General features: G+C 57.4%; 57 protein-coding genes, 2 tRNA genes and 2 pseudogenes (1 of these 61 cut by a window edge). 48 read left to right on the top strand and 13 right to left on the bottom strand.

Annotated features, from left to right (window positions below; genetic code table 11):
- From HP555_RS01240 to HP555_RS01305, 14 genes are all read left to right on the top strand, one after another.
- On the top strand, nt 1-508 hold the 3' portion of the coding sequence (locus HP555_RS01240; protein ID WP_199263410.1) for a FecCD family ABC transporter permease. It extends 533 nt beyond the left edge of the window; 508 of the gene's 1,041 nt are visible here — the last part of the coding sequence; its start codon lies off the left edge, out of view; it ends in the stop codon at nt 506-508.
- Nucleotides 489-1,307 carry a heme ABC transporter ATP-binding protein gene (locus HP555_RS01245; RefSeq protein ID WP_199263411.1) on the top strand — a complete coding sequence of 273 codons (819 nt, stop codon included), beginning with the start codon at nt 489-491 and terminating at the stop codon, nt 1,305-1,307. Before HP555_RS01240 ends, HP555_RS01245 begins: the two co-directional genes overlap by 20 nt.
- Before the next feature lie 18 nt (nt 1,308-1,325).
- On the top strand, nt 1,326-2,264 hold the full coding sequence (locus HP555_RS01250) for an ABC transporter substrate-binding protein (RefSeq protein ID WP_199263412.1): 939 nt from the start codon (nt 1,326-1,328) through the stop codon (nt 2,262-2,264).
- Nucleotides 2,261-3,670 (top strand): cobyrinate a,c-diamide synthase, encoded by a 1,410-nt coding sequence (locus HP555_RS01255; RefSeq protein WP_199263413.1) that lies wholly within the window; start codon nt 2,261-2,263, stop codon nt 3,668-3,670. The genes HP555_RS01250 and HP555_RS01255 overlap by 4 nt, the downstream gene beginning before the upstream one ends.
- Before the next feature lie 7 nt (nt 3,671-3,677).
- Nucleotides 3,678-4,298 carry a precorrin-8X methylmutase gene (locus HP555_RS01260; protein ID WP_199263414.1) on the top strand — a complete coding sequence of 207 codons (621 nt, stop codon included), beginning with the start codon at nt 3,678-3,680 and terminating at the stop codon, nt 4,296-4,298.
- A gap of 7 nt (nt 4,299-4,305) precedes the next feature.
- Nucleotides 4,306-5,394 (top strand): cobalt-precorrin-5B (C(1))-methyltransferase, encoded by a 1,089-nt coding sequence (locus HP555_RS01265; protein ID WP_199263415.1) that lies wholly within the window; start codon nt 4,306-4,308, stop codon nt 5,392-5,394.
- Complete coding sequence (gene cbiE, locus HP555_RS01270; protein WP_199263416.1) at nt 5,381-6,589, top strand: precorrin-6y C5,15-methyltransferase (decarboxylating) subunit CbiE; 1,209 nt, start codon at nt 5,381-5,383, stop codon at nt 6,587-6,589. Before HP555_RS01265 ends, cbiE begins: the two co-directional genes overlap by 14 nt.
- Nucleotides 6,586-7,353: a precorrin-2 C(20)-methyltransferase gene (cobI, locus tag HP555_RS01275; RefSeq protein ID WP_199263417.1), complete on the top strand. Its 768-nt coding sequence runs from the start codon at nt 6,586-6,588 to the stop codon at nt 7,351-7,353. Before cbiE ends, cobI begins: the two co-directional genes overlap by 4 nt.
- Nucleotides 7,353-8,132, top strand: a complete 780-nt coding sequence (gene cobM / locus HP555_RS01280) for a precorrin-4 C(11)-methyltransferase (RefSeq protein WP_199263418.1) — start codon at nt 7,353-7,355, stop codon at nt 8,130-8,132. Before cobI ends, cobM begins: the two co-directional genes overlap by 1 nt.
- Nucleotides 8,101-9,153 (top strand): cobalt-precorrin 5A hydrolase, encoded by a 1,053-nt coding sequence (locus tag HP555_RS01285; RefSeq protein ID WP_199263419.1) that lies wholly within the window; start codon nt 8,101-8,103, stop codon nt 9,151-9,153. The genes cobM and HP555_RS01285 overlap by 32 nt, the downstream gene beginning before the upstream one ends.
- Nucleotides 9,150-9,920, top strand: coding sequence for a precorrin-3B C(17)-methyltransferase (gene cobJ / locus HP555_RS01290; protein ID WP_199263420.1), 771 nt, complete (start codon nt 9,150-9,152; stop codon nt 9,918-9,920). Before HP555_RS01285 ends, cobJ begins: the two co-directional genes overlap by 4 nt.
- 26 nt (nt 9,921-9,946) lie before the next feature.
- A complete protein-coding gene (locus HP555_RS01295; RefSeq protein WP_269846864.1) occupies nt 9,947-10,171 on the top strand; it encodes a tautomerase family protein in 225 nt (74 codons plus the stop codon).
- Between the two features lie 313 nt (nt 10,172-10,484).
- Nucleotides 10,485-11,825 carry an FAD-dependent oxidoreductase gene (locus HP555_RS01300; protein WP_199263422.1) on the top strand — a complete coding sequence of 447 codons (1,341 nt, stop codon included), beginning with the start codon at nt 10,485-10,487 and terminating at the stop codon, nt 11,823-11,825.
- Nucleotides 11,826-12,087: 262 nt separating this feature from the next.
- Nucleotides 12,088-13,434, top strand: a complete 1,347-nt coding sequence (locus HP555_RS01305; protein ID WP_199263423.1) for a M48 family metalloprotease — start codon at nt 12,088-12,090, stop codon at nt 13,432-13,434.
- Nucleotides 13,435-13,515: 81 nt separating this feature from the next.
- Here the strand turns inward: HP555_RS01305 and panB are convergent, their stop codons facing one another.
- Together panB and HP555_RS01315 are read right to left on the bottom strand one after the other, a co-directional pair.
- Nucleotides 13,516-14,358 carry a 3-methyl-2-oxobutanoate hydroxymethyltransferase gene (gene panB / locus HP555_RS01310; RefSeq protein ID WP_199263424.1) on the bottom strand — a complete coding sequence of 281 codons (843 nt, stop codon included), beginning with the start codon at nt 14,356-14,358 and terminating at the stop codon, nt 13,516-13,518.
- A gap of 28 nt (nt 14,359-14,386) precedes the next feature.
- Nucleotides 14,387-15,340 (bottom strand): ketopantoate reductase family protein, encoded by a 954-nt coding sequence (locus HP555_RS01315; protein WP_233249222.1) that lies wholly within the window; start codon nt 15,338-15,340, stop codon nt 14,387-14,389.
- Nucleotides 15,341-15,529: 189 nt separating this feature from the next.
- Here HP555_RS01315 and HP555_RS01320 point away from each other — a divergent pair, with 189 nt between their 5' ends.
- From HP555_RS01320 to HP555_RS01370, 11 genes are all read left to right on the top strand, one after another.
- Nucleotides 15,530-15,790 (top strand): hypothetical protein, encoded by a 261-nt coding sequence (locus HP555_RS01320; protein WP_199263425.1) that lies wholly within the window; start codon nt 15,530-15,532, stop codon nt 15,788-15,790.
- A 156-nt stretch (nt 15,791-15,946) separates the two neighbouring features.
- Entirely contained in the window at nt 15,947-16,390 is a 444-nt protein-coding gene (locus HP555_RS01325; RefSeq protein WP_199263426.1) for a hypothetical protein, read from the top strand.
- Nucleotides 16,391-16,448: 58 nt separating this feature from the next.
- Complete coding sequence (locus HP555_RS01330; protein ID WP_199263427.1) at nt 16,449-17,222, top strand: RMD1 family protein; 774 nt, start codon at nt 16,449-16,451, stop codon at nt 17,220-17,222.
- A 125-nt stretch (nt 17,223-17,347) separates the two neighbouring features.
- Complete coding sequence (locus HP555_RS01335) at nt 17,348-18,250, top strand: TIGR01777 family oxidoreductase (RefSeq protein WP_199263428.1); 903 nt, start codon at nt 17,348-17,350, stop codon at nt 18,248-18,250.
- Entirely contained in the window at nt 18,243-19,622 is a 1,380-nt protein-coding gene (locus tag HP555_RS01340) for a TIGR01777 family oxidoreductase (RefSeq protein WP_199263429.1), read from the top strand. The genes HP555_RS01335 and HP555_RS01340 overlap by 8 nt, the downstream gene beginning before the upstream one ends.
- Nucleotides 19,623-19,640: 18 nt before the next feature.
- Entirely contained in the window at nt 19,641-20,813 is a 1,173-nt protein-coding gene (locus HP555_RS01345; protein ID WP_199263430.1) for a hypothetical protein, read from the top strand.
- 305 nt (nt 20,814-21,118) lie between these two features.
- Entirely contained in the window at nt 21,119-21,901 is a 783-nt protein-coding gene (locus tag HP555_RS01350) for an SIR2 family NAD-dependent protein deacylase (protein WP_199263431.1), read from the top strand.
- 333 nt (nt 21,902-22,234) lie between these two features.
- Nucleotides 22,235-23,887, top strand: a complete 1,653-nt coding sequence (locus tag HP555_RS01355) for a DEAD/DEAH box helicase (protein WP_199263432.1) — start codon at nt 22,235-22,237, stop codon at nt 23,885-23,887.
- 216 nt (nt 23,888-24,103) lie between these two features.
- Nucleotides 24,104-24,754 carry a signal peptidase I gene (gene lepB / locus HP555_RS01360; RefSeq protein WP_199263433.1) on the top strand — a complete coding sequence of 217 codons (651 nt, stop codon included), beginning with the start codon at nt 24,104-24,106 and terminating at the stop codon, nt 24,752-24,754.
- A 14-nt stretch (nt 24,755-24,768) separates the two neighbouring features.
- A complete protein-coding gene (locus HP555_RS01365) occupies nt 24,769-25,701 on the top strand; it encodes an aspartate carbamoyltransferase catalytic subunit (protein WP_199263434.1) in 933 nt (310 codons plus the stop codon).
- Between the two features lie 53 nt (nt 25,702-25,754).
- Nucleotides 25,755-27,041, top strand: a complete 1,287-nt coding sequence (locus HP555_RS01370) for a dihydroorotase (protein WP_199263435.1) — start codon at nt 25,755-25,757, stop codon at nt 27,039-27,041.
- Nucleotides 27,042-27,044: 3 nt separating this feature from the next.
- Here the strand turns inward: HP555_RS01370 and queC are convergent, their stop codons facing one another.
- Nucleotides 27,045-27,734: a 7-cyano-7-deazaguanine synthase QueC gene (gene queC / locus HP555_RS01375; protein WP_199263436.1), complete on the bottom strand. Its 690-nt coding sequence runs from the start codon at nt 27,732-27,734 to the stop codon at nt 27,045-27,047.
- A gap of 2 nt (nt 27,735-27,736) precedes the next feature.
- Nucleotides 27,737-28,450, bottom strand: a complete 714-nt coding sequence (gene sfsA / locus HP555_RS01380) for a DNA/RNA nuclease SfsA (protein ID WP_199263437.1) — start codon at nt 28,448-28,450, stop codon at nt 27,737-27,739.
- A 239-nt stretch (nt 28,451-28,689) separates the two neighbouring features.
- On the opposite strand from sfsA, the gene HP555_RS01385 reads away from it, so the two are divergent.
- The 7 genes from HP555_RS01385 to HP555_RS01415 all read left to right on the top strand — a co-directional run bounded on the left by HP555_RS01385 (nt 28,690) and on the right by HP555_RS01415 (nt 34,040).
- A complete protein-coding gene (locus HP555_RS01385; RefSeq protein WP_199263438.1) occupies nt 28,690-29,907 on the top strand; it encodes a glyceraldehyde 3-phosphate dehydrogenase NAD-binding domain-containing protein in 1,218 nt (405 codons plus the stop codon).
- A gap of 11 nt (nt 29,908-29,918) precedes the next feature.
- The gene (gene rimI / locus HP555_RS01390) at nt 29,919-30,362 is read left to right on the top strand and encodes a ribosomal protein S18-alanine N-acetyltransferase (RefSeq protein WP_199263439.1); all 444 of its coding nucleotides are present in this window, start codon (nt 29,919-29,921) and stop codon (nt 30,360-30,362) included.
- Nucleotides 30,359-31,534 (top strand): phosphoglycerate kinase, encoded by a 1,176-nt coding sequence (locus HP555_RS01395; RefSeq protein WP_199263440.1) that lies wholly within the window; start codon nt 30,359-30,361, stop codon nt 31,532-31,534. The genes rimI and HP555_RS01395 overlap by 4 nt, the downstream gene beginning before the upstream one ends.
- A gap of 66 nt (nt 31,535-31,600) precedes the next feature.
- Nucleotides 31,601-32,356 carry a triose-phosphate isomerase gene (gene tpiA / locus HP555_RS01400; protein WP_199263441.1) on the top strand — a complete coding sequence of 252 codons (756 nt, stop codon included), beginning with the start codon at nt 31,601-31,603 and terminating at the stop codon, nt 32,354-32,356.
- Nucleotides 32,353-32,724, top strand: a complete 372-nt coding sequence (gene secG / locus HP555_RS01405; protein ID WP_199263442.1) for a preprotein translocase subunit SecG — start codon at nt 32,353-32,355, stop codon at nt 32,722-32,724. The genes tpiA and secG overlap by 4 nt, the downstream gene beginning before the upstream one ends.
- Nucleotides 32,725-32,738: 14 nt before the next feature.
- Nucleotides 32,739-32,824 (top strand) — tRNA-Leu (locus HP555_RS01410).
- 166 nt (nt 32,825-32,990) lie between these two features.
- Nucleotides 32,991-34,040 carry a tyrosine-type recombinase/integrase gene (locus tag HP555_RS01415; RefSeq protein ID WP_199263443.1) on the top strand — a complete coding sequence of 350 codons (1,050 nt, stop codon included), beginning with the start codon at nt 32,991-32,993 and terminating at the stop codon, nt 34,038-34,040.
- A 2-nt stretch (nt 34,041-34,042) separates the two neighbouring features.
- On the opposite strand, the pseudogene HP555_RS01420 reads toward HP555_RS01415, so the two are convergent.
- The 9 genes and pseudogenes from HP555_RS01420 to HP555_RS01460 all read right to left on the bottom strand — a co-directional run.
- Nucleotides 34,043-34,285 (bottom strand): annotated as a pseudogene (locus HP555_RS01420) (HU family DNA-binding protein); the annotation flags it as partial.
- Between the two features lie 59 nt (nt 34,286-34,344).
- A protein-coding gene (locus HP555_RS01425; RefSeq protein WP_199263223.1) for an IS3 family transposase occupies nt 34,345-35,471 on the bottom strand; the annotation gives its coding sequence in 2 pieces (ribosomal slippage) (nt 34,345-35,216 and nt 35,216-35,471; 1,128 coding nt in all).
- The gene (locus HP555_RS01430) at nt 35,431-35,595 is read right to left on the bottom strand and encodes a hypothetical protein (RefSeq protein WP_199263445.1); all 165 of its coding nucleotides are present in this window, start codon (nt 35,593-35,595) and stop codon (nt 35,431-35,433) included. Before HP555_RS01430 ends, HP555_RS01425 begins: the two co-directional genes overlap by 41 nt.
- A gap of 96 nt (nt 35,596-35,691) precedes the next feature.
- A complete protein-coding gene (locus HP555_RS01435; protein WP_199263446.1) occupies nt 35,692-36,093 on the bottom strand; it encodes a recombinase in 402 nt (133 codons plus the stop codon).
- 20 nt (nt 36,094-36,113) lie between these two features.
- Nucleotides 36,114-36,830, bottom strand: a complete 717-nt coding sequence (locus HP555_RS01440; RefSeq protein ID WP_199263447.1) for a hypothetical protein — start codon at nt 36,828-36,830, stop codon at nt 36,114-36,116.
- Complete coding sequence (locus tag HP555_RS01445) at nt 36,830-38,248, bottom strand: HD domain-containing protein (protein ID WP_199263448.1); 1,419 nt, start codon at nt 38,246-38,248, stop codon at nt 36,830-36,832. Before HP555_RS01445 ends, HP555_RS01440 begins: the two co-directional genes overlap by 1 nt.
- A complete protein-coding gene (locus HP555_RS01450; protein WP_199263449.1) occupies nt 38,248-39,618 on the bottom strand; it encodes a type IV secretory system conjugative DNA transfer family protein in 1,371 nt (456 codons plus the stop codon). The genes HP555_RS01445 and HP555_RS01450 overlap by 1 nt, the downstream gene beginning before the upstream one ends.
- Complete coding sequence (locus HP555_RS01455; protein ID WP_199263450.1) at nt 39,615-40,355, bottom strand: hypothetical protein; 741 nt, start codon at nt 40,353-40,355, stop codon at nt 39,615-39,617. Before HP555_RS01455 ends, HP555_RS01450 begins: the two co-directional genes overlap by 4 nt.
- A 724-nt stretch (nt 40,356-41,079) precedes the next feature.
- Nucleotides 41,080-41,322, bottom strand: a complete 243-nt coding sequence (locus tag HP555_RS01460) for a hypothetical protein (protein WP_199263451.1) — start codon at nt 41,320-41,322, stop codon at nt 41,080-41,082.
- Nucleotides 41,323-41,533: 211 nt separating this feature from the next.
- Here HP555_RS01460 and lexA point away from each other — a divergent pair, with 211 nt between their 5' ends.
- From lexA to HP555_RS01540, 16 genes and pseudogenes are all read left to right on the top strand, one after another.
- The gene (gene lexA, locus HP555_RS01465) at nt 41,534-42,175 is read left to right on the top strand and encodes a transcriptional repressor LexA (protein ID WP_199263452.1); all 642 of its coding nucleotides are present in this window, start codon (nt 41,534-41,536) and stop codon (nt 42,173-42,175) included.
- An 11-nt stretch (nt 42,176-42,186) separates the two neighbouring features.
- Entirely contained in the window at nt 42,187-42,978 is a 792-nt protein-coding gene (locus tag HP555_RS01470; protein WP_199263453.1) for a DUF72 domain-containing protein, read from the top strand.
- Nucleotides 42,979-42,990: 12 nt separating this feature from the next.
- Complete coding sequence (locus HP555_RS01475; protein WP_199263454.1) at nt 42,991-44,187, top strand: DNA polymerase Y family protein; 1,197 nt, start codon at nt 42,991-42,993, stop codon at nt 44,185-44,187.
- Nucleotides 44,184-47,186: a DNA polymerase III subunit alpha gene (locus HP555_RS01480; RefSeq protein ID WP_199263455.1), complete on the top strand. Its 3,003-nt coding sequence runs from the start codon at nt 44,184-44,186 to the stop codon at nt 47,184-47,186. The genes HP555_RS01475 and HP555_RS01480 overlap by 4 nt, the downstream gene beginning before the upstream one ends.
- A gap of 127 nt (nt 47,187-47,313) precedes the next feature.
- A tRNA-Val gene (locus HP555_RS01485) sits at nt 47,314-47,388 on the top strand.
- 503 nt (nt 47,389-47,891) lie between these two features.
- On the top strand, nt 47,892-48,587 hold the full coding sequence (locus tag HP555_RS01490; RefSeq protein ID WP_199263456.1) for a hypothetical protein: 696 nt from the start codon (nt 47,892-47,894) through the stop codon (nt 48,585-48,587).
- A gap of 94 nt (nt 48,588-48,681) precedes the next feature.
- On the top strand, nt 48,682-49,653 hold the full coding sequence (locus tag HP555_RS01495) for a hypothetical protein (protein ID WP_199263457.1): 972 nt from the start codon (nt 48,682-48,684) through the stop codon (nt 49,651-49,653).
- A 33-nt stretch (nt 49,654-49,686) separates the two neighbouring features.
- Nucleotides 49,687-49,923: a hypothetical protein gene (locus HP555_RS01500; RefSeq protein ID WP_199263458.1), complete on the top strand. Its 237-nt coding sequence runs from the start codon at nt 49,687-49,689 to the stop codon at nt 49,921-49,923.
- A 92-nt stretch (nt 49,924-50,015) separates the two neighbouring features.
- Nucleotides 50,016-50,411 (top strand): single-stranded DNA-binding protein, encoded by a 396-nt coding sequence (locus HP555_RS01505; protein ID WP_199263459.1) that lies wholly within the window; start codon nt 50,016-50,018, stop codon nt 50,409-50,411.
- Between the two features lie 91 nt (nt 50,412-50,502).
- Nucleotides 50,503-50,877: a hypothetical protein gene (locus HP555_RS01510; protein WP_199263460.1), complete on the top strand. Its 375-nt coding sequence runs from the start codon at nt 50,503-50,505 to the stop codon at nt 50,875-50,877.
- Entirely contained in the window at nt 50,874-51,083 is a 210-nt protein-coding gene (locus HP555_RS01515; RefSeq protein ID WP_199263461.1) for a hypothetical protein, read from the top strand. The genes HP555_RS01510 and HP555_RS01515 overlap by 4 nt, the downstream gene beginning before the upstream one ends.
- An 11-nt stretch (nt 51,084-51,094) precedes the next feature.
- Nucleotides 51,095-52,141 (top strand): annotated as a pseudogene (locus HP555_RS01520) (DUF6094 domain-containing protein); the annotation flags it as partial.
- Between the two features lie 81 nt (nt 52,142-52,222).
- Complete coding sequence (locus HP555_RS01525; protein WP_199263463.1) at nt 52,223-52,789, top strand: hypothetical protein; 567 nt, start codon at nt 52,223-52,225, stop codon at nt 52,787-52,789.
- 80 nt (nt 52,790-52,869) lie between these two features.
- On the top strand, nt 52,870-55,170 hold the full coding sequence (locus HP555_RS01530; RefSeq protein WP_199263464.1) for an SNF2-related protein: 2,301 nt from the start codon (nt 52,870-52,872) through the stop codon (nt 55,168-55,170).
- 76 nt (nt 55,171-55,246) lie between these two features.
- Nucleotides 55,247-55,726, top strand: a complete 480-nt coding sequence (gene radC / locus HP555_RS01535; protein ID WP_199263465.1) for a RadC family protein — start codon at nt 55,247-55,249, stop codon at nt 55,724-55,726.
- A 53-nt stretch (nt 55,727-55,779) separates the two neighbouring features.
- On the top strand, nt 55,780-56,700 hold the full coding sequence (locus HP555_RS01540; RefSeq protein WP_199263466.1) for an ArdC family protein: 921 nt from the start codon (nt 55,780-55,782) through the stop codon (nt 56,698-56,700).
- The last annotated feature ends 6 nt before the right edge of the window (nt 56,701-56,706 follow it).

The following is a 56,706-nucleotide window of genomic DNA, read 5'->3' on the forward strand; positions in this document are numbered from 1 at the left end:
GAAGTTCCTTGCCGATGAACAGGTCGGCCTGATCGTTTTCTGGCTCATGGGCAGCCTTGCCGGAGCCTCCTGGTCCAGTATCGTCCTGCTGGCACCCGCGGCCCTGTTCGGCACCCTGGTGGCTGTCTACTACAGTCGCGACCTCAACATCATGGCCACCGGCGACCGCACAGCCACTTCCCTCGGGGTGCATGCCGTGCGCATTCGGCTCTCCCTGCTCGTTGTGACCTCACTGATGACCGCGCTTGCTGTTTCGGTCTCCGGTATCATCGGCTTTGTCGGCCTGATCGTTCCGCATATGCTCCGCCACCTGGTCGGTCCGGACAATCGGCTCCTGGTGCCGCTGGCCTTTTTTGCCGGCGGCCTGCTTCTCCTGGTGGCCGACACCTTAACCCGGGCCGTGCTGCCGACGGAGGTGCCGATCGGCGTGTTGACCGCCCTGCTCGGCGGGCCGTTTTTCTGTATCCTTTTTAAGCGAAGGCAACGGGATGGCGCAGCCGTATTCTGATCACCAGCACCATCCGCTCTGGTCGCTGACCAACATCAACTTCAGCTACGGCAACCAGCCGGTGCTGCACAACATCAGTCTGCAGCTCGAACACGGCTACTGTACCGGTATCCTCGGGCCCAATGGCTGCGGCAAGACCACGCTGCTTGATCTTCTTGCCGGGCTGCGCACCCCGAATAGCGGCACCATCACCTTCCGGGGACAGCCGCTGCAGCTCTGGCCCAAAAAACAGCTGGCCCGCCTGCTGTCGCTGGTTCCGCAGGATTTCATGGTCCGGTTCGGCTTCTCGGTGCGTGAGGTTGTCGAGATGGGACTGCATCCCCACCTGCATCGCTTTGCCCTCCCGAGCCAAACTGATCAGATGCTCATTGAGGCAACGCTGCAGGCCACCGGTGTCGCCGCCCTGGCCGATCGCCCGATCACTCAACTCTCGGGCGGTGAAAAACAACGGGTGGCGGTGGCACGTGCCCTTGCGCAACAACCGGAGGTGCTTCTGCTTGATGAGGCAACGTCCAATCTCGACATACACCACAGCCTGGAGATCCTGCATCTTATCCGCAACCGTTTTCACCAGCAGGGGTTGCAGGTGGTGGCGGTGATGCACGACCTGAACCTGGCGGCCTTTTTCTGTGATCAGCTCATCTTTCTCAAAAACGGCAAGGTCGTCTGCCAGGGTCCAACCAACGATGTTCTCACACCGGCCACCATCGAATCCGTGTATAACGTCGAGGCGGAAGTCTCTGTCAGTACCTTTACCAACAGTCGGCAGGTCAGTTTCAGACTGCCGCGCTCTTTGTAACCTCAACACGTTCAGCCCATGCAAACCAGACACCTTGTTACCATCATCCCCTGTTTCCTCCTGCTCCTGCTCCTGCTCCTGCCGGCTTCCCAGGTCTTTGCGACCTCGATTATGGACAGCGATAAACGGACCGTGGTCTTCTCGCAACCATTTAAACGGATCATCTCGCTCTATCCGGCCCACACCACCAATCTGATGGAACTCGGCCTGAACCGGGAGATCATTGCCTGCGGCTTAAACGACAACCAGCTGCCGGGCCGGCCGAAAATCCATTTTTCAGATGACCCGGAACGGTTACTTGCCCTCAAGCCGGACCTGGTCCTCATCCGGCCGATGATCCATCGCGGCTATCCCACCCTTGTCCGCATCCTGGAGAAAAACAATGTCCGGGTGGTCTCGCTGCAACCCACAACCAAAGCGGAACTCTTTGACTACTGGAATGCTCTGGGCCGACTCACCGGTCGTGAACAAGAGGCAACCGCCATGATTGCGACCTTTAACAAACGACTGGCCGCCATACGCACATCCCTGCAAAGCGTGCCGCAGGACAAACGTAAACGAGTCTACTTTGAGGCCATTCATCGCCAGATGAAGACCTTTGCCCCCACCTCAATCGCCATGTTTGTCCTTGAATCGGCAGGCGGCATCAATGTGGCCGCCGATGCCAAACAGGTACGTGAAACAAATATCGCGGCCTACGGCAAGGAGCGGATTCTCGCCAAGGCCGATCATATCGACCTCTACCTTGCCCAGAGCGGCCGGATGAACCCGGTGAGCGTCGATAACATCATCAAAGAACCAGGTTTTGCAGCCATTAAGGCAGTGCGTGAGAATCAGGTATTTCTTGTTGATGAAAACATGGTATCACGACCGACCATGGGGCTGCTGGACGGCATAGCCTTTGTCCGTTCCCTGCTCTATCCGGATTACGGTCAGGAAGGGATTGCCCGTTTATGAACTGTTCTGGCCTGCTCATCGCCGGTACCCATTCAGGGTGCGGCAAAACAACCGTTACCCTTGGCCTGATGGCTGCTTTGGCCCGCCGTGGGTTAAAAGTCCACCCTTTCAAGACCGGCCCCGACTTCATCGACCCTGCGCTGCACCGGATGGTCACCGGCCGGGTGTCACGCAACCTTGATATTCGTATGTGCGGAGAAGCCTTTGTGCGCCACACCTTTGCCCAACACACCTCCCCTGACGGTATCGCGGTGGTTGAGGGCGTCATGGGGCTTTTCGACGGTGGTGAAGGCTCGGCGGCAACGCTTGCAAAGACCCTCGGCCTGCCGGTCCTGCTGGTTGTTGATGCCCGTTCGGCAGCTGAAAGTGTAGCCGCTGTGGTACACGGGTTCAATACGCTGGATCCTGAAATCAGGTTGGCCGGGGTCATCTGCAACCGGGTCGGGTCTGCCAGACACCAGACAATGATCGCCGATGCCATGCACACACACTGCCCGGTCCCGGTGGTCGGGTTTCTGCCGCGTCAGGCAACCATCACCCTGCCCTCCCGTCACCTCGGTCTGTACGTGGATGAAGACCACCCGCTGTCACCCCAGGCTCTTGACCAGCTCGTCAGCCTCATCGAATCTCATCTCGACCTGGGGCTGGTCCTGCGGACTGCCGCAGACTGTGCAGCACAACCTGATACCACCTGGAGCGCCCCCCCACCGGTTACCGACAGGCCCGTACAAATCGGGGTGGCCAGGGATGCAGCCTTTTCATTTTACTATGAGGACAATCTGGATCTCCTCCGGGCCGCCGGTGCAGAACCGGTCTTTTTCAGTCCTCTCAACGATGAGCGACTCCCCTCCGGTATTACAGGACTTTATCTGGGCGGCGGGTATCCGGAGCTCTATGCCCACCGTCTCAGTACAAACAGCAATATGCTCAGGCAGATCCGCCACTTTGCCGAAGCCGGCAGACCGATCTATGCCGAGAGCGGTGGTTTTCTCTACCTCTGCCAATCAATCACCGACCAGGAAGGTGCCACCCATACCCTGACCGGACTCTATCCCTTTGCCGCACAGGTGCACTCTCAACTGCGCCGTCTGGGGTACCGCCAGGTTCAGGTACAGACCGACTGCCTGCTGGCACCACAGGGGACGGAACTGTACGGCCACGAGTTCCACTACTCAAGCATAACAATCAACGATACGACTGCAGACACGGCCTTCCGCTTGCCGGACGGCCGCCGGGAAGGGTATCGTACCTGCTCCGATCACACCCTGGCCGGTTTTGTCCACCTGCACTGGGGCCGCACCCCTGCGGCAGCAAGTCGATTTGTCCGGATATGTCAACAGGTTGACGCCGGCACAGACGCCGGACTCCTGCTGCAGGCTGCAGCTCCCACTCCTCAACCCCTCTAGGTTCTCCATGGTCACACTACAACCAATTGCTCCGCAAGACATTGAGGCTGAAAGTTTTCGCATCATTGAACATGAACTCGGCACCACTGACTGTACACCGGAGGAGTTTGCCGTGGTCCGACGCATCATCCATGCGACCGGTGATTTCAGTTTTGCCGAAACCCTTCGTTTTCATCCCCAGGCCATCAGTGCCGGCCTTGCCGCCATCCGCAGCGGAAAGAACATCCTGGTTGATGTCAACATGGCGGCCAGCGGCGTTTCCACAGGCCTGCTCGCCCGTTTCGGAGGCCGGGTCATCTGCCGGATAGCAGAGGCCGAGACCGCAGCCATGGCCAAAGCCAACACCACCACCCGTTCCGATGCCGCCATAAGCCGGAGTGTGGCCGACAACATCGGCATTGTTGCCGTGGGCAATGCCCCCACCGCACTGCTCAAGGTCATGGAGCTGATCGATCAGGGTCTGTTCAATCCGGATCTGGTGATCGGTGTGCCGGTCGGCTTTGTCAATGCCGCCGAATCCAAGGAGATCCTGGTCCGGCAGCCTTATCCGTTCATCACGACCCTGGGCCGTAAAGGCGGTACACCGGTGGCGGTTGCCGCCGTCAACGCCCTCCTGCGGCTTGCCTGAGGTGACCATGGGCGCTGCAGGCAGAAAAAGACCGCTGCGCAGCGGGTACACGACCGGTGCCTGCGCAGCAGCCGCAGCCAAGGCAGCGGTTCTCGGTCTGTTGGGCACACCCGGACAAACTGCCGTGGAGGTCCCCTTTCCCGACGGCTCCCGGCACAGTTTTGCGCTCTGCCGGGTTGACAGCAGGGCGGACAGCGCACTGGCCACAGTGGTGAAAGATGCGGGCGATGATCCGGATGTTACCAACGGCGCTGAAATCGGGGCGCGGGCCCGCTGGATTGAAGCCGGTCACTTACAGCCGGTCATTCTGATAAGCGGCCCTGGTGTCGGCACTGTCACCAAGCCCGGCCTCCCGGTTCCTGTGGGCCAACCGGCCATTAACCCGGTCCCGCGGCAGATGATCCTTGCCGCAGTGGCGGAGGCCCTGGACGGATCAGACCAGAAGCACTCCCTGGAGGTGGAGATCTTTGTCCGTGACGGAGAGATCCTGGCTGAAAAGACCCTCAACCGGCGACTCGGGGTGATCGGCGGCCTCTCCATTCTCGGCACCACCGGTATTGTCCGCCCGGTATCAGCCAAGGCCTGGACCGACACCATCGAGGCCTCAATGCAGGTGGCGCGGGCAGTCGGTCTGTCTGAGGTGATCCTGTCCACCGGCCGCACCTCGGAAGCAGCGGTCCAGAGACTGTTGCAGTTGCCGGAAGAGGCCCAGGTGATGATGGGCGATTACCTGCACTACTCCTTAAAGGCTGCCCAGCGTCATGGCTTCTCTTGTATCCATCTCGCGGCTATGTGGGCCAAGATGGTGAAGGCTGCTCTGGCTGTACCGCAGACCCATGTTCGCAACGGTGCTCTGGAAACCCGCCATGCCGCCGAACTGCTGGCGCGCCTCGGCCTTGAGAAAAACAGCGCTGATGAGCTGCGCCTTGCCAACACTGCCCGCGAAATCTATGACCGTCTCATGGCACAGGGTCGGGACGATCTGGTTGCCGCCGTCTGCACACAGGCCAAAATCCAGGCAGAGCAGTGGTCCGGCCTGCCGGTGCATGTCTATCTGGTGACGTCTGATCAAGGAGTTGCACATGTCACGCATTGAACTGATTGGTATCAGCGGTACAAGCCTGAGCAGCGAGCAGTGGACCGTTCTCCGCCACTGCTGCGCCATTGCCGCCTCCCGCCGCCATCAGCCCCTTGTTGTCGATATTCCGGTGCTGCTTATTGCTATCAGCCCGGTGGCGACCATGCTCAACCAGGTGGAAGAACTCCTGGCCATGGGTGATGTGGCGGTGCTGGCCAGCGGTGACCCCCTGTTTTTCGGCATCGGCCGCACCCTGCTTGACCGGTTCGGTCCGGATCAGATCCGTGTTCATCCGGCCCTGTCAGCCGCCCAGTTGGCCTGTTCCCGTTTTTGTGTCCCCTGGGACGATCTGACCGTTCTCAGTCTGCACGGCCGCTCAGCGGACAATGTTGTCGGCCAGGTGCTGCGCCATCCCCGAACCCTCCTGTTCACCGACAACCAAAACACCCCTGACCGGATAGCGGCACGGTTGATCAGCGCACTGACAGACTGTGATGATCATGAACGTCTTGCCGCTCTTCACATGCGGGTGGCACAAAACCTGGGCTTGCCCGATGAACAGCTCATCGACGGTAGTTTAGCTGCTATGGCTGAGCGTACCTTCAGCTCTTTGAACATGGTGCTCATTGAACAGCCGGTACCGCCCGTAAAAACCTGCTTCGGGCTTTCTGAAAACGATATTCAACACTCCCGGGGTCTGATTACCAAAGACGAGATCCGTGCTGCTGCCCTGCACCGGTTACAGCTTCCCGCCACCGGTATTTTCTGGGATATCGGCGGCGGTTCCGGGTCGATCTCCCTGGAGGCATCTCGTCTCTGTCCGGATCTTGCCATCTATACCGTTGAAAAAAAGGCAGAGGAACAGGCCAACATCCGCGCCAACATTCGCCGCTACGGCAGCTATTCCATCCGGCCGATCAACGGTGAGGCACCGGAAATACTTGCCGGGCTGCCGGACCCGGATCGAATCTTCATCGGTGGCAGCGGCGGCCAACTGGAAGCGATTCTGGCAACCGCGACTGCCCGGCTCAAACCAGAAGGAAGAATCGTCATCAGTGCCGTGCTCGAACAGACGGCGACCACTGCCATCACCTGTCTGCAGGAGCTGGGCCTGCAGGTGCATACCAGCACGCTGACCGTTACCCGGCAGCAGTATCCCGGCGAGGCAGTGAAGAACCTCAACCCCATAACCCTTATCACAGGTACCACATGAACAACGCTTCCCCTCTTTCCTCATCAAATGGTCACCTGTACCTGGTCGGCGTCGGACCGGGAGATCCGGAGCTCATGACCTGCAAGGCGGTCCGTGTTCTGAGCCGAACCAGGGTATGGGCCGTGCCCTCGGCCAGACAGAACGGAACCAGCAGTGCCCGACAGATCGCGGAACAGATGGTACCGGACACCGACCGCACCATTCTCTCGCTCTGTTTTCCCATGAAAAAGGTCTATCTCGGTCAGGAAACCGACGAACAGCTGCTGGACGCCTGGCGGCAGTCGGCCGAGGAGGTCATGCATCATCTTGACCGCGGCGAGGATGTGGCCTTTCCCACACTGGGCGATGTTACCCTGTACTCCACTGCCTTCTACCTGCTGCCCATGATTCAGGAGCAGCGGCCGCAGACAGAGGTCACGGTGATACCTGGCATCACGGCCATGGCCGCCTGCGCCGCATCGCAGAACAGCCCCCTGGCCCTGGGTGATGATATCCTGACCGTGGTACCCGCTGCCTTTGAAGATGATCGTTTGCGGCATATCCTCCTGACCATGGATGCCGTGGTACTGATGAAGGTGCACCGCCGTATCGATGCCCTGCTTGATCTCCTTGAGGAACTCGGGCTTGTGGACTGCGCAGTACTGACCGAACGCTCCGGTCTTCCCGATGAACGGGTGTATACCGATGTCCGCCGGGCCCGCGGCCAGAAACTGCATTACTTCTCCACCATGGTCATCCGCAAAAAGAAGGTACAGGTTATCTGATGGAAGCAACACATCCGCAATGTAAAGGCACTCGTTATCCCGTGGTTTTCCTCGGCGCAGGTCCCGGAGACCCGGAACTGATCACCCTCAAGGGACGTCGCCTGCTCGATACCGCAGATATCGTGGTGTATGCCGGCAGCCTGGTCAACCCTGCACTGCTCAGCGGCATAGCAGCGGTCTGCCATGACAGTGCAGCACTTGACCTGAAGAAGATCATGCAGCTGCTGGTAGAGGGGCACACCGCCGGTTTGCGAGTGGTACGGCTCCACACCGGTGACCCGGCCATCTACGGTGCCATCCGGGAGCAGATGCAGTGGCTTGATCGGGTACAGATCCCCTATGAGGTGGTGCCCGGCGTCAGCTCCGCCTTTGCCGCAGCCGCGGCGCTGAAAAAAGAACTCACCGTTCCCGAGGTCACCCAGACAGTGATCCTGACCCGTCAGGCCGGGCGCACGCCGGTGCCGGAACGTGAATCGCTGCACCGCCTGGCCCAGGCCCAGGCAACCATGTGCATCTTCCTGAGTGTTTCCATGATGGGGGCGGTGGTTGAAGAGCTGATTGCCGGAGGATATCCAGTGCAGACCCCTGTTGCCGTGGTTGAACGGGCCAGCTGGCCGGATCAGCAGATCCTGCACGGTACTCTGGAGAATATCGCCGATCAGGTGCAGACGTCCAACATCAAAAAAACCGCCATGATCGTGGTCGGCCCGGCCTTAGCCGACGAGATCACTACTGCGTCCAAACTCTATGCCCACACCTTCTCCCACGAGTACCGCTGATTTAGCGACAGACCGACGCTGTGCCGTCCTGGCGATCAGCCGTGGCGGCTGTGAACGCGGGGCTCGCCTGGCCGACCGTCTGCACGGAGACTTCTTTGCCTGCAAAGGACGGCTCGCCGCAGTGATGCAAGAGGTTTGGCATCGCTATCCTGCAATTGTCTGCATCATGGCCACCGGTATTGTCATCCGCACCATTGCCCCGCTCCTGCGCGATAAATACCACGATCCTGCCGTGGTGGTGTGCGATGAGCTGGGCCAGTTTGCCATCTCCCTGCTCTCCGGCCACATCGGCGGTGCCAACGATCTGGCAGAGCGGGTGGCCGGGATCACCGGCGGCCAGGCGGTCATAACCACGGCCTCCGATGTCCTGGGATACACTCCCCTTGACCTCTGGTGCCGGCAGTGGCAACTGACGCCGGTCAGCACCGATGCTCTGACCCGTACCATGGGACGACTGGTCGACCAGGGACACGTCACCCTATGGAGCCGCTATCCTCTGCCACGCCTGCCGGAAGATCTCAGGCAGACATCCGACCGTTCCCGGGCCGACCTGTCCATTGACAGCCGCCTGGAGCCGACCGGGAACGGCACTCTCCTCTTTCCCCGATCCCTGGTGTTTGGTATCGGCTGCAACCGGGGAACACCGGCAGAGGTAATTGCCGCCGCTGTCACGACAACCTGTCAGCAGCACAACCTGGCCCCGCAGGCCATTGCCCGCCTGGCCTCCATCGACCTTAAACAGGACGAGGTCGGGCTGTGCGAGTATGCCCGCCGGCACGACCTGCCCCTTGATTTTTACACCAAAGACCAGCTCAACCAGGTGGAGGGTGTCAGTGTCTCGCCGGCAGTGCAGCGGGCCACCGGCGCCAAGGGTGTCGCTGAACCGGCGGCCCTGCTCAGTGCCGGGGTCGACAGCACCCTCCTGGTTCCAAAAATAAAATGGCCGGCTGTAACCACTGCCGTGGCGGAAATCGCCGATCCACTCATCGTTTCAACACACAAGGAAGCAACAGCACCATGACAACCGCACAACACAGCTCAGAGGGAACACTCACCGTTGTTGGTATCGGTCCCGGTGCCATCGATCTCATGGCCCCCAGGGCGCAAACCGCGCTGGAACAGGCAGAGATTGTGGTCGGATACCGCACCTATCTCGATCTGGTCCGGTCCTGTCTCAACCCAGCAAGTACCGTGCTCTCCTCAGCCATGATGCAGGAGATCGACCGTTGTCGCAAAGCCCTGGAACTTGCTGAAGAGGGAAAGCGGGTGGCGCTGGTCTGCGGCGGCGATCCCGGCATCTACGCTATGGCGGGCCTTGTTTTTGAACTCGCCCGAACCATGAACACCTCGGTACCCATCGACATCATCCCCGGTATTGCCGCCCTGAACGCCTGTGCCGCCATCCTCGGCGCACCGCTGATGCACGATTTCGCCGCCATCAGTCTCTCAGACCTCATGACTCCCTGGGAACTGATCGAACAGCGCCTGGCAGCGGTGGCTCCGGCGGATTTTGTTGTGGTCATCTACAACCCCAAGTCCAAAAAGCGCACTGACCAGATCGTCAGGGCCCGCGACATCCTGCTTGCCTCCCGGGCCCCGGACACTCCGGTGGGCATCGTCAGCGGCGCCACCCGTGAACACGAGACCGTGCGGCTGACCACCCTGGCAGCAATGCTGGATGAAGAGATCGGCATGCAGACCACGGTGATCATCGGGAACTCGCAAACCTTTGTCTGGCGGGATAAGATGATCACACCGCGGGGATACAGCCGCAAGTACGGCCTTTAGGTCGTGTAAACAGCAACAAAAAATATCTGCAGAAGGAGCGGACAATGCCGTATGTCAACATCAAGATCACCAGAGAAGGCGCAACCTCCGAACAGAAGGCAGCTCTCATATCCGGTGTGACCAGGCTGCTGCAGGAGGTGCTCAATAAAAACCCCGCCACCACCGTGGTTGTTATTGATGAGGTGGACACCGACAACTGGGGAATCGGTGGTGAACAGGTGACCCTGATCCGACAGCAATCCCGCCGCTGACCGGGCAGCCCCCCTGTCTGTTTGTTCCGCCTCAGAGCCGGGCAGCAGGCAGGGACCACACTTTCGCACAGCAGGTACATCCGCACGGGCGCTGATCCGGTCCTGCCTGGCTCAACCCGGCAACAATCACGCAGCCGCTCAATACTCTGCCTGCAATCAACCCTGGAACACCCGTACCAATCCTTGACGATCTGCACAATTTATGGAACCCTGTCTGTGTTTCTTACAGACCACTGTCCGTACCTGTTGCAGAATCTGCAGCAGGTGCTTTTAAACGTTCAACACAGGCCGGCACGGCAAGGGGAGGCAGACTATGCGTTTTGTTATTATTGGTGGTGATGCGGCCGGAATGAGTGCCGCCAGTCGAGCCAAGCGCCACAATCCGGACCTGGAGGTCGTTGTCCTTGAAAGGGGTCAGGATGTTTCCTACAGCGCCTGCAACATTCCCTACAATATCGCGGATCCGGACAGAGTCATAGAAGACCTGGTGGTGCGCAGTGCCGCCACCTTTATCAACAAACTCGGGATCGACCTGCGTACCGGGCACCGGGTGGAACGAATAGACCGCACAGCCCGGACAGTGCATGGCCGCACAGCGGAAGGTACCTCTTTCGCTGTTGAGTACGACCAGCTGCTCATCGCCACCGGTGCCAGACCTATCCGGCCGAATATCCCGGGTTGCGACCTGGACGGCGTTCTGGCAGTCAAAAACCTGGTTGACGGCCGGAAGATCAAGACCTTTCTCCGCGACCGGCAGGCCCGTCGGGCCGTTATTATCGGGATGGGGTATATCGCCCTGGAAATGACGGAAGCTCTCACGAAACGGGGGCTCAAGGTCGATCTGATCAAGCCGAGGGCAGGCCTTCTGCCCTGGTTGGATCGGGAGTTGGCCGAACCGGTGAAGGAACACCTGCTGGTAAACGGGGCCGGTCTTTATGACGGTCATGCCATTGAACGGATCATTGCCGTGGATGATCATCTTGAGGTGGTTGCCGACCAGCTGCGCCTTGCCGCGGACCTGGTTATTGTGGCCATTGGTGTGGAGCCGATAGCCTCTCTGGCCAGGGATGCCGGTCTTGAGCTGAGTGTCGGCGGCTCAATTGCCGTTGATCATGGTCTGCGCACCTCGGATCCCCTCATCTTTGCGGCCGGTGACTGTGCCGACAGCTACCACCTGGTCACCGGAAAAAAGGCCTGGATCCCCCTTGCTCTCCGTGCCAACCGCGCCGGCTGGGCCGTGGCCGACAATGTCTGCGGCGGCCGGGTCGCCTTACCCGGCATAGCCGGTACCGCGGTATTCAAGGTGTTTGACATGCAGATCGCCAGAACCGGGCTCACCGTGCACGAGGCCCAGGGGGCAGGGTTCGATCCGGTCAGCGTTGTTATCCGCTCCAGATCGCGGGCCGGAATCTATCCCGGTGCACAGCCCATCCACGTGGCCATGGTGGGTGATCGCACTTCCGGACGCCTGCTCGGTGTGCAGATCACCGGAACCGACCAGGTGGCACATCGTATCAATGCCGCAGCCGTGGCTCTGTTGGCAAAGATGACGGTGACCGATTTTTACCAGAACGATCTGGCCTATGCGCCACCCTTTGGTCCCACCTGGGATCCACTGCTGACAGCGGCCAACCAGCTGATCAAGAAACTGTAGGGGACAGGAGTATTGCCGGCGGCAGAAGGGGATGCTGCAGATGGAAGCAGGTGAGTAATGCGCAGTTCATCGCATCATCACAGCATCCAATGCCACCGGACTTACCCAAAAAGGACCGGATTGCCGTCTGGAGTCGGGCCTAAAAAAGAAACTCTGTACCAAAGCGCCGAGGAGGCCGACCTCCTGATGAGCGCTTGTCGGCTATTGCACAAAAAGTGAAAGTACCGGACCCGGAGTGTTCACTGCCTGTGGAGGAAATGACATGTCTGCATCCAAAAATACGCAACCTGCCCTGAACAGACGGCAACTGCTCAAACTGATCGGACTGGGCAGTGGTGTGCTCACTGTGGGGCCGTTTCTCAGCAGCTGTGCGGTCAACCCGGTTACCGGCCGACAGCAGCTGATGATGATGTCTGAGAGCCAGGAGATTGACACTGATCGTCAACGGGCGCCCTATCAGTTTTCCGAGGATTACGGCGTTCTCCAGGACAACTCGGTGAACGCCTATATCGGCCGGGTCGGCAACGAGCTGGCCACGCGCTCCCACCGGCCCCAGATGCCGTTCTCCTTTCGCGGAGTCAATGCCGCCTATATCAATGCCTATGCCTTCCCCGGCGGTTCCATAGCCGTGACCAGAGGCATGCTGGTTGAACTGGAGAGTGAGGCCGAACTTGCCGCCCTGCTGGGCCATGAGATCGGCCATGTCTGTGCACGCCACTCCGCTCAGCAGGCAAGCAAAGGGATGATTGCCAACCTGCTCATGACCGGGGCAAGTGTGGCCACCGGTGTTGCGGGCTATGGCGGTGCCACCGACCTGGTGCAACAGCTCGGTGGCCTGGGGGCCGGAGCTCTGCTGGCCAGCTACAGCCGTGACAACGAACGGGAGGCCGATGCCCTTGGCATGGAGTACATGGTCAGGGCCGGATACGATGCCGATGGCATGGTGAAACTGATGGAGGTGCTGAATCGGAACCAGCAACGCAACCCCAGTGCCATTGAACTCATGTTCGCCACCCATCCCATGAGTAACGAACGCCTGGCCACGGCCCGGCAGGCGGTGGCCACCACCTATCAGGCATCCCGGACCGGAGTCGTCCAGCGGGAACGCTACCTGGACAACACAGCGGGCCTGCGCCGGATCAAACCGGCGATTCTTGCTCTGCAAAACGGCAGCACCGCCATGGGAAAAAATCAGTTCCCAACAGCCAGAGAACAGTTCACTGCAGCGCTGCAGACCGCTCCCCAGGACTATACCGCCCTGGTGATGATGGCCTCCTGCCAGATGGCGCTCAAAGATGTGACCAGTGCCGAGCAGTACGCCCGCAAGGCCACAGAGGTGTATCCCACCGAGCCAAAGGGGCACAGCCTGCTGGCGGTGAGTCTGATCAACACGAAGAAGTACGACCATGCCCTGCAGTCCTTAAGCGAGTATGACCGCCTGCTGCCGGGCAACCCGCAGGTCATCTTTTATAAAGGCTACTGTTACGAACAGATGGACAAAAAACAGGAAGCCGCCACCCACTATCACAACTATCTGCAGAAAGTCAGCTCCGGCGAGCAGGCCCAGCATGCCTATGCACGCCTGCAGAGCTGGGGCTATGTGCGCTGAACACAGCAGGCAGGAGAAAAGACAGGGCGATACCCGGCCGCGGACAGGCTGTCGTTAAAGTACCGGCAGCCGGCTGTCTGCTCAGTACAGTTGCAGCAGCTTATCCATTTCCTCGGGTTTCATGGTGAAACTGTGCTCAGCAGCGGGAAAGGCACGACTTTCCACATCTTTCTTGTACTGTGCCAAGGCCTTGGCAACAGGCTCGTTGAGCCGGGCGTACTGTTTGACAAACTTGGGGGTAAAACGGTCATAAAGCCCCACAGCGTCATGGATGACCAGAACCTGACCATCACACCCCGGACCGGCACCGATACCAATGGTTGGGATGGTGATCTCCTGCGTGATATGTTCGGCCAGCGGTGCGGGAATCGCCTCCAGCACCACAGAAAAGCAGCCGGCCTCTTCCAGAGCACGGGCATCTGCAATGAGCTTTCCTGCAGCCTGGGCACTCTTGCCCTGCACCTTAAAACCGCCGAGACTGGTGGCTGTCTGCGGCGTCAGTCCGATATGCCCCTGCACCGGAATACCCGCCCGCACAATGGCGGCCACGGTTTCCGCCATCTCCACCCCACCTTCGACCTTGACCGCATCTGCCCCACCTTCCTTCAGAATGCGGGTGGCATTGCTGATCGCCTCGGGTATGGAACTGTTGTACGACCCAAAGGGCATGTCGGTGACCACAAGTGCCCGTTGCACCCCCCGTACCACAGCCCTGGTGTGGTGGATCATCTCTTCCATGGTGACGGAGACCGTGTCAGGATACCCCAACACCACCATACCCAGACTGTCACCCACCAGTACAATGTCGATTCCCGCCTCATCAACCAGTTTGGCCCATGGATAGTCATAGGCCGTCAGCTCGGCAATCGGGGTGCCGTGTTTACGATGTTTAATGTCCGGGATGGTCACTTTGTTCAGATGCATGAAGTCTCCTGGGTTGAGATGAAGGTTTTCAGGTAGATATCCGCTGGGCGGCAGTGGCCTCCAGGGCCTTGATCATCCGGGTAAAGAGCAGATTAACCGGCGTAGGCACGCCGACCTCCTGCCCCCTGGCGACCACGGCGCCGTTGATGACATCGATCTCCGTTGGTCTCCCCCGCAGCACATCCTGAAGCATGGAGGCACGATTGGTGGCCGTCTGCCGGCAGACCTGATGGACACGATCGAGCTGCTGTTCATACTCAAGATCAATACAGAGGGCACGGGCCACAGCCACGGCTTCCGCCACCAGCTCGTCCATCAGCTCTCTGCAGGCCCCTGCTTCAACCAAAGTGCCGTTGGGAACACGCAGCAGTGCGGCGAGCGCGTTAATACCGACGTTAACAATGAGCTTTGACCAGAGCAGGCTATCCACATCATCACTGGTTCGGATCTCCAGACCGGCGCGGTTGAACAACCTGACAACCGCTGCAATCGCAGCGGCCTGCCCCGGCCCGACCGCCAGCACCGTGGCACCGTTTCCGGCATGACGGACCTGCCCGGGCGCCTGCAAAGTGGCTCCCTGTGCGGTGATACCCGCAGCAGCCCGTTGACGGCCGACACAGGCTGCAATCTGCTCCAGATTGCCCAGCCCGTTCTGCAGGGTGAGTACCAGACCTTCAGGGTGCAGGAGCTGTTGCGCTGTGACGGCAGCTGCCCCGGTTGCGCCTGCCTTGGTACAGATCAGAATCAGATCAGCCCGGCGATCGTACTGCTCCGGTCCGGTCAGCACCGGAAGAGCAAGGGAATGCTGCTCACCCTCCATAGTTGTCAGCAGAAGACCGTTCTGCTGAATGGCCCGGGCATGCTCGCTGTTCGTGGTGTACAAAGTGATCCGGGCATGGGGAGCAAGCAGACCGCCGAACAGACTGCCCAGAGCGCCCGCTCCGATAATGACAACTTCCATGCGTCCTGGTTCAGTTTGCATCAGATACTCTCATAGCCTGCAGTCTGGTTCGATCCCGGCAGCGACAGGTTATAAACCATCATCCAAAAAGGTCAACTCGAACCCGTCAACAGAAAATAAAGTGCTGAAATTTGCACAGCCGTTTGCAACAAGGTAAGATATCCCGGTCTGAAACCAATATCTTTTCACCTCTGCCCCGGAGAAACATCTATGCAGCTTTTTATCTGGCGACACAGCAAACACTTTTCCAGCTGGTCCATGCTGGACGAACCCCATATCCACACCAGTAACTACCTGCAGGCTGATGTCACGGTCCTGGCGTCCTCCAGGGAGGAGGCCATGGCACTGCTCGAACAGAACGGCCAATGGCACAAAGAAGAACTGGCCCGCATTGAACCGCAGATCATCTCCCTGAACAAGGCGCAAATTGTGATCAGTCATGTTGATGGACGTGAAACACCGACCGTCTGAGAGTGCACCCGTGAAGGCGCCGCTGCTTTTCCCTGTGCATTCCAAGGGAAAGAAAGGTATGATGCATATGTTCATAAGCAGGGAAGACAGTAATCACCGTTCTTTATGTCCGCCTTCCAAGGCAGTCGTTGAAAATCCTTTTCACAGGAATGTACCATGGAGCAGCCCGCACATAACCTGATCGCGAAAAAGGTCTGCTGGTATGAATCTCTGGCTATCCTTTTCTGTATCGCTCTGTCATGGTTTGATGAAATTTTCGATATCCCCTACGTGTTGCTGGGTGGCCCGGCAACCCCGATAAACTGGCGGGAGTCTATTTTTGAAAGCATCGTCATCGGCATTGTGGGTGTTGTTATTATCCGCCACACCTACAAACTCCTCACCAAAATAAGCTACCTGGAAAGTATTCTGCCGATCTGTGCCTCCTGCAAGGCTATCCGCCTGGATCAGGAATTCTGGGACAGTGTCAAACAGGTGGTGGAAACCAAGGCTGCCGCCGAATTTACCCATGGTATCTGCCCGAAATGCATTGAAACCTACTATCCGGAACTCAGACGAAAGACCGCTGTAAAAGATACATCCGGCAACGCCGGAACATAGTTCCCGATCCATCTGATCAGACGGAACAACAGCCGCCTCTACCCAGCAGCCCTTGTCCATGCAAACCATCAGAGCAATCTGCCTGGCCGAACGATTTCAATTCGACGCCCTCTGGGATCATTTCTCACAGCAGCCGGAGGCTGTTCGCCTGCGCAACGTCATTGCCCTGACCAAAGGGGAGAATGTTTTTGCCTTTTTATTTGATTACGGGGTCTGTGTACTTTTTCAGTACGGGCGCGATGCTGAACAACGGTTACTTGCGCTGCTGAACAGCTATCTGATCAACCCCTTGACATCTTTTGTTGACGAAGAGCTGAGCTACCGGCAGAACAGCGAAACCGGCATTCGCATCCGTAACGACCTGATCGAGATCAACGATCTCTCCCGGCTGACCTGTCTGTCACTGGCCCATGCCCTGGCGCAGTCAACCAAGCTGGCCTTCTTTGAAGCCTCGATTGAGAAGACCATCAAAAAGACCAAGTACATCCCGGAGACCCTGGCGCAAAAGGGATCCATTGCCCTGTCCCGCGTTCAGCTCGCCAAGGAACGGGGCCGGGTGTATCTGGAAAAATCACACGTCATCCTCCAGTTTAACTTGCTCGATACGCCGGAGTTCATCTGGGAGTATCCGGAACTTGAGCACTATTACCTTGCGCTCTCCCGTTACCTTGAAATCACTCCCCGGGCCACTGTGCTTAAAAACCGATTGGAGGTCATCCAGGAACTCCTGGAAATGATGGCAGATGAACAGAAACACCGGCACTCAAGTATGCTGGAATGGATCATCATCATCCTCATTGCCATTGAAATTCTCCTCTTTCTTGTCAACTGACACCGTCGGACAGGCAAGAGCACACGCTGCCTGCCTTTTCCTTTGCCGTCCGGCTAGAGGATGGTTATGCTAGACACGACAGCAGCCCCTCTCTTTCAAACCCCTTCTGTTGCCTGGAGATTGCCATGAAAATTTTACTCACCGGTGGATCTGGTTTTGTAGGGACCGCAATCAGTCGAAAGCTTCTGGATCTTGGTCATGAGATCACCATCATCGGCAGCAGCGGCCGTTGTCTTCTGGCTCCACACCCTCAGCTGACCTATGTGACCGCCGACACCACCCGCCCCGGGAACTGGCAGCAACATGTTCCGGAACAGGATGCGCTCATCAACCTCACCGGCCGATCGGTTTTCAACCTGTGGACCAAGCGCACCAAAAAAGCCATTTATGACAGCCGCATTCTGACCACCAGAAACCTGGTGGCAGCCTTACCAAACACGAGCAAGGCGGTCCTGCTCAGCACCTCGGCGGCCGGATACTACGGTGACGGCGGTGAAGAAGAAAAACCTGAAACCAGCCCAGTAGGTGCAGGTTTTCTTGCCGAAGTCTGTCAAGACTGGGAGGCCGAGGCCAACAGGGCGGCCGACAAAGGCGTCAGGGTGGCGGTGATGCGTTTTGGTGTTGTGCTCGGCAAAAACGGCGGAGCCCTGGCCACGATGAAACTCCCCTTCCAGCTGGGTCTGGGCGGACCGATCGGCAACGGCCGGCAGTGGTTCCCCTGGATTCACCTGGACGATCTGGCAGGGGCTGCGATCTTCCTTCTCACCGCCGAAGAGTGTCACGGTGCCTTTAACTTCACAGCACCACACACTGTCCGGCAAAAAGAATTTGCCCGTGAACTGGGCCGCGTGCTTCATCGGCCGGCTTTTCTGCCTACACCCGCCTTTGTTATGCAACTGGTACTGGGCGAATTCGGCCGCTCTCTGCTGCAGGGACAAAAAACCGTCCCCCATGCCCTGATCAACAGCGGCTATCAGTTCACCTATCCGGATCTGCACACAGCTCTGGTGGAGGCGATCGGTGTCTGACACCAGGTTCACAGCGAGCTCGCTCTTCCCCTGCACCGCTGCTGAGCTGTATGCCTGGCACAGTCGCCCCGGCGCCCTGGAGCGGCTGATCCCACCCTGGGAAAAAACCAGGGTCATGGTCCGGGAAGGCGGCATTGATCCCGGCGGCAGGGTGACAATGGAAATGCATGCCGGACCGATCCCCTACCTTTGGCACGCCCGGCATGTGAAAAATACCCCGGGCGTGATGTTTCAGGATATCCAGGAGCGCGGCCCCTTTGCCCGCTGGACCCATACCCACTTTTTTACCGACACAGCAAACGGTGCTCTGCTGGAAGACCGTATCGACTACGCCCTGCCCGGCTCGTTTCTTGTCCCGGCCTTTGCCGTAAAAATGGTTGATCGCACGCTGCAGCGCATCTTCCGGTACCGCCACGATACACTCCACGCCGACATCGAGCTCCACCGCCGCTGCAGTACCAAACCGCAGCGCATACTGATCAGCGGAGCCAGCGGGATACTGGGCTCTGCCCTGCGCCCTCTCCTGGTCACCGGCGGCCACGATGTCTGGACCCTGGTACGACGCCGACCAGACCGGAGCAAACAGGAGATCTACTGGGACCCGCCGTCCGGCCACCTTAACCTGGCAGGACTGCCGCCCTTTGACAGCGTCATTCACCTGGCCGGCGACAACATCGGCGGCGGACGCTGGACCATGGCCAAAAAGAGACAGGTCATTGACAGCCGGGTCCAGGGAACCGGCCTCATCGCCCGCACCATTGCACAACTGCCCACCCCTCCCAAAGTGCTGCTCACTGCCTCGGCAGTCGGTTTTTATGGTAACTGTTTTGACTGCTGCATGCGTGAGGAGGATCAGGCCGGCAACGACTTCATCTCTGATGTCTGTAACCTGTGGGAACAGGCGGCCCAACCGGCCGAAGACCGCGGCATACGCACGGTCATCATGCGTATCGGTGTGGTGCTCACTCCCCGGGGCGGTGCCCTGGAAAGACTGCTCAGCACAGCCCCCATCGGGTTTCCCCGCCGTTTTGGCGATGGCGATCAGTTTATCAGCTGGATCGGCATCAACGACATGATCAGTGCCATCCTGCATGCCCTGTGCACTGACTCGCTCCACGGTCCCGTCAATATCGCCGCCCCTTATCCGGCCACCAACAGCGAACTTCTGCACACCCTGGCGCGGGTTCTGCGCCGACCACTGCTGCCGCCGATACCGGCAGGCATGCTCAGAACCATGTACGGTCAGATGGCGGAAGAAGTGTTGCTGGGCGGTTGTCGCGTTGCCACGGACAAACTGCAGCAGTCCGGCTACCGGTTCCGGCATGCTGATCTGGAACAGACCCTGCGCCATCTTCTCGGCCGATGTACATAATCCCTACAGGAGTTCACTGTGAGCTGGAAATTCAAAACCATCCTCTTGGTCATGATGTCTTCCGCACTGGCCTGCGGTTTTCTTCATCACCTTGTGCCGCCGACTGTTCTCAACTTTGAACGATTGCACATCTTTCTCTTTAACCTGTGCACCGGCGGCACCCTGCTCATCTACTTCACCGAAGGCTGCCCCGCCCTGTCGCGACGCGGCACACTTTTTCTCGGCCTTGCCCTGGCCTTTGCGTTCTGTGCCTTTTTTCAGTGGTATCTGCCGACCATCTTCATTCCCCTTGTCCTTGCTTACCTGATTGAGATGACACGTATTGAGCATTTCGGCAGCCGGTTTCCCAAAGGACTGTTCACGTTGCAGGACTCTGTTCCCAAAAAATTCCATCAGGCGGCCCTCCTCTGTCTGTCCCTGGGGTTACTGCTGTCCAGCCCGGTCATCCTCAACTCTGTCTACCTGCACTGGTTCACCATTGAAAAACTGAAACTTGACACCTTTTTTCTGGGCTTTTCCTTCCCTGTTTCCCTGATCTCCATGTCTGTGATCTTCACGCTGATGAAACAGGAGACCCGCCCGATAACCGCTGTCTTAAAAGAGATCTCCTTCTGGAGCATCAACCTCGGGGTTATTATTTTCTTCGGTTTTATCCTGGCCAATCTGTTTGCAGCGCAGGTGACCATCTCAAGCCTGCTGTTTCTGACCGTGGCTTTTATCCTGTACCTCTACTGGCATGAGGGCATTCAGCTGCAGCAGAAAGCCTTTCTCACATCCGGCATCCTCTTTTTACTGATCACCTCCCTCACCGGCATTCTCTACATCCTGCTCAGTTTTTCCCCGTATTACACGTCGGACATCAGTCATCCCCTTCTGCGGCTGCATGCCTTTACCGCGCTGTACGGATGGAATCTGAGCGGCCTCGCCGTTATCAGCCGTCACGGTGATTTCCCGCTCCAGCTCCATTCCAAAACCGTTATCCTCCTCCACTGGCTGACCGTTCTCATCCTGTGTCCCCTTGGCTACTTTCAACCAGTCTTTGCCATACTGGCGGTTCTGGCCTATACATGGCTGCTTTTCCGGGTCTTTTTTAATCAGGGAATTGTGGATCAGGAACTGACCGCTCTGCAGGACACGCACCTGTACCCTGCCCAGAAAACCGCAGGCTCGTGCCGGGAGGAACACCTTTAAGGACTCGCATCACCCGCTGCAGCTGCCGGGACAGCCTGCGCAATGCACAAACATTCGAAAAACAGGGCGTTCTGGAGTAAGGTACAGGCTAACCGGCCTGCTCAGGCAACCTTTACCTGCTCTGCTGAAACGTTGTAGCACTGCCGTCTGTCAGGCAGGAACACCGGTACAGCCGGCTGAGGCAGGGGATTATTCTCACCTCCGGCCACCCGGGGAACAGTCCCTGCCATCCGGCTGCAGACCTGTTGCAACAATCGTCTTGTACGTCAACACCAGACCAACCAACCCCTTTATTTCTTTTCATCATGCCGACCAAACAGAACAACATCACGCCCTCTCCCCTTGATCAGGCAGCGGCCTGGTTGCATGCTGCGCAAAACGTTGCCGCCCTGACCGGTGCCGGTATCTCTGTGGGGAGCGGCATCCCCGACTTCCGCAGCTCCGGTGGTTTATGGACCGTGTTTTCACCGGAGGAGTATGCCACCATCGAGGTCTTTCATCGTGACCCGAAAAAGGCCTGGGAACTGTACCGGGTACTCGGCAGAACCCTGACCGGCAAGCAGCCCAATGCCGCGCACCGGGCCCTGGCAGATCTCGAAAACCTTGACCTCCTGCACGGCATCATCACCCAGAACATCGACAACCTCCATCAACAGGCCGGCAGTCGCAGGGTCTTTGAAATTCACGGTGACCATCAGCACCTGCAGTGTCTGCAGTGCGGCAACCTGGTACCGGTGACGCCGGAGCACTATCACACGGCAGAGATACCGCTCTGCCCCCTCTGCACCTTTCCGCTGAAACCAAATGTGGTTCTCTTTGGCGAGGATGTACGGGAACTGGATGCGATCCACACCTTTATCGCTGCCTGTGATCTGCTACTGGTCATCGGCACATCGGCTCAGGTCTATCCGGCGGCCGCGCTGCCGTCCATGGTATATCAGCAAGGTGGCCGCATCATAGAATGCAACCACGAACGCTCGCTGCCCGCCTCTTTGTATACAGCGTCTTCCCGCAGGGCCGCCCTTTTTCTGCAGGGCGACGTGGTTCGCACCCTGCCGCAACTGGCGCAGACCTGTCGGCAACAGTAAATAGGGAAGAGGCGACTTATCATCCTTGCCTTTTCAATTAAACAGATGTATACATTCTTTTTTCAGTTCTCTGCACTCTCTGCACACGTTCTGATGTTTCCAAACAGTCGCCCGGCCCTTTCGACCAGGCACTCTTTATTGTAACAATCTCATTACCTTAACCAGTCCGCCCCTACTCTTTGCCGTAAAATCCAAACAAACAGATTGGATGTGCCGGTCAGGCTCTCCCTGTTCATGAACAGGGGTATCTGTCAGCAGACAACGGGATCAATCCCGCACGGCAGGACTGTCCCTGGATTATCACGATATACCCGCTTGTTATGGAGGAACCCGATGACCACAGAACCGCTCACCTGGTTTGGCCTGCACCCCGACCTTGTCCACACGATCACTGCACTCGGCTTTACCGAACCCACCCCCATTCAGCAGGCTGCACTTCCCCTGCTGCTGCAGGGCCGCGACATGATCGGCCAGGCCCAGACCGGTACCGGCAAAACCGCAGCATTCGGCCTGCCGCTATTGCAGCGGATCGTCCCTGCACAGGCCGAAGTCCAGGCACTGGTGCTTACCCCCACCCGTGAGCTGGCCATCCAGGTTGCAGAAGCGCTCAGCAGCTATGGAACCCGGCTTGGCACCTCTGTGCTTGCCGTCTACGGTGGTCAGTCCTACCAGCAGCAGTTTCGCAGCCTGCGCCGCGGGGTCCAGGTGATCGTCGGTACACCGGGTCGCCTGCTCGACCTGATCAATCAGGGGTATGTGACGTTGAACAGTGTCCAGACCGTGGTTCTCGATGAGGCTGACGAGATGCTCAGCATGGGATTTATTGAAGATATCGAGCTGATTCTTGGTCATGTACCGACCAGCCGACAGACCATGCTCTTCTCCGCCACCATCTCCAAACGGGTACAGGAACTCTCAGCACGCTATCTGCAGCAGCCGGAGACCGTGTCCATCACGCCCAAACAACTGACCGGTGCCACCATCAGCCAGCGCTACTATCTGGTCAACCAGTACGACAAGGTCGCGGCCCTCACCAGGTTACTGGAGATGGAAGACGTTGACAGTGCCCTGATCTTTGTCCGCACCCGCTTGGCCACCGGTGAACTGGCCAATCAACTGACCACCCGCGGTTTTCCGGCAGAACCGCTCAACGGCGATCTCAGCCAGGATGCACGTATCCAGGTCCTGACCCGGTACCGGAACGGTCAGATCAAGATCCTGGTTGCCACTGATGTAGCGGCCCGCGGTCTGGACATTGACGATATCTCTCATGTGTTCAACTTTGACCTTCCTGAAGATCCGGAAATCTACGTGCACCGGGTCGGACGAACCGGACGGGCCGGACGGCAGGGTACTGCCATCTCACTCCTCACGCCCAAAGACCGCTGGATGCTCCGCCGCATTGAACAGTACACCCATTTTAAACTGAACAGATCGGAACTGCCGACGATTCAGCAGATAGAGAACCATCGCCAGGCCCTTTTGATGGAACAGCTTGAGATGTGGATTCGCCGCGGTCGCTGTCGTCAGGAGCGTGAGATTGTGGACACCCTGGTGCTGGCCGGTAATCAGGCCGAGGACATTGCCGCTGCCGCCCTGAAGATGGCACGAATTGATGAGAAGAAACGACCCATTGATCCGATCACACCGATCAAGGAAGAACAGTTCAACCCGCGTGAACGAAGAAGCGAACGTTCTGTCCGCCGCAGCGGCGCCACCACGCCCGGTCGTCGACGTGGTTCAAGCCGGGACAAGGACATGGTGTCGATAAAGCTCGATATCGGTCAGGCTGACGGCATTGGTGTCAATCATGTGGTCGCCTCGATCGCCCATTACTCGGGCATCACCTCTTCTCTGCTGGGCAAGATTCGCCTGGAAACGCACCATACCATGGTCGATGTTCCGGAAAACCTGGTTGGCCGCCTTCTTGCCAAAAACGGGGCCTATCGTATCGGTCGTCGGGTCTTTACCCTGGAAAGGGCCTGAAGCATCATACGCTCAACCGTCCTGAGGCAGCCGGTAACCGTAAAAAAACCGGGGACAGGTGCATTACCGTACCGCGCCGGCATCCTGCACTACAAACACCGGACAGTACCATTCGCACATTGCGGGTAGAGGGTAACAAAAGCTGCTTGAATTTTGTCGTTTCATCGGGTAGCCTTGCCACGATTTTTCATCCCACTCTCTACAACAGGAACATCTGTGACTGATACACCCCAGCAACCCAAGAAATCTGTTATCCGCGAAAACATCGAGGCGATCCTGATCGCCATTTTACTTGCCCTGTTTATCCGCACCTTCATCATTCAGGCCTTTAAAATTCCCTCCGGCTCCATGTTGCCGACCCTGCAGATCGGGGATCATCTCCTGGTGAGCAAATTCATATACGGGATCAAACTCCCCTTCTCCGGCTCGACCCTGATCCCCATCAGCGACCCCAAACCCAATGATATCGTGGTCTTCCAGTATCCGAAAAACCCGGACCTTGATTATATCAAACGGGTTATCGGTGTTGCCGGCGATACTGTTGAGATCCGCGACAAAAAGGTCTTTGTCAACGGTGAGCCGTTTAATGATCAGTACGGCGTTTTTCTCGATCCGGTCATACACCCGGCCACTCTTGATCCCCGTGACAACTTCGGTCCGGTCACGGTGCCGGCCGGAAAAATTTTCACCATAGGCGACAACCGGGATAACTCCTATGACGGTCGTTTCTGGGGATTTGTTGATCTCAAGGCGGTACGGGGCAAAGCCTGGATCATCTACTGGTCCTGGGATGTCCAGACCCCTCTGTTCTCTCTGGACAGACTCAGCTCTATCCGCTGGAGCAGACTGGGCAATATCATCCATTAACCGCAGATAACAGCATGGCAACCGGTCCTTCCTTTGCACATCGCCATATCCTGGGCATGGAGCAGCTCTCGCAGGAGGATATCAACACCATCCTCAGTACGGCTGATTCCTTTAAAGAGATATCTGTCCGGTCCATCAAAAAGGTACCGACACTCCGCGGCCTGACCGTCATCAACCTGTTTTTCGAACCATCCACCCGCACCCGTCTCTCCTTTGAGGTTGCGGCGAAACGGATGAGTGCCGACACCTTCAACATCAACGCCTCCTCCAGCAGTACGGTCAAAGGTGAGACCCTGCCGGACACTGCCCGCAATATCTCTGCCATGCATCCGGATATCATTGTCATCCGTCACAGCTGCGCAGGCACCCCGCTTTTATTGACCCGGTATGTCCGGGCCGCGGTCATCAATGCTGGAGACGGCGCCCATGAACATCCGTCCCAGGCCCTTCTTGATCTCATGACAGTCAACGAGCACCGGGGCACATTGAGCGGGCTTAAAGTAGCTATTATCGGTGATATTACCCACAGCCGGGTAGCCCGATCCAATATCATCGGTTTTACCCGCATGGGTTCAGAGGTCTCTGTTTACGGGCCGGCCACACTTATTCCGAAAGGGATCGAACAGATGGGGGCCACGCGCAGTCCGTCGCTTGAAGAGGCGGTGCGCGATGCTGATGTGGTCATGGCCCTGCGTATCCAGCGCGAACGGCAAAACGACCCTCTCCTCCCCTCGTTGCGAGAGTACTCGCGCGAGTTCGGTATCTCCCGGTCCATCCTCTCCCTGGCTAAACCGGATGCCCTGGTCATGCACCCCGGTCCGGTTAATCGCGGCGTTGAACTGAGCCCTGATGTTGCCGACGGTCCCCGGTCAGTCATCCTTGATCAGGTAACCAACGGGGTGGCGGTACGGATGGCGTTGCTGTATCTGGTTATGGGAACCTCCTGACACATGACCGTCCCTCACGACCACCACTCTTGTCTTCCAGAGGTTTGTTGCCGATGAACACCACCTGGCATTTCATCAACGGCAGAATCATTGATCCGGCAAACGGAACAGATCGTATTGGTAACCTGCTTGTTATCGATGGTCGCCTTGCTGCACCTGATCACCCTGTTCCGGCCGGTACACCGGAGATTGATGTCTCCGGCTGCTGGCTTGTGCCGGGATTAACCGACATGCATGTGCACCTGCGCGAGCCGGGCGAAGAGTACAAGGAGGACATCCTTTCCGGTTGCCTGGCAGCGGCAAGCGGCGGTTTCACCGGTCTTGCCTGCATGCCCAACACCCGCCCGGTTAACGACTGTGCCGCTGTCACCGCCACGATCATAACCCGTGCCCAGCAGGCAGCAGCAAGGGTATATCCGGTAGCGGCGATCAGCCTGGGAAGCGAGGGCAGGCAGCTGGCGGAATTTGGTGAGTTACGTGCAGCCGGCGTGGTGGCGGTCAGCGATGACGGCCGACCGGTTGTTGACAGTCAGTTGATGCGAAGGGCGCTGGAGTACGCCTCCAACTTCAACCTCCCGGTCATCTCTCACAGTGAAGACCCGGCCTTAAGTAGCGGCGTGATGAATGAGGGTCCGGTCTCCACCCGGCTCGGGCTGAAGGGTATTCCCGCTGCAGCCGAGGCCATCATGGTCTATCGGGAGATTGCCCTGGCCGAATTCACGGGCACCGGAATTCACATCGCTCACGTCAGCACAGCCATGGCCGTTGATCTCATTCGGGCGGCCAAAACACGGGGAGTACAGGTAACAGCTGAAACCGCGCCGCACTACTTTACGTTAACCGACGATGCTGTGGCAGGGTTTGACACAAACACCAAGATGAACCCGCCTCTCCGTACCGAGCAGGACCGGCAGGCCCTGCAGGAGGCACTGGCCGACGGCACCATTGATGCCATTGCCACCGACCATGCGCCGCACTCCATCCTGGAAAAAGAGGTCGAGTTTGATCAGGCAGCCAACGGCATCATCGGCCTGGAAACCGCACTGCCCCTTTCCCTGGCCCTTGTCCGCAATCAGGTGATTGACGAAAGACGACTGATAGAGCTGCTGGCCGTCAATCCGGCAAGGATTCTAGGCATTGAAGCCGGGCATCTCAGTGTTGGTATGGTGGCGGATATCACGGTCATTGATCCGCAGCAACAGTTTGTCTACACCGCTGACCAGATTGTCTCCAAAAGCCGAAACACCCCGTTTCTCGGCTGGTCTTTACAGGGACGCGCCATGCTCACCATGGTCGGCGGCGCCATCCGTTACAACCGACTCTCCGCAACGCTCTCCTGACGGTCACCCGCCCGCATAGGCTACCGGATCCTCCAGCCCGGCCTCGGCAAACCCCCGCAGTCTGAGCCGGCAGCTGTCGCAACGACCGCAGGCCAGGCTTCCGATCGGATCGTAACAGCTGTGTGTCAGGCTGTAGTCCACGCCCAGCTTCACCCCGGTTTCGATGATCTCTTTTTTACTCATGAACATGAGCGGTGCGTGAAAATGAAAACGCGTTCCCGTGACACCGGCCCTGGTTCCTACCTGCGCCATCTGTGCAAACGCAGCGAGAAACTCCGGCCGACAGTCCGGATAACCGCTGTAATCAACAGCATTGATCCCTAAAAAGATATCTGCGGCACCAATGACTTCGGCCCAGGAAAGCGCGTGGGCCAGAAACAGGATGTTACGACCGGGAACATAGGTGACCGGTATGGTTGCATCGCTGCTGTCCAGACTCCGATCCTTTGGTACGGCAATGGCATCAGTTAAAGCGGAACCGCCGATGGCATCCAGGTCGATCCGCAGCACCAGATGCCGTTCCACTCCATAACCACCACTGATGGCCCGGGCGCGTTCCAGTTCAACGGCCTGGCGCTGACCGTACTGAAAACTCAGGCAGTTGCAGGTAAATCCCTGCGCAAGCGCCATGGCAAGAACTGTGGTGGAATCGAGGCCACCGCTGAGAAGGACGACGGCTTGACGTTGAGACATGGTCAGGTCCTCATATCGGGATCAAGAACAAAGGGAAGTTGACGCTGCAGAACAATCTCCTGCGGCTGCACATCCGCCTGATAGGCTAAAAAACGGACTCCCTGCTTCGCAGCCCAGGCAACGGTCTCAGCATACACCGGATCAACAGCAGCGGCAGCCGTGCACCGGTCCGCATCCCCGCGCTGCACACAAAACAGCACCGCTGCTGTGTTTCCTTCTTCAACAAGGCGGACCAGCTCATGCAGGTGCCTGGTGCCGCGAGTGGTGACGGCATCGGGGAAAAAAGCCACCCCCTGTTCAGCCAGCGAACAGTTCTTCACTTCTAAAAAAACCGTTCCCTGATCAGTCTCCAGACGAAAGTCTAAACGGCTGCCGGCTGAAACCACAACCTCAGGGACAATCGAGTGGATCCGGCCGAAATCAGTGATCACACCCTGTTCCAGCCCTTCACGTACCAGACCGTTGGTTCGCCCGGTATGAATGCCGATCCACACTCCCTGTTCAAATACCATCTCCAGACTCCAGGCATACTTGCGCCTGATATTGTCTGAGTGGCTGATCACCACCGGACTGCCGGGTGTTGAACAACCGCGCATGGATCCCGAATTCGGGCAATGGACGGTCAGGACCTGTCCATCTTCCAGACGAACATCGGCAAGAAAACGCTTATAGCGCTTCAGTAAAGTACCAGTTTGACAACGAGCAGGCAGCAGCATGACAGGTCTACGGGAACATGGCAAAAAAAGGAGAAAGAGAAGACGTTATCTTCTGTGCACAGACGATAACACTGGATCCGGGCAGAGGATCCTTTCTTCAATAGTATCTTTTTCTATTATGATTTATAGTACGCATTTGAAAAAACAGTTTGCAATCCGGAGCAGCAAGCAGGCAGCCTGCAAACTCTCCGGCATATAATACGTTCTCTCCTCTAATCCAACCGTAAAGGAGTGTCCCTATGAAACTCGGCATCAATGGTCTTGGACGAATCGGTAAACTTTCTCTGTGGAACCATGTCTCCAAACAATTCTTTTCAGAAATCATCGTCAACCTCGGCCGCAATGTCGGTGGGGGTCTGGAGGATATCGCAGCAGCCGTTGAAAGAGATTCCACCTATGGACGGCTCGGTATGTTTCTCCACGGCAATAAAGGCGGCAGGGTTATTGAAAACCTGAACGAGGAAAAGGGCAGCATGACCATCAACGGTGTACCGGTCACCTTTCTGCGGACAGCACGTAACCCTAAAGATATCAACTGGCAAAACAACCAGGTTCGCCTGGTGGTTGACACCACTGGTGCCTTTAAAGATCCGACAGCCGACCCGGATGAGGGTAGAGGTTCTGTGCGCGGTCATCTCCTGGCCGGTGCAGAAAAAGTCATGGTCTCCGCCCCGTTTAAAATCCAGGCCAAGGGTCTGGACATGCCGGAAGATGCAGTCACCATGGTCATGGGCATCAATGACGATGACTATGATCCGGCCAGACACAACATCATCTCAGCAGCCTCCTGCACCACCACCTGTCTGTCGTACATGATCAAACCGCTGCTCGATCACTTTGGTGCCGGACGTATTCTGTCGGCGTCCATGGTCACGGTCCACGCCGCCACCGGTTCGCAGGAGGTGCTTGACCGGCTGCCGGCGGCAGGCGCATCAGACCTCCGTAAAAACCGTTCCATCTTAAACAACATCATCCTCACCACCACCGGTGCCGCCAATGCCCTTGCCCTTGTTATCCCGGAGATGAAGTCCATCGGTTTCATTGCCGAATCGGTACGCATCCCGACTTCAACCGGCTCGCTGATTGTTCTTGTCATCAACCTGCAGGACGAGCTGGACAACCCCATTAAGCGGAACCTGCTCCACTCGATCTATGAGGAGTACTCCCAGACCAGTCCTTACCTGGTGTTCTCCAAAGAACAAAACGTTTCCTCTGATATTATCGGCATGCCGAGGGCGGCTGTGGTCATCGAATCAACCGAGATTCATACCCGCACCGCCACAATCAAGGTCAACCTCCAGAATCTGAAAAACTTCCGGTGCGAGGCCGATGCCTCACCCATTCTGGACGTGCCCTTCACCCAGGCAGCTATTTACGGATGGTATGATAATGAGCTGGGCAGCTATACCAACATGCTGGGCGAGTTGACGATTAAAGTTGCTGAACGCATGGTGTGATCATCCGTACCATGAACCGGGCGGATCTACCGGCGGTCATCCACATCGAGCAGCAGGCGATTGCCTCACCCTGGACGCCTGCTCAGCTGCAGGAGGAACTCGACGCTCCCAACAGTCTGGCACTGGTGGCAATGGCTGGTAAACAGCTCTGCGGTTACGCCTTCTATCGCACCTGTCCCCCGGAAAGTGAGCTGCTCCACATGGTGGTCGACCCGCAGCACCAACGGCAACAGATAGGGACCACACTGCTGCGACAGGGGCTTGACCGCCTGCTTTCGCTTGGCTGTACCGACTGTTTTCTGGAGGTACGATCATCCAACCAGGGGGCCCGGCTTCTGTATACGCATGCAGGTTTTCGTCAGACAGGAATACGCAGACAGTACTACCAGCAGCCGGATGAAGACGCCCTGGTTCTTACAATGTCCCTTGTCAACAGATCAGGAGATAGACAATGAAAACACTGCATGATCTCGAACTTGCAGGAAAAAAAGTACTTGTTCGAGTTGACTTCAACGTCCCCATGAACGAAGAGGGCCAGATAACCGACGACCTGCGGATTCGCTCGGTGCTGCCCACACTGCAGTATCTGACAGCTGCAAAGGCACGGGTGATCATCTGCACACACATGGGCAGACCAAAGGGGCAGCGTGTGGAAAAGTACTCACTTGCTCCGGTGGCACACCACCTCTCACAACTGCTCGGCAAGCCGATACCCCTGGCTTCCGACTGCATAGGGCCGGAAGTACAGGCCGCTGTTGGAACCCTGGCCGACGGTGACATTCTTCTTCTTGAAAACCTTCGCTTTCATGCCCAGGAAGAACAGAACGATCCGGAATTTTCCCGCCAGCTGGCTTCCCTGGCCGATGTCTATATCAACGATGCCTTTGCTGTTTCCCATCGCGCCCATGCCTCGGTTGAAGGGGTGACCCATTATGTTCAGGAAAAGGCCGCCGGGTTCCTTTTACAAAAAGAGATCGAGTACTTTCATCGTTCCATTGATAACCCGCAACGGCCGCTGGTGGCCATTGTCGGGGGCGCCAAGGTTTCCGGCAAACTTGAAGCCCTGCAGAATATGCTCAATAAAGTCGACAAGATGATCATTGGCGGGGCCATGGCCAACACCTTTCTGAAAAGTCAGGGGTATGCCATGGGTGCCTCCAAAGTTGAAGACGACCTGCTGACAACAGCAGACGACCTGCTGCGCAAGGCCAGGGAAAAGGGCATCAAGGTGTATCTGCCGGTCGATGTGATTGCTGCTGACAGGTTTGCACCGGATGCGATATGCAAACAGGTGACCATTCAAGACATTCCTGAGGGCTGGATGGCGCTTGACATCGGCCCGGCCTCGGTCATCTGTTTCAACGAGGCACTGGACGGGGCCAAGACCATTGTCTGGAACGGCCCCATGGGCGCCTTTGAGATGAATGCCTTTGCACGGGGAACCATGGCGCTTGCCCACACCGTAGCTGCATCGCATGCACTGAGCGTTACCGGTGGCGGTGACTCCAATGCCGCCATCACCCTGTCCGGTGAGGCAGCCAACATCTCCTACATGTCCACCGGTGGAGGCGCCTTTCTTGAACTGATGGAGGGTAAAAAGCTGCCCGGCGTCAAGGCGTTAGAATAAGGGCAGTTACCCAAACGTACCTCCTCGTGTCTACCTCTTGTCTATCTATTATCCAGGGAGTTACCTATGAGTAGACGTCCACTTATCGCCGGCAACTGGAAGATGCATTTAACTGTGGCAGAGGCTGTGCAGCTGGCAAAGGCACTTGCTGAAACCGCCCGCAACTGCCCGGATCGCGATGTGCTTATTGCCCCGCCTTTCACAGCTCTGGCTGCAGTCTGTACCGCTGTTGCCAAGAGTACGCTGCTGGTTGCCGCCCAGAACGTTGCCTGGGAAGTGCAGGGAGCCTTTACCGGTGAGATTTCCCCGACCATGTTGACTGATCTTGGTATTGCCTGGGCAATCGTCGGTCACTCTGAACGGCGACAGATCTTTGGTGAAAGCAGTGCAATGATCAACCGCCGCATCCACGGTGCCCTGGGCAACGCACTCCATCCCATTCTCTGCATCGGTGAAACCCTGGCAGAACGGGAAAGTGAACAGACCTTCACGGTTTTGCAGCAGCAGATCCAAGAGGGGCTGGACCAGGTAACTGCTGAGCAGATGCGCACCATCGTGCTTGCCTATGAACCGGTCTGGGCCATCGGTACCGGGAAAACCGCCACTAAAGAGCAGGCCCAGGAGGTACACGCCTTTATCCGCGGGTTACTCACAGCCATGTATGAAAAAGCTGTTGCCGACTCCACCAGAATACTGTATGGTGGTTCGGTTAAGCCTGATAATATAGACGACCTGATGCAACAAGCGGATATTGACGGTGTCCTGGTCGGTGGCGCAGCTCTTCAAGTCGAATCCTTTAGCCGAATTATTTGTTTCCAATGACAACCCTAATCATCGTTGCCCATGTTATTGTCTGTTTTTTCCTGATCGGGATAGTCCTGTTGCAGCATGGAAAAGGTGCAGATGTGGGTGCAACGTTCGGTGGATCCGGTCAGTCACTGTTCGGTGCTGAAGGGCCTCTCCCGCTGCTCAATAAAATCACCACCCTGGCAGCCATTGTGTTCATGGCCACCTCGGTGGCTCTGGCCTATTTTTCCGCACATAAAACAACCGGCTCGGTCATGAGCAATGTTCAGACCCAGGAAGTACAGGCACCAGCCCAGGAAACACCGGCTGCAGTGCCGACCCCGGCAGCAGGCCAGCCAACAGAAGAATCGAAAAAAACAGAGGGACAACCAGCACAACAGTAGTCTTTATATCTCTTGCCGAAGTGGTGGAACTGGTAGACACACTATCTTGAGGGGGTAGCGGCCAACGGTCGTGCGAGTTCGAGTCTCGCCTTCGGCACCATTCAAAAGAAGGGCTAACTTGCAAAATATCAGCAAGTTAGCCCTTCTTGTTTTTATAGTCCGCATAAGCTATAATTGCCTCCAGTTATCAGGAAATCGCACAGAATAGCAAAAAAGTGCGACCAAAAGTGCGACCAAGAAAATAGTCGCATTACGACGGAGGCTGAATGGCAACTGTTAAGGCTCGCAAGAGGAAGAAGGGAACAGTCTATTGCGCAGAAGTCAGGCTAAAAGGACATCCTCGCTTGTCCCAAACCTTTGATCGCAAATCTGAAGCTGTCAGGTGGGCTGAAGAGGCTGAAATAGCCTTGCGAAATGGCAGTTACGTGGCAAACAAATTGCCAAGTGAGATACATTTTGAAGATGCCTTGGCCAAATACCTGATGGAGGTTTCAGCCAACAAAGCACCATCAACTCATCGACGGGAGATTCACCAGTCAAAGTCCTTGGATTTTTTTTACGGGCGACGACTCAACGAAATAACCCCCACCCTGGCGGCCCAATTTCGTGAAAAACGCTTGATTGAAGTCATGCCAGCGACGGTAATAAAAGATCTAAATCTATTGTCGCATATTTTTTCTACCGCGATCCGGGAATGGGGGGCTGAAGTTACCAATCCTGTGTCAATAATCAGAAAACCAAAAACACCCCCAGGCCGTCTTCGTTTTTTAACGGAAGGCGAGATCAATAAGTTATTAGAGGAAAGCAAGAAAAGCCATCGATCAAATCTCTTTAATTACATTTTACTCCAGCTTCATACCGGGATGAGGCCAAGCGAGGGTGCTTCTCTTACATGGGGCCAAGTCGATCTTGATGGAAGAGTTCTTGACCTTCAACAAACGAAGACTGACCCGAGAAGAGTTCCCTTAACTATTCCAGCGATAGAGACGTTATCTGAACTCATTCCAAAAGAAAATTTCTCCTGCTCTGATTATGTTTTTTTACCCAAAAATCCAAAAATGACATACAAGCAGAGGCCAAACCAGTTCTTTAGAGAAAGCTTTGAAGCTGCTGTTAAAAGAGCCGCAATCGAAAATTTCCACATGCACGATTTACGACATACAGCGGCAAGTTATATGATCATGAACGGTGTAGATCTTCGAACCGTTGCGGATATTTTAGGACATAAAACTATATCGATGACAATGCGTTACACCCACCTTCTTGATGACCATAAATTAAGAGCGATCGACCGAATCGAACAATTAGGTCAATAGTTTTATTTCACGGAATTTGTCAACTTACTCCCCGCCTTGAACTTCACTACCTTCTTGGCAGGGATGGTGATCGTCTCTCCCGATTGCGGATTTCGTCCTTCACGGGCGGCTCGGTCAGCAGTGGAGAAGGTACCAAACCCGGCCAAGGCAACCTTGTCGCCGCTCTTCATCGCCTCTGCAATGGCAGAGAAGACGCTGTTCACCACCTGCTCGGCGGCTGATTTACTCAAGTCGCTTTCCTTAGAGGTGGCTCCACTTGTCTGAACAAGATCTTCTAATTTTTAAGTGAAATCTCTGTCCATAGTTAGGCTGCCTGTTGGACCGCCGGCAGCATCGCGGTATACGCCTCGTTAGGCGTTTTTCTCTTTATTTTGGAGTGTGGTCGACAGCGGTTGTACCAGTCGAAATAACGTATGATCGATCTGCGGGCCTCGACGACTGAGTCATAGGCATGGAGATACACTTCTTCGTACTTGACTGACTTCCACAATCGTTCCACAAACACGTTGTCCCGCCAGCCGCCCCGGCCATCCATGCTGAGCTTGCATCCGCGGTCTTTGACCGCCCGGACAAATTCCTCGGCAGTGAACTGGCTCCCCTGGTCGGTGTTAATGATCTCAGGCGTACCATGGCGGGTGAACGCCTCCTGCAGAACATCGACAGCATGGCAGGCCTCCAGGGTGATGGCGATCTTGGCCGCCAGCACTTTCCGGCTGGCCCAGTCAACCACGGCTGTGAGATAAACAAAGCCTTTGGCCATCGGGATATAGGTCGTATCCAGCGCCCAGACCTGATTGGCTCGGTCAATCCTCATCCCCCGCATGAGATAGGGATATACCTTGTGACCAAGGTGTTTCTTGCTGGTTCCCGGTTTCCGGTACAGCGCCTCGATGCCCATGCGTTTCATCAGCGTACCCACATGCCTGCGGCCAACTTTAATGCCCGCTCGATCAACCTGATCACGCAACATGCGGGCGCCCATGAACGGGCGCTCCAGATGCAACTCGTCCAGGCGGCGCATCAACTCCAAATCGGCCTTCGCAACGGGCCTGGGACGATAATAGAGGCTGCTGCGACTGATGCCAACCAACTTGGCCTGTCTTGTCACAGGGAGTTTGTGAGTGCGGTCAATTATCGCTTTGCGCTCAGCAGTCCCACCCTGGTGAGCGCGCTTTCTAAAAAATCGTTTTCCAGCGTTAATTGCCCGATCTTGGCGTGCAGTGCCTTCAGGTCAACTTCCGGCTTAGCCGGGGATTTATCGAAAATATTTGAGGCGCCCTCGCTTAATTGTCGTTTCCAGGTGGTGATCTGGTTGGGGTGGACCTCGAACTGCTGGGCTAATTCAGCCAATGTTTTGTCACCGGCTATCGCAGCCAAGGCCACTTTTGCTTTAAATGCTGCTGAATGTTTCCGCCTCGTTCTTTTTGCCATTTTCTGCTCCATGTTGTGCCCATCGTTGGGCGTTAGTGGTAGCAGATTTTCCACTTAAGAGCTTGTCCAAATTTCCGAGACCACTTCTCTTGGCGACCTTGTCTATCAACTCGGTTTTGTTCATAAACACTCCATTGGAAGGGGAAGTTGATAATATCTTGTCTGCCTCGTGCCATAGCAAACCTCGCCCACCAAGGCAAGGTGCAATTGCCTTGGCGGGTCATGGCTCGGTTGAAACCGTATCCTCTGCGTCACGCGAAGCCTCTTCATTCTTCTCCTGGGCTTTGAGCAACTCCAGATAGTCTTTGATTTCGTCAGGGGGATAGTAGCGGAACTTGACCTTCCGACTGAGCCGTGCGGTGAAATCAGAAAACGCCATCACGATTTCTTGGCCCTCCTTCATCAAGGCAACACCTTCTTCATAGGTGATGCCGCCCATCTCCCCCAGCCGGCCCTTGAAATTGGCATAGGCCATGTCAAACTGCCGCAGGATGCTGAACATGGTGGAGCCTATCGGCGAGTTGACCCGCATGACCCGCGAGCCTTTTTCCTTCACCAGATTGATTTTTTTCTCCTCAATCTCCTGCCAAGAGGGGCGCTGTTTTTTCTCTTCGCGTTCCATGGTTGAACCTCCAGTGCTGGTTAAGCAGAAATACGTTGTAAGTTGCGCTTGATCCGGTGGCGATGCCAGCAGTCAAGCAGATAGACCGATCCGTAAGGAAACACCGCCGCCAGCACCATGAGCAGACTGCTCTTGGTGGCCAGGGGCACCAGGTGCGGCTTGATGGCGAAAAAACCGTGGTAGATATCGTGGGCCTTTGCGCCAAACTGGCTGGCCAGCCGGCCGATGTTCTCCGGGGTGCTCAAACGAAACAGGACCAGATAGATGACATAGACCAGGAAGGCCTTGAGCAGCAGCGAGAGCGCCCGGCCGGAGAGCAGCGAGTTGACAGCCTTGCGGGTAATATTGCCGACAAAGTAGCGACTGATGTAGCTGCACATCAGGGTGTTGATGATCAGGGGCAAATAAGGGATGCAGCCAAAAAGCAGATGGCTGAACCAGTCGAGATGGAGAAAGACAAAGGGGAACAAGTAGAAGTGGAACACCGGGAACAGCAGCAGCAGAGCGATCCCCTCGTTGAAGCCGCTCTTCAGGCCGATCTTGAAGAAATCGATGGTCCGCTCCAGGGTGAGAAACTCGGCTGGTATGTTCTGGCCCTTGCTCTCGATCACATAGAACTGCTGAATCTCGGAGATGGCGCTGAGCAGGTTGACCGGCTTGTAGATCCGGCCTCCATCGGTGGTGATGATCTGGGCATTGGTTTCGTTTGCCCCTTTGGCTTCCCGTTCCTTGGCCATCAGCTCACCTGGTCACTGCCGGTATAGGGACTGACATCGAGGATGTCGCGGAGCAATTCCGGTTTTGTCCGTTCCATCTCGGCAATGGAACCAAAGGCCTCGGCATGAAAGGGAGTGTAGTATCCCCGCATCTTTGTGTTGAACTTCCTGGTCACCAGGAAGTAGCCGCCGAAATAGCTGGCCTTGATCAAATGGGTGGCAATCACCTCATGCTCTTTACGAAGATGCTGAACAACACTAAACAGCACCTGGCGCATGGTGGGATCATCCTGGGCCATGGTGGCGATCTCCATGCAGCCGCCTTCTTGGGCCTGTTTGCGGGCCACCTCTTCCAGCACCTTGACCTGGAAATAGACCAGACCATCGGCCGTGGAGAAGGCCAAAAACCGCCGGCCTTCAACCCGGTTGATGTAGGGCTTGAGCATGGCCAGGTAGCCGGCGGCATCGAACCAGCCGGAGATGTCCATCCGCTGGGGCGGTGCGATCTCTTCCCGGCTTGGTGCAGGATCAATGGTTTCCCCGTAGATGTCCGCCTGCACCCGCTGCACCGCTTCCCGGGATGACTGTTTTGGCGGCTTCTCTTTCGCTTTCTCTTGGTGCGACTCCTTGATTTCCTCGGTTGCCTCCACACCCACCCATCGCTCCAGTTCCTGCTGCCGGGCCTGCTGATCAGCTTTCTTGAGAGTCTTGCCCAATAGACCCTCGGTCAGCTTGTGGTGCATTTTGATGGCCCGGAGAATGTCCTCCTTGCGGGCGAGTTCCTTAAACCCGGGAATGGCGGAAATGATGGCGCCGGCAGCCAGGGGATGCTCGCCCAGGGCATAGAGGGAGCCCCGCGCTGATTTGAGTTTGCCCAGATCATGGCCCAGGGCGGCCACCATGGTATCCGGGATCACATGCCAGGCCTGATGACCCGAGAGCAGCTTGACTACCTGCTCAGCCACATTGAGGCTATGATCAAGCAGTGTGGTCTTGCCCAGGATCTGGTAGGTGTTCTGTTCCCAGGCAGCTTCCACATCACCCCGGACATCGACCACCGAAGGGCACTGTCCTTCACGGTCGAGGAGGCGAAGGATCTCCAAGCAAACCGCCCGTTGCCCGGGGGCCTGCTTGAAGAAGGACCAGGTTCGCAACTGGCCGGCAAAGGAACGGGAGCGGGGCTGCACCAGTTCAGATTTCTCGATGCCTTCGGCAATCACCAACTCGTTGCGCCAGAGGTGGGCCAGCTCCGAGATATGCTTCACCCCCTCTATCCGGGTGAACGGCTTGGGTCGGACCCACCGCTGCGAGAGCGCACTCAGCGTCATTTGCTCCAGGAATGAGGGTTCTTGCTCCTCACTCCGCAGCACCAGTACGCCGGCAACGCCCACCAACACCAAGGCCACCCCCAGGATGATCGTCGGCCAGATGCCCAGCATCAGCCGCTCTTAGTTTGCTTTTTGATGATCGTCTCTGCTGCCAGGTCCGGAAAGATCACCTTGAGCCTGCCCGTTTCAACGTCGGCGGTCACCCCCTTGTAGGTCCCGGAGTAGGTGATGAGGAAGAGTTCACGGGGCTTCATCTTGAGGATTTCGCTCGGCTTGATCCGCACCTCCTCGGTCTCGCGAATAGCAATGTTGCCACCCAGCGAGATGATGGGCGAAAATCGCTTCTCTTCCCCCAGATGCTCGGAAACATAATTGGCGGTGCTGGGATCAGGCACCCGCATGAACATCTTGGTGTTGCAGTTGTCGAGGATAGTGTTGGCCCGATCCTCGCCCACCTCGGCATACAATTGGCTGATCGACTGGCAGTAGCCGTGGATAAACACCCCGGCCCCGCCGGCCTTGGCAAAGAGGTCCTCGATGCCCTGGTAGAGGACCGACTGGGCCTCGTCGATATGGAGCACCAGCGAGGGGGTCACATTCCTTCCCGAAGAATAGACTCGGCCAACAAAGGCCTGGATCATGGAGATGATGACCTTGCCGGCGGTATAGGCGGCCCGCTTGGTGAGCAGTGATCCCAACTGCACCACCAGAATGATGCCCTTGCCCTCTTCCAACCGCTGAATGAAGCGATTCTCGTCGGCCTTGCCGATGATCTTGCCGACATTGCCTGAGGTCAGCTCGGTGAGCGCCACCCGCAATGAACTGGCCACCTTGGAGTAGTAGTCTGCCGGCGTAGAGAGGATCTTCTGGATGTCCAGGGAGAGCTGCTTGGCCTCCGGGCTGTCGATATAATCGATCTTCTCCTTGAGCTGTTCCAGGTCCTGGTGACTGATGTGGTTTTTGATATCATTGAGATTGAACGAGGGTTTTGTTCCGGCCTGCTCGGCCAACATGATCAGGGCCTGGACCACCACCAGGCTGACCTCGTAGGCCACACCGAAGAAGTAGGGTTCCCGGCCGATGGCCACCCCGGCAGTGATATGGGCCACCAATTCCTCGGGCATGTAGTAGGAGGACAATGGATCAAGGATGGCGCTGTACTGGGGAAAAATCGGGGTGATCAGCATCAGGTCATCGAGCCGGTCGGTCTCATGAGCCAGTTGGGTGATCTTGGAGAACAGGTCGATGTCACCCTTGGGATCGATGGCCACCACCGAATACCCCTTGCAGATGTCCTGCTCGATGATGTGCTCCATGATCCGCGTCTTGCCGACCCGGGTGGTGCCGAAGCACCAGAAATGTCCTTTGCGGTGGCTATCGGGAACACCCAGTTCCATGACTGTCTGCGGATAATCAAGATGCACCCCGGTGCCGATATGGGTCCAGCGTTCCTTAGGCTCTGATGAATCTTTCGACTTCATGACAAGGCCTTGACGATCCGGACCTCGATTCGTTCCTGGAGTTCCCGGTCCACGGCAATGATCACCTCACGCGGCAACCTTCTTGTGGTCAGGACAATACTCTTGTGGCCGACGTAGCGTTTCAGGCAGCGGAAGTGAAATCGGTCTGCCCTATCACCCAGATAATGGCGGAGCAGATTCTCGGTCAGGGTCTTCGAGACTCGGTCAAGGACGACTTTCGTTCGCGGGGTATCATTGACCAGCACCGGTTCGACCCGGCGCAGGTGGAAGGCCCGGCGTTGACCAGGCTGTAATCGGCCAGCATGTCGTTCATGCAAGCCGATCCGGTTGAGGGGACAGGTGGCGATGATGGGCTCGTCTGGGATGATCTCGATTTCCACCAGGAGATGGTCACCGACCCTGTTGCAAACGACCTCGCCCCAGAGCAATCGCCGCTCAAATCCTTTGAGCAGGCGGACCTGCTTGATGACTGCGGCCATGGCCAGGTGGTTTTCCAGAATGGCCTTGAACTGATTGCGGGAGAGGACGGCGGGAAGGTCGAGGATCTGTTGAACAGGAAGACCGTTCAGTTTGCTATAGGTCACAACCTCCAGTTGCATTCCTTCCCGCAGGAAGACCATGACTTCCTGCCGGTACCACTGGGAAAGCTGGCGAGCAAAAGCGGATTCTACTTCCTGGATGACTTCGGCGGTGGAAAGGGTGTATCGGCTGGCTAAAGACAGAATGATGGACTGCATGCGTAATCATCTCCCTGGGCTGAATGGAAAAGGCGACCGTTCCAATCGGTCTCTCTTCTTTTTTCCGGGGTGATGACATCGCACTTGCAGCGTGACATCGTTTTGGAGGTAGTTGAGGGAGAAAACAGGGGGCGTTTCAGGGATGCCTGAAAAGAATATTAACCTGACAACGCCGGGGGGTGATGCATTCAATGCACTGTCTTTAAAGCAAATTTTACTATCGGCTTCATCTGAAAAAAGTCTCTTTCTGCAATGGACTTCGTTTTTCCCGACAATGCGATTTGGTAAGAGAAAATCGGTGGTTTGGAATCCCCTGGACTCACAGCGGAGCTCCGGTGTTCTCTTTTCTCATCACCAATGCATGGGACGATGGGCTGGCATGGTGCCACGAGAATTAACCATCGTTGCCTTGCTGTGCCCTCAACGGGTTCGATTTCGGGTCTCGGCCGGCTGCCGGCGGAGCAACGCCACCAATGGTAGGGGGCCTATTACAAAGGCCATCTCTCTAATCGTTCAAAGCGTCAATTGTACACAGGATAGTTCTCTATCCGTCTAGCAGGCTGTTGAAAAAGTAAACATTATGCAACGAGGGTTCATTGTTTGCCTTCGATAGCTCTTTGACAGTGAGCACTTGACCGTTTTTCGTCATGATGCGTTGCCGGTTTTTATTCTCTGAGGCACATGAAGCCGTTCTGATGAGGATTTCCCCCTCACCCAAAGGGAGCTACCCCCAGATTGCGCATGCGGACCATGTTGTAGGCAGCAGCAGGGAGCGAAGCAGTTGCCCAAGTGGTATCGATGGTCGTCCTGTCCTTGAGTAGAGTTCCCGAAACACGGGGGAGAGTTCTTTCAGCGCCTTGTCAGCCATGATTCGGACAGGACGTAAGGGGGGATGCGTTTGTGGAACCCGGGAGTCGGGAGAGAGAGAGCTGAACAATTTCTGTTGCTGAATGTCAGGCCCGCGCATCTTTCCACCTGTTTACTTGTTATTCGAATTGGTTGGATAACACACGGTATCCTTTTGCATGTCCCGATGTTTGCGAGTTTTTCAACAGCCTGCTAGTGGATCAATCATCTCCTCAGCCAGATTTTCCGTGAACATTTGCGTTCTTAATCTTGACATTTTTCAAAATGTATTATTACATTGAGCAAAAAGTTAAAAACATTGAGGCCGCAAGATGCACAATCCAGACACATTGACACCCCGGCAGCATGATTTTCTTGTTTACCTCCAGGAGCGGATGCAACGTGGGAAAAAGATGCCCACCCTGCGTGAGGCCGCCAAGGAACAGGGCATCAGCCATGCGGCCGTGGCCAGCCTGTTCCGGGCGCTGCAGGACAAGGGGTTCCTTAAACGCAATGGCCGCTACAGTCGCACCGTCGTGTTACAAGGCGAAACTGCTCCCAAACTGACCTCGATGAGCCGGATGGTGCCCATCATCGGCGAGGTGGCGGCCGGCCTGCCGCTCTATGCCCAGCAGGAATGGGCCGGAAGCCTATTGGTCGATGGTACGGTCTTTCGGGGGGAGCACCTGTTTGCCCTGCGTGTCCAGGGGGATTCGATGAAGAAGGTCGGCATCCTCGACAATGACCTGGCCATCTGTGAGCCGAGGCAGTTCGCTGCCAATGGCGAGATCGTGGTCGCCCTGATTAACAACGAGGAGGCCACGGTCAAACGGTTCTTCTATAAAGGGGACCACATCGATCTCCAGCCGGAGAACGATGACTTTTCGGTCATGTCCTTTTCTCTGGGCGAAGTCCTGATCCAGGGCAAGGTCATCGGCATCCAGCGCGGACCCGAGCAATTGGCAGCTCTCTAGCAGGCCTCCCTATGGCAGTGGATTCCCCGGTCTATGTCGGCACCTGCGGATTTTCCTACCCGGAATGGATCGAAGCCGGTATCTACCCGCCCGGCACTAAATCCGCCCGGATGCTGGAACTGTACCGCAACCTGTTCCCGGTGGTGGAACTCAACTATACCTGGTACCAGATGGTCCGGACTGAGACCATGGAACGGATGCTGGCCGGCGATGGCGCAGGGCTGCTCTACTGCGCCAAACTCACCCGCACCATGACGCATGAGGTCGAGGACAATTGGCGATCCCAAGCGGAACTCTACCGGCATGGCATTCAGCCTTTGCTCACCAGCGGCCGGCTGCTCAGCGTGCTGGTGCAGCTTCCTCCTTTTTTTCATCGGACCACCAAGAACCGCTCTTACCTGGCCAGCCTCCTCGACGCCCTCCAGCCCTTGCCGCTGGCCGTGGAGTTCCGCCACCATTCCTGGGCACAGGACAGTGTTTTCAAGGGGCTGGAACAGCGCCGCATCACGCTGGTGAGTGTCGACGCTCCCTCGCTGCCCTATCTGTTCCCGTCTCTTGACGTGGTCACCAACCCGGAACTGTTCTATCTCCGCCTCCATGGCCGCAACAGCCGGGGCTGGCGCTCTAGGTCCAAACAGCAGCAGTTCAATTACGACTATACCGAAGAGGACCTGGCCCAGTGGAGCCGGGATCGTGTCCCACGGATGCGGAAGGCCTGCAACACCGGCGTTATCCTCTTCAACAACCATGTTGCAGGGCAAGCGGTGCGCAACGCCCGGACCATGGCCCGGATGATTTCTTGATGTGCCTGCTCAATGGAACGCCGGATCATCCATCTCAACATCGCCGACTTCAGCGTGGCGGTGGAGCGGGTTCTCGACACGACCCTTAAAGGGAAACCGCTGATCATCGCTGAACCTTCTCCCCGCGCCGTAGTCTTCGACATGAGCGACGAGGCCTATGCCGACGGCGTCCGCAAGGGCATGCTGCTCGCCATGGCCCGTCGCCGCTGTCGTTCCGCCCTGGTCCTGGCTCCCCGCCCGGAACAGTATTCCAAAGCCCTGAACCGCTGCCTGGAGCACGCCCTGCACTATACCCCCCTGGTGGAACGCTCCTGCGGCAACGGCCACTTGTTCCTCGATGTCACCGGTACCCACCGGCTGTTCGGCCCGGCGCCGGACATCGGCTGGCGGCTGCGCAACACCCTGCGCCGAGACCTGGGGCTGGATCCCATCTGGTCAATCGGTTCAAACAAGCTGGTGGCCAAGGTGGCCAGCCGGTTGGTGAAGCCACGGGGGGAGTACATCGTCGGCGGAGGCGAAGAGACACCTTTCCTCGCTCCGTTGCCCCTGGGCCTGCTACCAGGAATCCCCCCCGCCGACCTGCTCCGGCTGCAGCATGTCAATATCCACAGAGTGCATCAGGCGACCGCGCTCTCGTCGCAGGAGTTGAGTGTGCTGTGCGATCACCGGGCACACCACATCTACCATCTTGTCCGGGGGATCGATCCCAGCCCGGTCCAGCCAGCCGGCCCTCCAGGTTCCGCCTATACGCACCTGCACATTTTTTCCCCTGATACCAACCAGGAACCTGTGGTGCGGGCCGCCCTCGCCACCCTGGCCCAACTGGCTGGACATGGATTGCGCCAACGCCATCTGGGCTGCCGCCGGGTGGCGGTAACCCTGCTCTATTCCGACGGGGTCGTGACAACCCGCCAGGCTGTGACCAAGACACCGGAGGGCGATGACCCGGCGCTCCAGCAACTGGCCCTCACCGCCCTCTATCGCGGCTGGCATCGGCGGGTCCGGCTGCGGCAGATCACCATCGCCTGTTCCCTGATCCAGCACCCGGTGGAGCAACTGTCCCTCTTTGCGACTGCCGATCCAGGGCTGCACAAGAACAAGCGACTCAGTGAAGCCTTTGACGCCATTCGAGCCCTCTACGGCCAGGACAAGATCCTGCGCGGCTGCCGGCAGCCACTCCAAGAGCGGACGGCGGCATCACTCCAATGATCGCGCTTGGCCTCCATTCCCATTTTTCGCTCATGCAGGGCACGGCCGGCCCCAGGGCGCTGTGCCGCGATGTCAGAGAGAAGGGCTATGGCACCCTGGCTCTGACCGATACCGACAATCTCTATGGGCTATGGCCTTATCTTGCCGCCTGTGAGCAAGAAGGGATCAGGCCGATCATCGGCTCTGAGATCCGGGCCGGGTCCTACCGCCTGTTCTGCCTGGCAAAGGACCTAGATGGCTACCGCAACCTGTGCCGCCTCCTCACCGCCCGCCATTGCGAACCGGGGTTTGATCTTGCCTCTTCGTTGTCGACCCGGCATTCCGGACTGGTGTGCCTGACTCCAGACCGGGACCTGCTCCGACACTGCCGGGAGATCGGGGCCGAGACTTACGCAGCGATCTGCGGACAGCCTAACCAGCACAACAGCGAACTGCGCCGCCTGGCTCGCAGCCTGGGCCTGTCCGCCGCTGCCGTGCAGGACAGTTTTTTCCTCTCCCCTGATGATGCTCCCGTGCACCGCTTGCTACGGGCCATTGATCGCAACAGCTCCCTCTGTCGGCTGCCGCAACACGAGATGCTCACCATGTCCTCATCATTCCCGGCAGCGGATGAATGGCGGCAACGGTTCAACCTGTGGCCCGAATGCCTGTCTGCCGCAGGCCGGATCGCGGAGCGATGCGCCCTGCGCACCCCCTTTGCCGGCCTGATCATGCCCCCCTGGCCGGCAGAGGATCCTGACGCGCAACTCCGCACCTTGGCCTATGCCGGAGCCCGGAACCGTTACGATACGCCGCTTGCCCCGGCTGTAACCGCCCGCTTGGAGCATGAACTGGCGATCATCGCCTCTATGCGGTTCTCCTCCTATTTCTTGGTGGTACACGAAATTGTCGGCCCGGTGGCCCGCACCTGCGGCCGGGGTTCCGGCGCGGCCTCCCTGGTGGCCTACTGCCTGGGAATCACCAATGTCTGCCCCATCCGCCATAATCTCTATTTCGAACGCTTCCTCAATCCCGGCCGCACGGATCCGCCGGACATCGATATCGATTTCGCCTGGGACGAGCGGGATCAGATTCTGGCCTCGGTGCTCAACCGATTCGGCTGCCACGCTGCCATGGTAGCGAATCACGTGACCCTGCAGCCACGGATGGCCATCCGGGAAACGGCCAAGGTCTTCGGCATCCCCGGTGGCGAGATCAGCCGAATCACCAAAAAAATACCCTGGATCTGGCGGACGGACACAGCGGAAGACGGGTACCTTGAACAGCTGCAGCGCCTGCCTCAGTTGCGTGGGGCCGATCTCTCCGACCCCTGGCCGGAAATCCTCCGCCTGGCGGCCCGGATCAGCGGCGTGCCGCGCTGTCTTTCGGTTCATCCTGGCGGGGTCATCATTACCCCCGGCCCGATGTGCGATCATGCGCCGGTGCAGCGGGCCGCCAAAGGCGTGCCGATCATCCAGTGGGAAAAGGACGGGGCCGAAGAGGCCGGCTTGGTCAAGATCGACCTGCTCGGTAACCGCAGCCTGGGAGTGATCCGCGATGCCATCGATCAGGTCCGAAGAAACGGCTCCACCATGGATGAACGGCGTTGGATCCCCGAGGACGATCCGGCTACCCAGGACATGGTCGCCAGAGGTCGGACCATGGGCTGCTTCTACATTGAAAGCCCGGCCACCCGCCTCCTGCAGCAGCGGTCCCGGCACGGAGATTTCGAGCATGTGGTGCTCCACTCCTCGATCATCCGGCCTGCTGCCAACGAGTTCATCCGCGAATACCTGCGCCGCCTGCATGGCGGGGCGTGGGAGCCGCTCCATCCCCTGGTGGGTGGGGTGCTCGACGAGACCTACGGTATTATGGTGTATCAGGAGGACGTGTCACGGGTGGCAGTGGCGTTCGGTTTTTCCCATGCCGATGCCGACCGGCTGCGCAAGATCATGTCGAAAAAAGACAAGGAGCGGCAACTCAGGGATTATCGGGAGCGATTTTTCCAAGCTGCGGCGGAACGTGGTGTGAATAAGGAGGCTACCGGTCGCATCTGGGCCATGATGATGAGCTTCGACGGCTATTCCTTCTGCAAGCCCCATTCGGCGAGTTACGCCCGGGTTTCTTTCCAGTCGGCCTATCTCAAGGCCCATTATCCAGCCGAGTTCATGGCCGCGGTCATCTCCAACCAGGGCGGGTTTTATTCGACTTTCGCCTATGTCTCCGAAGCTCGCCGGTTGGGGTTGACCATCCTGCGGCCCGATGCCAACGCGAGTGAAGTGAGCTGGCAGGGACAGGGAAAGTATCTCCGGGTCGGCCTGATGGCCGTTGCCGGGCTTGGCAGCGCCACTGCGGCACGGGTTGTCACCGAAGCACGCCGGCGCCCCTTTGTCTCGGTCTTTGATTTTTTGGGCCGGGTGCAGCCTTCGGTTGATGAATCGGAAGCACTTGTCCACGCCGGGGTCCTGGATGGCTTTCAGTCGATCGCGACTGCTAACAGGGGGGTGTTGATTTGGCTGCTGGCCTCCTGGCGGAAGAGCACCAAGCAAACGGGTTCACTCTTCCCCCTTGATCCGGCACCACCACGGCTCCCCCCGGAAGACCGGTTGCAACGATTGCGCAACGAATACCGGGTACTGGGATTTCTGTGCGAGCACCACCCCGTCACCCTCTTTGCTCCCCAGAGGCGACAGGCTGGCGCCCTGACCGCCCGTGAACTACTCAGTCTCCCGGATCGTTTCATCAGTCAACGCCGGCCGGTTCGCTTTCTTGGCTGGCTGATCACCGGCAAGATCGTCGGCACCAAAAAGGGTGACCTTATGGAGTTCCTCAGCTTCGAAGATGAAACCAACCTGGTGGAGTGCACCTTGTTCGCCAGGGAATATGAGCGGTATTGCCATCTGCTGGACAGAAGAGGACCCTTGTTGCTCGATGGGTATCTGGAGGAAGATTTTGGGGCAAGGACTTTAACAATTCAACAGATCGCTGTGCCGCCAAGGGCCATCATTCAAGGGGGATAGACATAACATTAGCTTCTCCAGACACAAGTTTCTACGCCACTGCATTCACTGGCTCCTTATTTAAAGAATCAGTATCTAAAATCGCTTGCCTTGCCGTGTCATTCTCCGATATATTTTCAAGTGGTATGGGCGATTAACTCAGTGGGAGAGTGCCACTTTCACACGGTGGAAGTCACAGGTTCAAATCCTGTATCGCCCACCAATTGTATCAGTTGGAACTTCCAGAATCTTCGAGCCACATCATTCGTACTGGCACAACAGAGCAATTAGGTTGTCATTTACAGAAGACGAAGTATTATATCTCTACATTTCCGACTCATTTTCAATGAGATATCCCTTCCCAGGGCTTAGCTGAATACGGTATTCGTATTCTTGAATTTCAGGTAGCAAGCTGCGCTATCTTTCCCCCAAATCAGAGGCGTTTAATCGCAAAGGCGAACGTTTTTCTTTGACTTAGGAGAATCGCGCATGCATCCCTGCAAACGAATCAATCGATTCGTTTCCCCTTCATTCATTTTTCCCGTTGAACCGATAGCTCTTTCTCCGTCTTTTCGACCCCGCATTCTCTCTGCGCGTCCTTCGAACGACTGATTTTATCGGCCTTTCAATACACATCCAACCCCGCTCATCCATCGGGAGCTGTTACGTCATGCTCCCGGCGGAGCCATGTCGTCTTGCTCCCCAAAATTCATAGGAGGCAACACCATGGCATCATTGCAGGAACAGATCCAATCCATCAACGAACGCTTGCGAACATTTGGCATCGAAGCGATTCAGGAAATCAAAATGACCGACAAGGGAGGCAACGTGATCGGTCAGATCAAGTACGGCTTTCGGCCCCAGTACGTCTTTGACAGTGTCAACGAGGTGCTCGGACCGGAGAATTGGCGGTACGAACTGACCAAGGAGGAGATTTTCGAGTCCCAGGCGGTCGCCGAGGTTCGATTGTATGTGAAGATCGACGGTGACTGGCTCTGCAAAGGCTCACACAAGGGACAGATGCAGATCGTCAAAGGCAATGTCGGCGATGCCCAGAAAGGGGCCATCACCGATGCCATCCAGAAATGCATGTCACTGTTGTCCATCGGCAGCGATGCCTACAAGGGACTGTTGAAGAACGTCTACCTTCAGGGAACGCAACGAACACAGCCACCTGCAACGCAATCCAACCCTCAACTGAAAACTAAACCGGCATCCACAACCAGCCAACCCGCTGAACCACCTGCCAACCCGAGCGATCCCTCGGCAACCCTGCCCAAAATCGCCGGCGTCAGCTTCGAGCATCGTCAAGGGGTGATCATCGCCATCGGCGACCATCTCTTCGATAAGAAGGAACTGCTCAAGGCCGCAGGCTTTCAATGGGATAAGACCGGCAGAACCTGGATGAAGCAAGCAGCGTAACCAGCTCAACCCTACCCAACCAAAGGGGGAGTGATACCATTCCCTCGGCGGGAATCCGTGTATCCTCCCTCATTTTTTTCAGGAGGATACCACCATGTCAGACCAGTTAATGCACACCCTGCAGGCCGCTCTGCAGCAACTTGCCATCCAACAGACCGAGGCAACGCTCGGTGATCGAAGCACCTATCTCGGAGCTTCCGACATCGGCGCCTGCCCACGAAAGACCATTCTCAGAAAACTCCATACCCCGGAGGCCGACCTGGTCACCCTGCTGCGGCAGCGGCGCGGTCACATGGCCGAGGAAGTGGTTGCCGCTGCCTTCATGATTGCCGGATTCAGCAACTTCCAACGACAAACTGAGGTTCGACATACGGGCGCTGTCCCGGTCATGGCCCATCTCGATTTTGTCTTCGTCTCGGAAGTGCGTAAGACCATGGCAGTCCTGGAAGTGAAAGCACCGGAGAACATCCCCGAACACCCCTACGGTGCCTGGGAGACCCAACTCTATCTGCAAATGGGCCTGCTGGCCGACAGCTTCCCCGATTACACCGTGGAGAAAGGCGCCATTCTGGCCGTCAACTTCGGTGCTCAGGGAATGCGTTTGTTCGGTGGCTACACCCCCCAAGACACCATCTATCACGGCCTGATCGACCGGGCCACCACCATCTGGAACCAATATCAGGCCTACAGCGCAGGCGATTTGACGACTCCCGCCATGGAGGCAGGACCGCTTTGCGGTTACTGCCCCTTCCTTATGGACTGCCCCAAGTTCGAGGCTCAGGAGGTGCGCGAGCTGACCGAGAGTGTCGAGATCCTGCTGGAACTGCAACACCAGCAAAAGGACCTGGAGGCCGAGGTCAGTTGTCGCAAGAACAACCTGCTGGCCATCGTTGACCAGCGTGGTCCAGTCAAGGCCTACGGTCATCTGCTGCGCAAGGCGGTTCGGACCAGGAAGTCCTTGGATACGGACCAGCTCAACCAGTTCCTTCGGGGCTACGGTCACTCGCTCAATGATTTTCAGAAGAGCAGTTCCTACGCCTTCCTGGCAATCAAGAAAGCGGCCTGAATTTTCCCTGGCAACCTCAACCCGGGAGATCCCATGCACTCGCATCCTGAACCAAACGTGGCAACCGGTCCGGCTGACCACCCCCTGCCGCGTGTTCTTATTCATGTGGAGGGCGGTTTGATCCAAGCGGTGTACGCATCGGCAGAACTGGACATCCAGGTTTATGACCTCGATGTTCCTTCTTTTGTCACCCCGCTTGAGATCGATCAGATCCGAATGATTGCTGCCCAGTTCGAGCAGCAACGCCAGGGCTTACGGCAACTCTACTGATTGTTTCGATTCACCTGTACCCATCATCAGGGCACTCGACATTTCCCCGTGGTGGGGAAAGGTCTGCCCCATTTTCTTCAAGGAGAACCACCATGTTGAACAAGACCATGCTGATCGGCAATTTAGGCGCGGACGTTGACACCCGCTACACCAAGACCCAGGTCGCCGTGGCCACCTTCCGCATCGCCACCACCGAACGGTGGAAGGATAACGAAGGCAAGCTGCAGGAGTCGACCGAATGGCATCGTATCGTTGCCTTCGGCCGCCTGGCCGAGATCTGCTCCGAGTACCTCTCGAAAGGCTCCAAGGTCTACCTGGAAGGCCGTTTGCAGACCCGCAAATGGCAGGACACGGAAGGTGTCACCCGCTTCACCACGGAGATCATAGCCCGTGAGATGAAAATGCTGGGCGGCGGCGAACGAACCGATATTCCGGCCCCAACGGAAGACGGCCAGGATCCGCCTCTCTCCGACGACGTGCCGTTCTGATTGCGACACATTGCTGCCACACAACTCCTCAGGCCTGAACTCCACATCCGTGGGGTTCGGGCCCTATCATTCCGACCATCAGGAGAATCACATGAACCACCTACCCAACCAACAGGAACATCAACATGCAGAACCATCGTTCTGCACGCCTTTTCCCTGGACCATCGCATCCCATCCGGACACCGAAGGTGGATATGTCATCCGTGAGGCCCACCATGAGCAACAGACATGGTGCGACCAGGGCTATGATATCTCCATTGAGGAAGGTGACTGCCGCAGTCTGCTGGTAGCCCGGCATGAAGCCGGCAACATCCGACTGCTCCAAGCCGCCCCGGACCTGTTTGTTGCTTTGCGAGATCTGGTGACATCCAACGGTACAGTCACTGCGGCTCGCACCATGCTGGAACACATTTTCCCTGATTGGCAACAACTGGAGATCCATGACAGCCAGGGAGAACGACCATGACACGACGCACCGAATCCGCCCGACAGGCACTTGATCAGTATTGCCTGAGCAAAGGCGAACCACTGGATACGCTTGAAACCGGAATCATCGATCTGTTGACCGACCTGCTGCACCTGGCCCGATTAGAGGGCCTGGATGCCTTCAAACTTGGTCAAACTGCACTTACCCATTTTGTGGTTGAGATCGAAATGGCACGCATGCCCTAACCAAACAGGAGAACACCATGGCACGACTGGGTTCACAGGCCAAGGCCGGCTTTTATCCGACACCGGAGAGCGTCTGCGGCCAACTCAAACAACTGCTCGATATTGAAGACGGCGCCCGCATTCTCGACCCCTGCTGCGGCCAAGGACAAACCCTTGCCGCACTGGCACAAGGTTCCGGCGCCATCACCTATGGTATTGAACTGGATCATGATCGGGCCACCGAGGCACGGCAACGAATTGACCATCTGCTCTGGGGCGACGCCCTGGTGGAGATGCGGATCTCGCCCGGCGCCTTTGGCCTGCTTTATCTCAATCCACCCTATGACTACAGTCTGGAACCGGAGGCTCAGGCCCAGCGACTGGAAGCGCTCTTTCTCAAACGCTTCCAGGAGACCCTGCACAAGGACGGCCGGCTGGTGCTGGTTGTCCCCTATACAGTGCTGGCCGCCTGTGCGCCGATTTTGGCCCGGCATTTTAACGACCTTCAGGTCTACGCCTTTCCGGAAGAGGAATTTCACATCTTTCACCAGTGTCTGGTACTGGGGCGGAAACGCTCGCTGGTGACTAAGGCCAAGGCGGCCAAGGCGGAGCAGGAGTTAAACTGCATCGCCGGCGTGGCGCCGGAGATCTTTCTGGCCACGGCTCCGCAGTTGGCAAGCTGTACGGAACGGCTGGCAATACCTGCGCCCAAACATCCCTGCACCTTCCGGTGCAGCCGGATCGATCCCCGGGAAGCGATCCCCCTGGTCCGCAAGAGCGGGCTGTTGGCGGATCTGCTCACCCACGATCTGGCGCCCGGACAGTGCCACTCCATCCGGCCCTTGGCGCCGTTGAAAAACGGGCACCTGGCCCTGATGCTCGCCGGCGGTTACATGAACGGCGAGATCGAGATGGACGGTCACCGGCTGGTGATCAAGGGCGTTGTCCACAAGACGGAAAAAATCCATTCCATCGCCGAGAACAACAGCGGTGACACCATGGTCACCACCCGTGACCTGTATCAGCCAACGGTCAAGGCCATCGACATGGCGAAGGCCGAGATGCTGATCATCCGCTGAATTTTTTGAATTTCATCGCACCAACCCATAGGGGGAGTCTTCCCCGGTGGGGATGTCTCCCTCTTTTTTTCAGGAGGCATCATGCACGATTATCTCACCATCCGCAGCAACGGCTTTGTCACCTACTGCGACGGCCTTATCGCCAGCATCGAGGCGGATCAGGCGCGGGCTTATCTGCTCAGTCTGGTCGGTAGCCCGGCCCAGATCCAGGCAACCTCGGCCCACTTCTACAACGGCGGCTTCAGCCGGATCTCCGGGATCGAACCCACTCCGTTGGAGTTGGGACGCACCCCGGGAACCATCCGCTCCATCCGGGCGCGGAAGATCGGCGATGTGGTCAACAAGGTGCTGATCAGCGCCGAACAGTTCGAACGCAAAGCCCAACATGCCGAAACCGCCTGCTCGGTCATCGTCTTTGGCGAGGACATGCCAGCAGTCAAACAGCAGGCCTATCACCGTTTGGACAACAGTACCACCATGCCGCTGAAACCCCAGTGGCATGACTGGTTATGGGACGAGGTCTTGCAACCGGAGCGGCTCTACTCCTTTGGTAATCTGCAACTGCGGCAGGCCTGGAAGATCAGTTGGCAGGAGGAGGAGTTGGAAGAACGGATACTGGAAGGGATCCGGCAAGGCTATCTCGGTTAATCAAACACACAACAACCCGATCAGGGGAGGCATCCGCTCCCCTGAAGGGGATCGTCTGCCTTCCCCATGGAGAACAGACGATGGACATCCCTTTAAGCGACTTTCTTGACCAGTGGGGCGAAGTGCTCAAGTCCCAGGTCATCACCACCATGCACCCGGTCTATCAGCCCAAGGCGGAGGATCAGTGGGATGCACAGGCCCGCGAACAACTGGGCCAACTCAAGCGTACCCCGTTTGAGGCCCAGATCCGATGCGGCATCCTGCCGATTGCCCGAACGCTCTACAAGGAGGACCGCAAAGGCGCCTTCCTGGTGGGCGAGATGGGAGCGGGTAAGACGATCATGAGCCTGGCAGTGGCCGCGCTCGATCCCAAGCCGGCCAAACGCATCCTCATTCAGTGCCCCGGTCATCTGGTGCGCAAGTGGATCCGGGAGGCGGAAGCAACCCTTGCCGGCTGCACCTGCATCAACCTCAACGGCCGGGATATGACCTTATTACTCGATCATAAACAGAAACCTGCACAACCACGGGGCACCGAGATCTGGGTGCTGGGCAAGGAGCGGGCCAAGCTGCACTACCAGCGCAAACCCGGCCTCATGGTCCGGCAAGGGGCAACCTGCTGCCCGGACTGCGGTGCTCAGGTCTTTATGCATCTGAGCGACCCGGCCCCGGTCTGCGAACATTGCCAGGCCCGGATGTGGTCAGCCGACGGTGAACGCAACCGGCGCTATGCCAAGGCCGAGTTCATCAAACGCTATCTCCCCAAAGGCTTCTTTGATCTGGTCATCCTTGACGAGGTGCATGAACTCAAGGGAGGCGGCACTGCCCAGGGTCAGGCGATGTCCTGCCTGATCGCCCGTTCCCGCAAGGTGCTTGCACTGACCGGAACCCTCATGGGTGGGTTTGCGCGTGATTTATTCTACCTCCTCTGGCGGATGTTTCCCCGGCAGATGGTGCAGGCCGGTTTCGAATACGGCCGTACCCTCGGTTTTGCCGAACGCTATGGGGTGGTGGAGCGCACCTACAAGGCCGATGATCTGGGCCCGGACTGGAATCAGGCCAGCATCGGCCGCAAGACCGGCAAGGCCCGGATCAAAGAGGCGCCGGGGATTTCCCCCCTGCTGCTTCCGGATCTGCTCCTGGAGCGTTCCGCCTTTGTCCGGCTGAACGACGTCAGCCAGGCCCTGCCCGATTATGAAGAAATCATCGTCACCACTCCGATGGATGACGCGCTCCAAACCCATTATTTCGAGCTCTCCAACACCCTGGTCGCTGCCACCCGCAAGGCGCTGGCCTGCGGCGACATGCGACTGTTGGGCAAGATGCTGCAAAGCCTCTTGGCCTATCCGGATGGCTGCCGCTTCGGCGAACGGGTCTATCTCGAACGCGGCGGCGTGGAGGAACTGATCGCCTCGGCTCCGGCCCTGGAGATCAACCTCCTGGCCAAGGAAAAGCGGTTATTGGAGATCCTGACGACCGAACGCAAGCAGGGCCGCAAGGTGGCGGTCTTTCTTGAACACACCGGCACCCGTGACCTGGTGCCCACCCTGGTGGACAAGCTACACCACCATGGTTTTGTCCCTTTGGTACTCCGGGGGCAGGCGGTCAAACCGGAACAGCGGGAAGACTGGCTCAAAGAAAACCTCGCCACCGGCCAGTACGACTGCCTGCTCTGCAACCCCAACCTGGTGAAGACCGGTCTGGATCTGCTCGACTTCCCGACCATCGTCTTTTTCCAGTGCGGCTATTCGGTGTTCACCCTCAGACAGGCCAGCCGCCGTAGTTGGCGGATTGGCCAAAACCTGCCGGTCCGGGTCTTCTACCTGGCCTATGCCGAAACCATGCAGGACAAGGCGCTCAGCCTCATGGCCCAGAAGATGGAGACCTCGCTCGCGGTTGAAGGCGAACTCTCGGGTCAAGGCTTGGCAGCCCTTTCCGAATCGGAGAACAGCATGTTCTACGAGCTGGCCAAGGCCCTCACCGGCCGGCAGCCGGTGGAGGATGTCAACACCGCCTGGAGCAGGTATCGCCAGCGGGAACTTGCCTCGGTGCTCGATCTCGATGAGCCCGAAAGTGTGACCGCCACCGAGGAGACCCGGGTGACCACCACGACCACCATCAGTTCCCCCGATGGGCAGACCGCCATGGTCCGCCACGAATTGGTGATCAGGGGTCGGGTCTATCTCCGGGGCAACACAGCGGTGGCCTATGTGGACGGCAACCGCTTCCGGATGCAAGCCGGGGTAATCTATTGGCAGGATCGTCGGATCGGCAGCTATGACCGTCAGGGTCATGGTGAGATCAACCGCAAACCCATTCGTCTCTACAAGCCGCCCCACCTTGGCCATTTCGTCTTGGCCGAGGTCCGCCAGGCTGCTTGAACACTTTTTGAACTCAAAACCCTGACGGGGCACACTGCCCCAATGGGCTGTTGTGCCTCGTCCATAGGAGGCACACATGCTCTACATCAAAGATCTCTGCGGCGTCTATCAGCCCGCACCCAAGGAGACCATCCTCTCTGAAGCTCGTAAGCTCAGCGGTTATCAATTCCGGCGTGGGACTGCGATTCTGTCGCCCACCGCTGCCAAGGAGGCCATCGGGCTCAAGCTCACCGGCCTGGAGCATGAGGTGTTCGGTTGCCTGTTTCTCAACAGCCGGCACCAGGTATTGGCCTGGCGGGAGATGTTTCATGGCTCGATCAATCGCAACTCGGTCCATCCCCGCGAGGTGGTCAAGGAGGCACTGGCGCTCAATGCAGCGTCGGTCATCATTGCCCATAACCACCCCTCCGGCGGCATCCAGCCCAGTAAGGAAGACCTGGAACTCACCCGCACCCTGACCGAGATCCTCAAGGTGATCGACGTACGGGTGCTCGATCATCTGATCGTAGGCGATGAGATCCTCTCCCTTTCTGAAACCGGTCATCACAGCGCATGACACCCATTGGGGACGACCCGATGGGTGTCCCCTGCACTCAAAGGAGCAAAACCATGAACGATCAAAAAATATCCATCTACGAAGAAATCACCACCAAGATCATCACCGCCTTGGAAGACGGCGTCAATCCCTGGGCCAAACCTTGGCAAACGGTTCATTACGGACCGTTTCGTAATGCGCTCACCAATCGGCCCTACCGAGGGATGAACGTGCTACTGCTGAATCTGATGGCCCTGGCCCGAGGGCATGTCGATCCCCGCTGGCTCACCTTTCGCAACGCTGAGCAGTTGGGCGGCCATGTGCGCAAGGGTGAAAAAGGGGCATCCATTGTCTTCTGGAAGTTCCTGCCCGCCAGGGACCGGGACGGCGATGCGGCACCCGATGCCCTCACCGATGACCAACAGGAGCGCAAGCTGATCCCCTTTGCCCGCAGCTATACGGTGTTCAACGTGGAGCAGTGCGAGGGGCTGGACCTACCGCCGTTGGTTAAAGAAGAAGCACCAGATGCGGATGAATGCAACCAACTGGCGGAGCAGATCCTGGCCCTGCCGATTCTGAAGCATGGCGGTAACAAGGCTTGCTATCTGCCGGGTCCGGATATGGTGCTACTGCCGCATCGGTCCAGCTTCGAGCATAGTGATTTCTATTTCAGCACTGGATACCACGAGATTTGCCACTGGTCAGGTCATCGTGACCGGTTGAACCGGGTGTTCGGCACCCGTTTCGGTGATCTCGACTATGCCTTCGAGGAACTGGTGGCCGAGATCGGTGCGGCCTTCCTCGGTGCCCACACCGGCATCCCCTTTGAGACCATGCGTCATCCGGAGTATATCCACCACTGGTTGCAGATCCTCCAGGGTGACAGCAAGGCTATCTTCACCGCCGCTGCCAAGGCCCAGCAGGCCGCTGACTTTGTCCTCGACAAGACCGGGATTATGTGTGTTCAAGAAGAACCGCTGCCGGCGGCAGCATAGGAAACA

Source organism: Desulfobulbus oligotrophicus (assembly GCF_016446285.1).
In the GTDB taxonomy this organism is placed as follows: domain Bacteria; phylum Desulfobacterota; class Desulfobulbia; order Desulfobulbales; family Desulfobulbaceae; genus Desulfobulbus; species Desulfobulbus oligotrophicus.

What these genes read in the sequence shown, in the direction of transcription:
- HP555_RS01245 (WP_199263411.1), top strand. Translation starts at nt 489, where the DNA reads ATGGCGCAGCCGTATTCTGATCACCAGCACCATCCGCTCTGGTCGCTG.
- HP555_RS01250 (WP_199263412.1), top strand. Translation starts at nt 1,326, where the DNA reads ATGCAAACCAGACACCTTGTTACCATCATCCCCTGTTTCCTCCTGCTC.
- HP555_RS01255 (WP_199263413.1), top strand. Translation starts at nt 2,261, where the DNA reads ATGAACTGTTCTGGCCTGCTCATCGCCGGTACCCATTCAGGGTGCGGC.
- HP555_RS01260 (WP_199263414.1), top strand. Translation starts at nt 3,678, where the DNA reads ATGGTCACACTACAACCAATTGCTCCGCAAGACATTGAGGCTGAAAGT.
- HP555_RS01265 (WP_199263415.1), top strand. Translation starts at nt 4,306, where the DNA reads ATGGGCGCTGCAGGCAGAAAAAGACCGCTGCGCAGCGGGTACACGACC.
- cbiE (WP_199263416.1), top strand. Translation starts at nt 5,381, where the DNA reads ATGTCACGCATTGAACTGATTGGTATCAGCGGTACAAGCCTGAGCAGC.
- cobI (WP_199263417.1), top strand. Translation starts at nt 6,586, where the DNA reads ATGAACAACGCTTCCCCTCTTTCCTCATCAAATGGTCACCTGTACCTG.
- cobM (WP_199263418.1), top strand. Translation starts at nt 7,353, where the DNA reads ATGGAAGCAACACATCCGCAATGTAAAGGCACTCGTTATCCCGTGGTT.
- HP555_RS01285 (WP_199263419.1), top strand. Translation starts at nt 8,101, where the DNA reads ATGCCCACACCTTCTCCCACGAGTACCGCTGATTTAGCGACAGACCGA.
- cobJ (WP_199263420.1), top strand. Translation starts at nt 9,150, where the DNA reads ATGACAACCGCACAACACAGCTCAGAGGGAACACTCACCGTTGTTGGT.
- HP555_RS01300 (WP_199263422.1), top strand. Translation starts at nt 10,485, where the DNA reads ATGCGTTTTGTTATTATTGGTGGTGATGCGGCCGGAATGAGTGCCGCC.
- HP555_RS01305 (WP_199263423.1), top strand. Translation starts at nt 12,088, where the DNA reads ATGTCTGCATCCAAAAATACGCAACCTGCCCTGAACAGACGGCAACTG.
- panB (WP_199263424.1), bottom strand. Translation starts at nt 14,358, where the DNA reads ATGCATCTGAACAAAGTGACCATCCCGGACATTAAACATCGTAAACAC.
- HP555_RS01315 (WP_233249222.1), bottom strand. Translation starts at nt 15,340, where the DNA reads ATGCAAACTGAACCAGGACGCATGGAAGTTGTCATTATCGGAGCGGGC.
- HP555_RS01320 (WP_199263425.1), top strand. Translation starts at nt 15,530, where the DNA reads ATGCAGCTTTTTATCTGGCGACACAGCAAACACTTTTCCAGCTGGTCC.
- HP555_RS01325 (WP_199263426.1), top strand. Translation starts at nt 15,947, where the DNA reads ATGGAGCAGCCCGCACATAACCTGATCGCGAAAAAGGTCTGCTGGTAT.
- HP555_RS01330 (WP_199263427.1), top strand. Translation starts at nt 16,449, where the DNA reads ATGCAAACCATCAGAGCAATCTGCCTGGCCGAACGATTTCAATTCGAC.
- HP555_RS01335 (WP_199263428.1), top strand. Translation starts at nt 17,348, where the DNA reads ATGAAAATTTTACTCACCGGTGGATCTGGTTTTGTAGGGACCGCAATC.
- HP555_RS01350 (WP_199263431.1), top strand. Translation starts at nt 21,119, where the DNA reads ATGCCGACCAAACAGAACAACATCACGCCCTCTCCCCTTGATCAGGCA.
- HP555_RS01355 (WP_199263432.1), top strand. Translation starts at nt 22,235, where the DNA reads ATGACCACAGAACCGCTCACCTGGTTTGGCCTGCACCCCGACCTTGTC.
- HP555_RS01365 (WP_199263434.1), top strand. Translation starts at nt 24,769, where the DNA reads ATGGCAACCGGTCCTTCCTTTGCACATCGCCATATCCTGGGCATGGAG.
- HP555_RS01370 (WP_199263435.1), top strand. Translation starts at nt 25,755, where the DNA reads ATGAACACCACCTGGCATTTCATCAACGGCAGAATCATTGATCCGGCA.
- queC (WP_199263436.1), bottom strand. Translation starts at nt 27,734, where the DNA reads ATGTCTCAACGTCAAGCCGTCGTCCTTCTCAGCGGTGGCCTCGATTCC.
- sfsA (WP_199263437.1), bottom strand. Translation starts at nt 28,450, where the DNA reads ATGCTGCTGCCTGCTCGTTGTCAAACTGGTACTTTACTGAAGCGCTAT.
- HP555_RS01385 (WP_199263438.1), top strand. Translation starts at nt 28,690, where the DNA reads ATGAAACTCGGCATCAATGGTCTTGGACGAATCGGTAAACTTTCTCTG.
- rimI (WP_199263439.1), top strand. Translation starts at nt 29,919, where the DNA reads ATGAACCGGGCGGATCTACCGGCGGTCATCCACATCGAGCAGCAGGCG.
- HP555_RS01395 (WP_199263440.1), top strand. Translation starts at nt 30,359, where the DNA reads ATGAAAACACTGCATGATCTCGAACTTGCAGGAAAAAAAGTACTTGTT.
- tpiA (WP_199263441.1), top strand. Translation starts at nt 31,601, where the DNA reads ATGAGTAGACGTCCACTTATCGCCGGCAACTGGAAGATGCATTTAACT.
- secG (WP_199263442.1), top strand. Translation starts at nt 32,353, where the DNA reads ATGACAACCCTAATCATCGTTGCCCATGTTATTGTCTGTTTTTTCCTG.
- HP555_RS01415 (WP_199263443.1), top strand. Translation starts at nt 32,991, where the DNA reads ATGGCAACTGTTAAGGCTCGCAAGAGGAAGAAGGGAACAGTCTATTGC.
- HP555_RS01430 (WP_199263445.1), bottom strand. Translation starts at nt 35,595, where the DNA reads ATGAACAAAACCGAGTTGATAGACAAGGTCGCCAAGAGAAGTGGTCTC.
- HP555_RS01435 (WP_199263446.1), bottom strand. Translation starts at nt 36,093, where the DNA reads ATGGAACGCGAAGAGAAAAAACAGCGCCCCTCTTGGCAGGAGATTGAG.
- HP555_RS01440 (WP_199263447.1), bottom strand. Translation starts at nt 36,830, where the DNA reads ATGGCCAAGGAACGGGAAGCCAAAGGGGCAAACGAAACCAATGCCCAG.
- HP555_RS01445 (WP_199263448.1), bottom strand. Translation starts at nt 38,248, where the DNA reads ATGCTGGGCATCTGGCCGACGATCATCCTGGGGGTGGCCTTGGTGTTG.
- HP555_RS01450 (WP_199263449.1), bottom strand. Translation starts at nt 39,618, where the DNA reads ATGAAGTCGAAAGATTCATCAGAGCCTAAGGAACGCTGGACCCATATC.
- HP555_RS01455 (WP_199263450.1), bottom strand. Translation starts at nt 40,355, where the DNA reads ATGCAGTCCATCATTCTGTCTTTAGCCAGCCGATACACCCTTTCCACC.
- HP555_RS01460 (WP_199263451.1), bottom strand. Translation starts at nt 41,322, where the DNA reads ATGCGCGGGCCTGACATTCAGCAACAGAAATTGTTCAGCTCTCTCTCT.
- lexA (WP_199263452.1), top strand. Translation starts at nt 41,534, where the DNA reads ATGCACAATCCAGACACATTGACACCCCGGCAGCATGATTTTCTTGTT.
- HP555_RS01470 (WP_199263453.1), top strand. Translation starts at nt 42,187, where the DNA reads ATGGCAGTGGATTCCCCGGTCTATGTCGGCACCTGCGGATTTTCCTAC.
- HP555_RS01475 (WP_199263454.1), top strand. Translation starts at nt 42,991, where the DNA reads ATGGAACGCCGGATCATCCATCTCAACATCGCCGACTTCAGCGTGGCG.
- HP555_RS01480 (WP_199263455.1), top strand. Translation starts at nt 44,184, where the DNA reads ATGATCGCGCTTGGCCTCCATTCCCATTTTTCGCTCATGCAGGGCACG.
- HP555_RS01490 (WP_199263456.1), top strand. Translation starts at nt 47,892, where the DNA reads ATGGCATCATTGCAGGAACAGATCCAATCCATCAACGAACGCTTGCGA.
- HP555_RS01495 (WP_199263457.1), top strand. Translation starts at nt 48,682, where the DNA reads ATGTCAGACCAGTTAATGCACACCCTGCAGGCCGCTCTGCAGCAACTT.
- HP555_RS01500 (WP_199263458.1), top strand. Translation starts at nt 49,687, where the DNA reads ATGCACTCGCATCCTGAACCAAACGTGGCAACCGGTCCGGCTGACCAC.
- HP555_RS01505 (WP_199263459.1), top strand. Translation starts at nt 50,016, where the DNA reads ATGTTGAACAAGACCATGCTGATCGGCAATTTAGGCGCGGACGTTGAC.
- HP555_RS01510 (WP_199263460.1), top strand. Translation starts at nt 50,503, where the DNA reads ATGAACCACCTACCCAACCAACAGGAACATCAACATGCAGAACCATCG.
- HP555_RS01515 (WP_199263461.1), top strand. Translation starts at nt 50,874, where the DNA reads ATGACACGACGCACCGAATCCGCCCGACAGGCACTTGATCAGTATTGC.
- HP555_RS01525 (WP_199263463.1), top strand. Translation starts at nt 52,223, where the DNA reads ATGCACGATTATCTCACCATCCGCAGCAACGGCTTTGTCACCTACTGC.
- HP555_RS01530 (WP_199263464.1), top strand. Translation starts at nt 52,870, where the DNA reads ATGGACATCCCTTTAAGCGACTTTCTTGACCAGTGGGGCGAAGTGCTC.
- radC (WP_199263465.1), top strand. Translation starts at nt 55,247, where the DNA reads ATGCTCTACATCAAAGATCTCTGCGGCGTCTATCAGCCCGCACCCAAG.
- HP555_RS01540 (WP_199263466.1), top strand. Translation starts at nt 55,780, where the DNA reads ATGAACGATCAAAAAATATCCATCTACGAAGAAATCACCACCAAGATC.